Source organism: Nitrobacter sp. 62-23, from assembly GCF_001897285.1.
Classification (GTDB): Bacteria; Pseudomonadota; Alphaproteobacteria; order Rhizobiales; family Xanthobacteraceae; genus Nitrobacter.
The window spans coordinates 1-48,451 of sequence record NZ_MKSM01000081.1; the positions used below are offsets into that span (position 1 = coordinate 1).

Consider the following 48,451-nt stretch of genomic DNA (forward strand, 5'->3'; position numbering starts at 1 on the left):
TTTCATTCCCGCTGATATCTCCGATGAACGCGGGCGCGCCCGGCTCGGCTGGGCCTATGCCAGCACCGTGCACGGGTCGCAGGGCATGACCGTCGATCGCGCGGTGGTCCTGCTTGACCCCCAGTTCGATCGCCATGCCGTGCATGTCGCGGCAAGCCGCGCCCGTGATGAAACCCGGCTTGTCGTCGATCGCTCCCAGATCGACACGCTGATGTCGTCCCGGCTGCCGTTGGACCGCACGCGGCAGGCGGAAGCGGCTTCCGCCGAGGAGCGGCGGGCGCTGCTCGCCGGACGACTCTCGACCGGGCGCGCCAAGACCTCGACAATCGCCGTGATCGGACAAGTCGCGCTCCCGGCGAAACAGGTCCATCAGCCCCTCAATCGGCAAATGGTGGGTCGGGCAACGCAACCATCCGCCAAACCATCAGCAGCCCAGCAGGCCGCTCAATCCGTCCCGCGCCCCAGAGCGCACGATCGTAGCCGTGGGTTGGACTATGGCCGCTAAGCGGAAAGCGGTCCGCCCACTCCGCCCGGCGACAGGGCGGCGAAGGCATCCGGACAAGGAAGCCGGATGGTCGGTCGAGTTCAAGATCGACAGCACCCTCCGCGTGACCGATGCCGAGGTCCAGGCTCTGGAAACCTGGCTGGGCAGGCAGCTCGATGCGTTGTTTGAGGGTGCGCACCCGTCGCGAAACGATACGGTTGAGCCCGCCGAAGTGATGAGTCCCCCGATGCGGAAGCGGGGGTGATGATTATAAAGTTACTTGACAATATACCCATCATAGGTACTATTTTCCCCGGAATGGGTAAGCATGAGCCAGTATCGAATCTATCGAATGCGTTGTTCTCGCGTGTGCAAGCGCGAGTTCTCGGCATTTTTTTCCGGCATCCGGACCAGACCTTTCAACTGACTGAGATCTTCGCCAAGGCCGATTCGGGGCGCGGTGCGGTACAGCGGGAATTGGAAAAACTCACGGATGTGGGGATCGTCAGCATTATCCCCTTCGGTAATCGCAAGCTTTATCAGGTCAATCGAGAGTCGCCGATCTTCAACGAACTGCATCAACTCGTCTTGAAAACCACAGGCATCGCCGAACCTCTTCAAGAAGCCCTGGCTCCCTATCGTCAGCATATCACGGCGGCTTTCGTTTATGGCTCCATCGCCAAGGGCAGCGACACGGCAAGAAGCGATATCGATCTGATGATCATCGGCGAAAAACTCGGCTACAGTGAAATCTATTCCTTACTTCAGAAGGCCGAAACGGTTCTTGCCCGGCCGGTAAATCCAAATCTGATGACCATGAGTGAATGGACCAAGAAGCTGAAGGGTAAGAATTCATTCGTGGTCAAAATCCTGAGTCAGCCAAAACTCTTCATCTTTGGATCGGAAGATGAGCTTAGCACCTCTCGATAACCTCGTTAAAACCAGCGTGCTGAAAGTCGAACCGCCGGATCAAGGTGAGTTCGATGGACTCGTAAAGCTGGGAACGAACCGGCTGAAGGACGCTCATAACGAAGCGAACTCACCGGAGAGTCGTTTCGATCTTGCCTATAATGCTGCGCATTCGCTCGCACTCGCCGCGATGCGCTGGCATGGCTATCGGCCGGATCGGCAGAGGTTCGTGGTGTTTCAGGCGCTGCAGCACACCTTGGGGCTGGCTCCGGAGCAATGGCGCATTCTCGATAAAGCGCACAGCACCAGAAACCAGGCAGAGTACGAAGGCTATGCCGAAGTCGATGAACAACTGCTCGCCGAAATTCTCAAAGTCACAGACATCATCCGGAAGAAGGTCGCCGCGCTCGGTCCCATTCAACAATAAGATTCGAACCGAACGATCACACAAGTCCGCAAAATAGCCAGAGATTCCCTAATGGTCCGAAATCTGCAATCACGAACAAGTCTTGCCGCAGCGGACTGTCCCGTACCGCTGCGGGCTGCCGTCTATCTGCGTGTCTCGACCGGCAGGCAGGCGGAGGGCGAGGTGTCGATCCCCTCGCAGCACGATCTGACCACGCGGCATTGCCTGTCGAACGGCTGGTCTCTCGTCGATGAATATGTCGAGCCGGGAGCGAGCGCGACCGATGATCGGCGGCCGGTGTTTTAGGCGATGCTGGAACGCGCCTGCGATGCCGATCACCCCTATGACGTCATCGTCGTCCATTCGTTCTCGCGGTTTTTCCGCGACGGAGCCACGATGGAACTGACGATCCGCAAGCTTCGCCGCCACGGCGTCGAGGTCGTTTCGATGACGCAGCCGACCGGCACCGATCCGTCTCAGGAGATGATGCGCCAGATTATCGGCATCTTCGATGAGTACACCTCGAAGGAAAACGGCAAGAACGTCACCAGGGCGATGAAGGAGAACGCCAAGCAGGGGTTCTGGAACGGAGCCTCCCCGCCACTGGGTTACAATCTGGTCGAGGCGGAACGGCGCGGGCAGAAGATCAAGAAACACCTCGCCATCGATCCTGTCGAGGCCGAGACCGTCAGGCTGATCTTCCACCTGTATGCGGAAGGTGAGATGAGTTCCGGCACTCCACCGCTCGGCATCAAGCAATTGGTCAAATGGCTCAACAGCCATGGCTACCGGACCAAGGCAGGCGGGACCTTCGGCGTCGGTCCCCTGCACCATATCCTGACCAACACCGTCTACATCGGCCGCTGGCGATACAACGTTCGCTCGGCCAGGACCGGCGAACTCAAGCCCGTCTCGGAAATCGTCGAAATCACAACTCCCGTCATCGTCGAGCAAGACCTGTTCGATCGTGTCCAGGTTCGCCTTGTGGCCAACAACCCCAAGGTGACGGCCCCGCGCGTGGTCACCGGACCGATCCTTCTGACCGGACTTGCCAGGTGTGCGCATTGCGGCGGGGGAATGACGCAGCGAACCGGAACCTCCAGCACGGGGCGCGTCTATGCCTATTACGCCTGCGCCAGCCGTGCGCAGAAGGGACCGACAGCCTGCCGGGGAAACACGATCCGGATGGCCTTCCTGGATGATCTGGTCCTGACGGCGCTTCGGGAAAACATGTTCACGCCGGAGCGATTGACCGAACTGCTGTCGGTAATCGCCGCAAAGCGACAGGAACGTACGGTCGCTGTTGACCGCCGCCTTGCCTCCCTGAAGTCCCAGGTCGTTGACGCCGAAGGTCGCCTCAAGCGTCTTTATCGCGGGATTGAGGAAGGTATCGTCGAACTCGACGATCTTCTTCGCGAGCGGATCGCTGAGCTCAAGGCCGACCGCCAGAAGGCTCAGGCGGCCTATGACCACGCGGCGGCGCAGGCATCACCGTCAGCCGCCATCGATCCTGACAAGATCGCGGCGTTCAGCAGGCTCATGACAGACTTGCTCGCCAATGGCGAAACGCCCGCGCGCAAGGCTTACCTCCGTACCCTGATCGGCGCCATCATTGTCGGCGACAAGTCGGTGAAAATCGTCGGCAGCCGGGAGGCCGTCAGAGCGGCCGTACTCGGCAAACCCAGTCCCCTCCAGAACGTTCGTGGTTTGGGACCGGAATGGCGCGCCGCGCGCGATTCGAACTTCTATGCCGAAAGAATTATGCCGCTCCTGGGGCCAACTGGGCGAACCACTTTGACTAATGATCCAGCGCAGCCACTTCTGGCGCATGAAGAAACGGGCATCGAATAGGAAGAAACCGCCCTCTTACCTCTCAAACCTCTAAGCTCCGGGCCCTCGGATAATGCCTTGCGCTTTCGGATAAGAACGAGCCGATAGGACGGTGACTACTGTCATCGCCATATGATGGTTGCGGGGTGGCGACCCTCGATTTGAACCTACGATCTAAGTGATTGATTTTACTGGGGCAGAATAGCGTATAAAAGCAAAGACCCCAGCAACTCATTGAGTTTGCAGGGGTCTTTGGTTCGAACTGGTTGCGGGGAAGCGCAGCTACCGATACCAACATTCCTTAGAAGTGGCGATTTGAGTTACGCCATCGTAAAATTATCTCTGTGTCAAGCTAACAACCATCGCATCGATTGTCGATCTCATAGTGTCAAATCGTTGATCTCTCGCTCGATAAGTCTGAAACGATCTCTCATTTCTTCGCCTGCATAGAAATCCAAAAGATCTTCTTTCGAAAGAGTGCCCTCAACAAAGAATTTCGCCAGATACCGCTGGCTGAATTCCATTAAAAGCATGCTCTTTTCGATCTGCGCGATGATCTTCTTACAATTTTCGATATTAGAGTGAACTAGAGTTTTTATGGAAGAAACGTCAATCAAATCCTTGATAATACGATTAAGAAGGATGTTTAGGACATCGACGTCCAACGAAACTTCCTTGCTGTTAAGTGCTACGTCCCGCGCAAGCATGTACGCGATGGCGAGGTTCTTGTAGTCTCCTTTCTGTGAATCGATAATCGCAACGAAGCCTATGGCTGGCACGAACCTAACATCTTGAATTGTATTCAAGATGGAATTGTCAACCAGGGACAAATCGAACACGATGATCCCTGCTTGCCCATCTCGATTGGCCTGAGCCTCGAGGAGTTGGCTCCAAGCGGTGTCCGATTTGCGGGTAAACACATCCTTGGACTGGATGTCGCCCAGCCGGATTCCCTTATCGAATTTGCACTCGATAGCGATGCGCCGCCCTCCAACTCCATTGAGGTGGCAGACAATGTCGCCGGTCTTGTTCTTGTGAAGACGTCCCACGACTTCACCTGTCAGCTCGACGCGATCCGGCAAACGCTGCTTCTCAAGGAAGCTGACTAAGTATTCGGCGATGTCTTCCTCAGCCAACAAACCCTTCACCGACGAACGATAGAAAAGCTCTTTCTTCATGTCGAAGATGAGCTTCAAGCTTTCCAGCTCCGTCCCAAGCTCGTTGCTCGTCCGCGCGAGGAAACTAGAAAGCCTATCCTCCATCAACGCGAGTACGCCGATATAGAGGGCTTTATGGAACTGCTCGTCCCGATCGCCTATGCTAACTTTATTGAAGAACTCGAATAGAATTCGATTTTCGATCTCGAAAGACGAAACTCTAACCCGCTCCGATTTCTGATCCAGACTAACGATGCCCATGCTTAAACTTTGCTGTAGCGGTAGTGACCCTTGATCCTCGCGGCAAGGAAGCCTCCCTTGGACTCGGCGGCTTTGAACTCGTCGACTACATGCGAAGGAACGTCAAAATATTGGTAGGTGCCGCCACTATTAAATACGATCTCCAAGACCATTTGCTCGTCGTCAGATCTAATGGTGGCGATGTTGGATGAAGTGAATGGCGGAAAATCTTGCCAAGCCACTGCTATTCTCCTTTTGTTTCGTTCTTCGCGTTGATCATCGGATTTTGTGATAGCCACGTCTCGACGAAGGGTTGATAGTCAGGGTTCTCCAGCTTTTTGGTGTTCCATCCGCCGGGCGTCATAGATTCGTCAGGCGGCAACTCATCACAGACGACAGGGTCCTGGCTGTCAGGACGGCGATCCTTTGGAGGAGCATGAATCATCGTCCGCATAGGCAGTCCAACCGCCTCACCTAGAATGATCGCCTCTCCAGTCCTCAGGATCGGTAGCATGTTCGTCAATCCCTCCAGATTGTCGGGCAACGCTCCGGTCACGTGCGATCGGTCCGACGAGTTGCTTAGCCGCATGGCGAAGAAGGTTCCGCACTGGGAAAGAATGGTGGAGTTGATCTCGGAAGGACGTTGGCTGACAATCATCGCTCCGATCCCGTATTTACGTCCTTCTTTGACGATCCGTTGCGTGACGATTGAGGCGGCACCGTCAAAATTGTCGTTGAGATAAGCATGAGCCTCCTCCATCACGACCAATAGCGGGCGCTCCCGACCACCTTCCGACTGGTTCCTTGCCCAAAACAATCCATCGTAGAGAACTCGAAGCACATTGCCGATGATGTCGTTGGTCATAGTCGATGGAACACCGGACAGGTCGAGAATGGTGACCGGTTTCGGGCTCCCAAGCCATTCCTTCATGAGGACGGTTAGACCACTGACGACCTTACCATCGAGATCGGGATGCCAATGGCCGGCCCGAAGGAGGAAATCGTATCGTGAGATTCGCAGCTTCGACCCGAGGGATTCCAGCTGACTTCGAAGATTGAGCCCGTCTGGGATATAGTTGATCTTCTCCGGATCTTCTTTGACGTTTTTGACCTTCTTGAATCTCGGGGGAGTCCCGGCCTGAGCATCGCCAAGGATAGGCTTTCCATCGGCGCCGATTTCGTAGGCCCAATTCGCTGGGTCGGACGCACTACCTTTGCTGCTGTAGTAGGTTCCAAATTCGGTACAATATAATTCGTGCCAAAGCTTGTTGAGTGAGAACGGGACAGGGCTGTCAGCACTAACGGTGTCCGCCGTCACCCCGTCAATCGGATTGGTCCTCAGGGTCCTCGCTTTGGCCTCGATTACCCGCTCAAGAATGATGTTCTTGGCCTTGCCATCCGTCGGTAGCGAGCCGAAGGTAACTCGCACGAGTTCGTCGAAGCTTAAAGCCCAGAATGGGATGCAGAGCCTGCGCTCAGTGTCTCTGCGCTCGTCTGGGTTGACCTTGAAGACGTTGGCCCGATCCCCCAAAGCACGCGAGTATTCTCCGTGAAGATCCAGCACGACGATCCGTGCGGAGGGGAAACGTTCGGTGTCCGAAAGAACATTCAAGATGCCGGCGACGGTAGTCGACTTACCGGAACCGGTCGTGCCTACAATAGCAGAGTGGCGAGTAACCAGCTTGTTGATGTCGACAAGAGCGTCGATCGATTCGCTGCCAGCGATGTGACCTATTCTAACGAAGTGGTTTTGCCTGCCGGACCTTCCGTAAATCGAATGGAGGTCAGATTCGGAGACAAGATGCACCTCATCATCAATGGTAGGATACTGCGAAATGCCTCGTTGAAACTTTCCAGACCTGTAACCTTCGCCGATGAGCTGTACGGTCATCCAGCGTTGGCCATTCGGCATCACCTTGGCCATGCTTTCCGGCACGGCGCTCGCACCGACCTGCGAGACGATGCCGAACAGGTCTACATAGCCGATCGGAATCTTTACGAAGCTACCGATCTGGCCGATTCTATAACCCTGCCCGCCTACAAAGCTTAAGCCCGAGAAGCGATCTGCCCGTAAGGTCACGCTGACAGAAGTTCCGCTCACATCTTGAACGGCACCGATGACGGTAGCATCGCTCGCGCTGTTAGGTTTCATCCGACGGTTCCTGCTCACCAGCAACGCCACGAAGCAGGCTTCCTAAGATAGCGAAGTCGCCTAACCGGACCGATACCGTCGTCCCATCCGTGACCAGTACGTTTTGTGGTAGTGCAAGTTCATCGACGCCGTCAGCTCGCCAACCTCCCAGATTGCGGCCGATAATCGCTTTGTCAAAGGCCAGCACGCTTAGGTTGGGCGTCGACAGTGCGCATTTGCGGCCGCGATCGTATTTTGCGTCGTCCAGATCGCCGTACATAAACGCGAAAACGTGGGCGGTCGAATTGGTCTCCAGGCTCCGGCAAATGACGTCGTTGATATGCTCGTCAGCGAATGAGTACCCACATATGAACAGTAACGACGAAGGTCTCAGTAAGAACGCTTTGAGACGGTCGAGCATTGCAAGATAGGGCATTTTGCGGCTCTGATCGTATTTTAAATGCGACGGATAGATCAGGTAGGACCGGCTATCTTTTTTCTCATTGCTTCGGATCACAGCTCCGTTGGTATCAAGTCGCCAGTTTAGCGATCCGTGAATCTTCCAGAGGCGCGCCCAACGCGGTGGGAGAGCTTCTTCGTCTTCGACGGCACCTAGGTCGAAGAACGCCTTGCGCGTTCCGACGAAACCGTCGAAATACGGTGCCGAGCTTTCCTCCAAGGCTTGCTCAAGCAGCAAATCATAGTTGGTTGTAAACAGGTGAACTGGTTGCGCTCGACGGATCGAGCGGCTCCAAATCGCCAGATTGTGGTAGGGGGTGTCACGGTGTGGCAACTCCCTGTCGACCTGCTCCGAAATTACACCGCAAATTTGCTCGTCGAGACTCTTGAGCTCTTCGGCGGACATGCCGCGAACCATACCCTTGCCGGCCACACCGTTCAGTTGCCGAATCCTGCTGAGCAGCAGTTCGATGTTCTTTTCATCGGCGCCATCTTCCTCAGCCGCCTTTACGATCCTATCCCAGGCGGATGGCTCCCCGTTCTTCTTGCTCGTGAGGGTATCCGAAATGATCGCTGTCAACCCACTGACATCCTGGATCAGCGGTTCGTTCTTCGGCTGCCCGTCAACGACCTTTTCAATGCGCACCGACAGTGGACAGCCGGCACCGACGAAGAATGCGATTGGCTTCCGGTTCTGTGATAAGGCCTGTTGAATGAAACTGACCTGGCGGCCTGGGTCGTGGGACTGCATAGTCGAACATCCAATCTCTGCGTAGATGAGTAATTCTTTGGCTAACGAATACTAGGGGCGTCTCAATGGTTCGGACGTTGCAATACTCTGCTTTTATTGGATTTCACAGGAAGCGCGCGTCAGCTGACCAAGCCCTCGCTAGAATACCGTAGAAGCACGCTGTTGAGTGACCGCGCTCAAGCACATTGAGAATTGTCTGTCCGCACCAGCAACTGCCATCGGGTGCCTGCCTTTGCAAGCGCCTGAACCCGCCCTCGGGAAAGAAGACGTTTAACACCTGACTGGCGCTCAAATCGGGCGGCAATGCTGCTTCGTTTTGTATGTCATTACGCTTGCATTTTTGAGCAACGGATTCCACAGCCAGCAGCTTGATCACGCCTGCTAGCAAGCTGACAGCATGTGTCCAACACCGACGCTCCATCAGTTCAAGCAGCATCGAATTGACCAGATGTGGATGATCGGAAAGACCGATTTTCGTTTTGACGGTGATTACGCTTCTGCGGATCGTCGCCAAAACTCCAAATGCCAGAACCGCATCATAAGGGGACGCAATCCTTCCCAGCGAATTCCGCCAACTATATCTGCAACCTCGTTCCAAACCAGCCGCGCCCCGGTAGGATTGGACTTTATCAACACCGCATAGAAGCGTTCTCGCGCGCGCGCCAACTTCACATTCTTTTCCACCATATGGTTTCGATAGGCGTCGTACCCGCCACGGGCTGAGCGGGGCCGTGCTCCGGAGGCTCCAATCCAGATCTTCCGCTGATACGATTTTGGTTTCCATTCAGGCGTGAACTGTTTGGAAACAGGCCCTGGCAATAGCCTATGAAGCCGAAAGCGTGGTGCACCGGCCTTGCGTGCGGCTGTGATAACCTCGCCATCCAAGCCGAGAATCTGGCCACCGTTCCGAAGGTAAGTATCTTTGAAAGTGCGCCGTTCAAGCTGCTGCTCGAAGCCGCCAGCCGACTGTCCGGTACGGGCGGAAATTGAACGATAAGCTGCCGTTCGGCTGTTAACCCCAATTCCGCATTGATGCCGGTTCGCATGACAGTCGCCGTTCGTTCAGCACGTACTGGGGCGGGCGGGCCTGGAGCCAGAGGCAGACTGGCAACGGCTACGCTGTCCAAGGGCGAAGCGAACATATTGCCACCATGTGTCGAAATTTCCAGCCGCTCCGAACCAGACCTGTTCGATATGGGCCAGGAACAGATTGCCGATCATGGCTCTTTCGTAAACGAAGGGTGCGTCATCCCTGTCAAGCGCAACGCGCCGTTGAAGTTAGTGGCTTTTCAGTAGCCGGCGTTAACAACGACTGAATAAACTTGCTTGATCTGCCATCCTATTCAATAGTCCAGTTCATCCTCGTTGCCACAGGGACGCAGATCCTCAGGAGCAAGAGAAGGGCTTGGTGCGGGGGGGCGCAATTGCCATTCTACATTAGAAAATCGGTTTCGGCAGGCCCATTCCGCTTCAATTTCTCAAAGTCGGGGGTCGGTGTTTCCGTTGGCGTGAAAGGCCTGCGAATAGGAACTGGGCCTCGTGGGCACTACATCCATGGAGGTCGCGGGGGCCTCTATTATCGGGCGACGCTTGGTCGTGCTGGGCAAGATCGGCAGTCGGTAGTTTCACCGCAACAATCACCATTGCCATGGGCGATGTTAGACAACGATGATGTTGCGATGATCGAGATCGAGTCCGGCGATATTATGCAAATGCGCGATGAGTCGTTTTCGGAGCTGCTCGACGAAATAAACTCTAAGGCCAGACAAACGCGCATGTCTGCGGCATTTTTCTGGACCGCTCTCGCAATCAGTGGGATGTCGGGCCTTGCGACAGGCGGACCAGGACTGTTTCTTTGCGTCGCTGCGCTACCGGCGGCGGGGATCGGTAAGTGGCTGGACTCTTATCGCAGGACATCGGTGCTCTATTACGACCTCGAAGGGGACGCAGAGACAGCCTATCGTCGCCTCGTAGAAGGGTTTGACGGCCTCATTGAGTGTGCCGCCAAATGGCATATTGAAGCCGGAGGCGCAGTTCAGAGTCTAACGGCATGGAAGCGCAACGCGGGAGCCTCGCACCTCGTAAACAGAAAGGTGACCACCCTCACCTACAATCTCCCCGCGGTAATAAAGAGCAATGTGACCCCTCCTGCCCTACATGTGGGCAAGCAGATCATGTTCTTTATGCCCGACATTGTGCTCATGCAGGACGGTAGCCGCGTGGGGGCGGTCAACTACGCTGACCTAAATGTGCGGTGGCAGGATTCTAGGTTTATCGAAACCGAACGCGTACCACGCGACGCTAAGATCGTAGGTCATACTTGGAAACATCCAAACAAGAGGGGCGGACCCGACCGGCGCTTCAGGGACAACAGACAGATTCCGATCTGCCTGTATGAAGCGATGCACCTCACAAGCAACAATGGCGTACACGAGCTTGTAGAGTTTTCAAGGACCGGGGTGGTGGCGGCTTTTGTGGATGGTTGCCGAAAGCTTGCAGCGCTGCCGCGGCAACGTACGGTCGCGTTGCCATCGGCACCTACGAACGATGCCGTTGATGTTGCTCCCGTCGCCACGAATGCGAGAAAGCGCAGCCCTCTCAAAGTCGCAATATTAGCTGTTCTTGGCGTCCTTGTGGGCATTCCAGTACTTGCCGTCGTTTTCGGATCCGATAGAAAAAAGGCGGACACTGGATTGCCACCAACCTTAAGCGTGGAGATATCCAACACCATATCCGGAACAGAGAAGGGTGTTACTCCGACCGAAGAAATCGCACCCGATCCCGCCCGTCAAGTAGCGACAGTCGCTGCAGCCAACGTGGTGCAATCGGAACCGGTCACTAAGGAAGAAGCCGAACAAGCCACGATACGCTATACAAAGACTGCGGTGAACCTGCGCGATGGACCTGGCACCACATTCGCTGTAATTACCGTCGTCCCGGAAGGGATCGGCATCTCGGTTATGGAAGTCAAGGGAGCATGGAGTCGGGTAAGGGTAAACGAGAATACGGCCGGCTGGATGGCGAACTCTACGATCGCCGAACATTGATCGACGTTCTGCAAAACTCGCTGACGTTTAGACCCGCAAAAAGTAGCGCTGATAGTTAGCGATCATTGATTTGATTAACCCGACGATGGCAACTTTTAAGATCAACGTTTCGCCGGGTCACCATCTGGACTGAGAGGCATCGCCGCAACGGTTCGTTGACAAGAGTAAGGACAGTATTGCAGCCGCACCACCATAAGTACCGCACCGTATTCTCGAACTTGTTATGCCCAAGCAGAATCTGGATGGCGCACAGGTTGCCCGTCGCTTTGTAGATCATTGCAGCCTTTGTCCTGAGCAGTGAGTGCGTGTGCGCGAGCGGTCGATCGCCAAGCAATGGGACTAAAATGAAACCGTGCCGATGGCCGGACAGCCTTCACACCGCCAGCGCGCTTCCAGCGAGCAGAAACATTGCACGTCCCAGCGAGGCCACCATCCTCGGATCGCGTTCGCACAATGCCTCCATCACCACACGGACATTGAGAGCCTCACTCTCCGGCGTGAGGTAAGCGAACCCTGTCGCGACTTTTCCGATCTCGCGATAGTAAATCGCGAGATCTTCGTGGGCGGCGCATGCTCTCATCGCCAACAGCATAAGTGCCAGTATCTGATTGGATTCAGAATCGCCCGTCACCAAGCGAGTGCATCGTGTAACAACCGCGTCGGCGAGTGTCGCGCTTCTGGTTATGGAAGCAACGTAAGCGCAACATTTAAGTATCTGGCTCGCGCTTTTTGGCGAAGCAAGCTCGTCATTAGACCCCTCAAGCAGCCGCATCAACTCAGGAATATGGCTAGTGCCAACGGCTCCCGCATACGCGACGATCAAAAGACCGGGCGCTTCCTTGAACGAGTTACGCTCCTCAAGAAGTGCTTGGACCTTCTCCACATCCGCATCTCGTCTCTGCGCCCATGCAACCGCCGAAAATCCATCGTGTGGCCCGGGGAAGAACGCTGATAATTTTGGATTTAATCGGCTAAATGCCAGTTCGATTCGGGCCTTCCATGGGGCGGGGATTTTTCTCTTGCCAATCCGGCCAAGCGCGTTGAGACATCGACCAGTGATTTCAGCCGTGATCGACTTCGGCCCAATCCACTCTGATTCCCAACGAGGCTCTTCCCTTGCGTCAGGGATTGTCTCCCACGTATAGAGGCCGCTGGATCCATCGACAGCCCACTTCAGAAATTTCTTGGTATCCGAGATAGCTGACAGGGCATTCGTCAGCACCCCTGCGTGAGCAAGAGCAGCGAGACGGAACCAATAGAGGTTCGCCCCATAGCGATTTGAGAGCGGGCGAAGGCGAACACTCGATATCAGCGCGCAAGCCGAAAAAACCTCACATCGTTGCTCAAACCAGCTTTCGTCCTTGAAAATCCTGTCCAGGAACCGATGTCCCATTACCACGGCAGTGTTATCACCGGCGCGATAACGCTCAACGCAGATTTCAAAACCGAACAGTAAAGAAAAAGGATCAAGAGCATCCAGCAATGACTCGACATCGCTGAGAGGGATGCTGGCCATCCGTTGCAACGGCATTACGTTTGCAGAGAGGCACCCGAAGGCGAGCCGCCTAAGTCCGACAATTCCCTTACTAAGCAAAAAATCTTGAAATAACGTTGGTTGCTTTTCGTGGTACGGGACAATTGCATCATCAACAATTGGTCCTACAAGACGCTCGAAGTAACGCCGTTCACGAGGAACCATATTGTCGTTGTTTAGTTTTTGCGGCCTCGATAGCGCGGATGCAAAGGCTTCTGGCGTCTCTCTTAAAGCTTCCACCAGCTTTACGAACCGAACCTCATCAACCTGCCCTAATCTCAAGACCTTCTGCCAGTCCTTCTCCTCATCCGGCAGCAACGGATGTTTCTTGAGCATGCTAGCGAGAGTAACCGCCCGCTTTCGAGAAGAGGCACTAAATACGCCTGCCTCCGAAATTTTCATATTCAGAGCGGCGAACTCTATAAGCACGGAGCTCGACCGATCGACGGAAAGCTTGACTCTCGCACGCGAGCCGTCAGCCAGAACCAGTTGGGAAGAACGCTTTCCGACCAAGGCGTTTTTCACGCACTTCACGAAACTTGTCAGCTCCACCTCTCGAACGCCGTTAAGCGTTAATACGGTTCGTAAACGTATCCCAGCCGCAGCAGCAAACCCTTTGACATTTAGGATATCCCTCTGAGAATCAGCATGAAGGGCATGAACGAGGCGCCGGACCAGCATCTGTCGGATGCCCAAGGGCGGCCCATCCTTTTTCTCAATCAGCTCCCGCAAAAATCCTGCAGCCTGCTCGATTGCTGCCCCGTAGATTTCTGGTTGTGCTGACCGACAAGACCTCAGGAGACGATCTTCCACCCAAGTGCCATAGCGTTGCTCCATCTCAACGCGCGAAAATGGACTGGTCATCAAACTCGCTAACTGGATTATTGCCATTTGTTTCGCGGCGCTCCAGGCGCGTTCGTCAGCGGAATTACGCACCCATGCAAGAGGATTTGGGAGGAGACCAAGAAGCCAGTCTGCGCGCGCAATAACTCCAGTGGAAAACCGCCTGTCGCTCCACAGCATCCTAAGAACCTGGAAGATCACCAGTCTGCAGTGGTTAAACCAGGGAAGTTCGGCCTCGACAAATGTCTGGTTCTCGTATGCAACCGTGAGGCTGCGCCGAATAGCCGTCAATTCGGGCGTCTCTACCAGTCGTTTGTTCTCGATCCCTGCCCGGGCCAGTTCCCGTTTGAGTTCGTCCGTGTTAAACGGCACGGGATGATATCCTGCCGCTCGCAGCCGGTGGTAATTTTCATAGACTTGCATCTCGGAAAGCTGCCCGCGGCCATTAAGCGCCTGAATTAGATCAAGCGTCGTGGCACACGGCACGCTTCGCGTTCCATCAGACCAGCGGCCTTCATGAACAAGGTAGCGGTCATCACATACAACAGCATCCACTTGGGAGAGATTCGACATAATATCAATGGAGGGAAGTTTCACTTCAAACTTCTCAAGCTCATCGTCCTCTGTCGCTGAGCCGGTTAGCTGCCGACGCCCCGTGAATCTGACCCCGGAGCCTGCTTCTATGGATGCGTTGAGCGTCGCACAGATACGTTCAACTGCGGCCAGAAGATCTGCGGACGCTTCTGAGCCACGGATCACGTCATCGTAGTGCCTTTCAACCTCCCCGAGAACGAATACCCCCTTCACTGACTGCGCGAGAACATCGAGGAGGCCAACATGGTGAAGATAGACGACAGTCAACTGATCCAGGTAGAGAACGGACCGTTTTGTTATCCGCTTGGACTTGAAGGACCAACCCCGATCAACGTGCCTCAGATAGGTCTGCGCCCCTTCCGCTACGGATTTGGTAACCTTGCCGCTCAGGAAGCGCAAAACCTTAAGCGTATCGATCATACAATCGGAAAACGCGCTCATATCGACGGTTTCTTCCAGAAGTGACCGAAGTTTAAACACCGGGGCGCTACGCACCACGATCGCCTTGTTTTCTCGAGCGGTGTTTAGCAACTGGTGCAAATCTGGATCGATATCGAAGGACACACTTTCGGCGACGCTCATCCGCGCGGATTTAATAACCTTGAGTCGCTTTTTTCCAATCAGCTCCTTAATATGACGAGCTTTCGCCACCTCTGACGGCTGCTTGAAGCGAATGAACTGCTTGTCGATGAAAAGAGAACTCAGGGTGGAGGGCGCTATGCAGACCTGATCGAATGCACCAATAACCTTGCCCAGCAAGCCCAGATGATCGAGCGTAAAAAGAGCCGTTATGTCGACGGCGATGCGACGTATACTATCAAGGCTATTGGGTGCTCTGCCACCCGAGAAGGCAAGGATAGGAAACTGCCGCTTCGGGTTAGCTGATAGTTCGTTCCTTCTTGCCGTGCCAACAAACAACTCGACCGGCTGACGATTGAGGGCGCGGGCCGCAACATCAAGTGGGATTTTTGCCTGAGCCAACAGATCGCTGGTATTCTCCACTCTCTCATTCCAGCTAGGCGCCTTATTGACGATCTCCTGAAGCTTGACCGCTTGAATCGGGCCAGTTGGACCAGAAAGCTGAATAGCTCTTTGAAACCATTCGTGCGCGCGTGATTCCTGGTACTCTTCTCCTCTGTCCAAAGAAAGCTGATAGGCAGCGAGGTAGGGCTCCGGCTTGTCCGGCGCTGCAGCGATCGCGGCATCCCTGAACTGATCGACATACGTGCTCCCGCTTTCGAAGGCGAGGCGCGCAAGCCGCATAAGCGAGGCGGCGTCAAGTTGCGGAATCAGCGGCACCTCACGCGCAACGATCGATTGCATATAGCCCCAATCGCCCGTTTCCATCGCAGTATTGATGTCCAGTTCCCGGTCGTTGGCGTCGTGACGCCGACCAACGAGTTCTCTTGCGATACCTCTCGCCTCTAGGACTCGGCCTAGGTGAAAAAGCGCCCAGCCCTTAACCGATGAAAATTCATCCTTGCACGAATGAAGCTCGGGATAGGCGTCGGCAAGATCGACAACCTCTTGGTATTTCCGTTCAACGAAAAATGCTCTTTGAGCAAGTTCATAGTCTTCCTTCCGCTGGTCCTCCTTAACCAGTATGGGAGCGTACTTCACCAGTTCCGCGAAATTCTTCTCCCTAAACAGATTGGCTACCAAAAGCCGCAGATACGAGAGCTCATTCGTGGTCTCATAAAGATTGCGAATACGCTCTGTCTCGTTACCCTCCTCAACAGAGGCAATGAGGGCCTCTATAATCGCCGCAGCCTCGGCGCTCAGCACATCCTTACGATGTTCTTTGACCCGTGCTTTGGCATCCGAGAAGCGGCCAATTCGAGCTAATGCTTCTGCTTCGATCTGAGCGAGGAATTCAAGGGAAAGGTCCTGACGAGAAAAGACTTCCGCGCGGTGCTCGTCGAAATAGTCGACCAGCTTTCTAACATCGCGGCTAAACCAAGCGAACAAAAACAAGGTGTACTGGTCATCCGCTGTAGCCTGGCCAACTTCGTGCTTGGCATTCAACGAACGGATAAGCGCATCGCGATTAAACGGGATTTCGTAGGCAAGTGCCAACCGGACCCGGCGCAGGGTCTTGTCCGGATTTTTGATCTCTTCTTCAATCTGTCGCCGCGCGTTATCGGCGGTGGATGTATTCTCCAGACGCAACCAGAGTATCTGCTCTTCAAGATACGGATCGCAAAGTTCAAGATTCAGCGACTTGATGCTTACCCGCGCAGCTTCCAACTCTTGGCGCGCCCTGACGATATTGGCTTGCGTTTGAGGGATGCTCGCAAATTGAAGCATCCTCGGATTGATCGGCAACCCCTGGAAGAGCACCCCGCGCTGGTCACTGGGAAGCACGGCAGCAAGCAGAAGGCTGGCTCGAATGGTCCGAAGTGCAGGATAGTTCTCGAACCAATCTTCAGATAAGGTTTCCGCCTCGGCAAGGGCCGTCTGATAGTCGCCCATCTCCGTTCGACGTAGCAGCATGTTGAGCGAACCGGCTGCTCCAAGATCGCGAATAGTGTAGCCCTGTTGCGTCATCCAGGAGAGTGCTTCAGCAGCACCTTTGAGGCGAGCAGTCAAATTGAATCTGGCGGCGCGTGCATCAGGTCGGTCAATTTTGGCCAGACGCTTCTGGGTTTCGTCACTATTGCCCTCGGCATCGGGTAACAAGGCATCATAAAGTGACGAATCAGCTAGGCCGAGCTTGAGCGCCTCGCCGTGAAAACATTTTGCACGGTCGATAGTCTCGTGCACTAGATTCGCTCTGGCAGCGCGCTCCAAAGTGTCAGCGCGCAATTCAGGCGGCGCGTTCACCAAATCGCCAAGGGTGACCCGAGCGCTCACCTTAGCCAGCTCTTGCGCTGTCTCGGCTTCGCCGAATCCGCGTCTTTTGTTCATCCATTCCAACTCGGCTTTGAGCTGCCGCTCTGCCAATTCTGGAGGGAAGGCAAACGTCTGAATGGACGTTTGCCGCTGAATCTGTTCCGCGATGCCCTGGACTTGCGCCGCCGTGGGTTGCGTCCTCTGAACCCGGGCCACTTCTTCAAGCTGTGTTTGGACTGCTTGGAACGCCGGGCTCCATCCAGGATCAAATGCCTGTCTGGCACTGGAATACTCATCGATGCGCTCTTCCAGCGTTTCCCAACCCCAGACTTCAATGCGGATTTTTCTGCCCTTCTTGGCTTGCGCAAGTGAAAGCTCCTGCGCGAGCTGGTCCAGCTTCCTATCATTCGGGGCGCTCGTGATAATGATGTACTCTTGCAGCTTCGGCGAGTATTTGAGCGCCTTCCTCACCTCAGTTCGCACTTCATCGGCTGTTAATGTGCGCGTGGGAGCACGCTTCTTGCACTGGATACCGACGATCTTGCTGACCTTCCCGCCGCGGTAGCCAACTATATCAACACCGAATTGCTTCTGGCCGTCGCGGCCCAAGCGTTTCACTGAGGGGTCGTTTAAAATCTCACGGAACAGAACGACTGCTTTTCGCTCAAAATCCGCGTCATTTTTTGGAATAGGAATGTGGGTCGGCGCACTTCCTGCCATGGCTTGCCAGACTTCCCTAACGCGTCCTCAATTGAATTTCTTGTCAATTTAGTGCGGGCGGACCGGACTCGAACCAGCATAGGCCTTGCGGCCCCATGAATTTTCGTACCATTTCGGCTTTCGCTGCCGCCATCTGGCGTTTGCGGTCTGGACTATCCCTTCACCTGACTCGAGAGCTCTAGGTGCTGCCCGCCGGCCAAGCACGAGCTTGCAACCGCTGGCCGGGTCTCGCTCAAGCGACTAGCATCAGAGCCTCTAACCTGCCACACACCCGCGATTACTTCATGTCGCTTTTCCACGGATTACATACTCCGACTGCAAGTGGCTAGTTTACTTCGTCTACCATCCCTAAGGCGGGATTGAGAGCCAGCGCTGGACCAAACTCGACCGTTCCCTCAAAGCCCGCTTTTGGATCAGACGCTATCGGGCTGGACCACGGGGAAGCGACGCAAAGAGGCCATCCCCGAGACTGAGACCATCTGAGTACGTCTTTGGGTCGATTGTGTTGAAGAAGTCGCCTTTTAATCTGGCAAGACGTAGCGATTGAAGGCGGTCGTAAACGGCACGCTACGATCTAGAAGTATAACGGCGGAAGTCCAATGAGACCGCCTTCCCGCACTCGACGTGCTTAAGAATGCGTCCGACTCCCGCACCACCTTGAGCGGTGCTGGAAACTTCTGATCGAACTGCGTCGCATTCCAGTTCGCTTTCGTTAGTGCGAGTACGTCCTTCGCCAGCGTCAGGATTTTGCTGTCTGAATTCTCATGGGCACACAAATAGCAAAGAGAGCGGTCCGCGCAGGCCAGGGAATGTCCTGCCGCGCATGTACAGCGAGCGCTTGCCGTCCAAATCGACGAACGTGCCGCTCAAAACAGGATGATTGCCTTCCCGGAAGATGGCGATTGGGGAACTCCTCTGTACCATACGAGGTCGGACATCTGGATGCCGGACTTCTCGAGGGCGACGTCGATACCTGATGATACAATAGCCACGACGAGGCTTGTTGGTTCAAGGGGCCGGTAAGAAGAGTGTCGCCAAAGCCAGGAGGAGCGCCGTGACAACGATAGGCGCGCCCACTGCCCATTGAGATTAAAGTACTTCTATATCGACGAGCGACATTTCGTTCAGCGCAACCAAGACAAGTTCGGCACTCCGAGTTCGGACCGGTCGAAGAGCATATTGACATTCTTCGTCTATTGAGGACACGACGGATAAGACGTGGCGGTTGCAAGTACATCGAATCCGGGGTCGTGTATGACTATGGAAAGCCAGGCTGTAGCATCGAAGCTTTCGCGCGCGGCGATCTTCCTCGTCGCGACGCTGAACGATGGCGAGACCAACCTGAATTCCGTTCGCACCATGTGCGGCGATCTGGCTGGTTTCGTGCGCGCGGTCGGCTTTCGCGATCTCGACGGTGGACTTTCCTGCATTATGGGTTTCGGCTCGGACGCGTGGGACCGGCTGTTCGGCGATCCGCGACCGAAGGAACTGCATCCCTTTCGTGAAATTCGTGGCCGTCATCATGCGATGGCAACACCCGGAGATCTCCTGTTTCACATCCGCGCGCGGAGCATAGACCTGTGCTTCGAACTTGCGATGCAGATCATGACTCGGCTAGACGTCGCGATCACAGTCGTCGATGAGACGCACGGCTTCAAATTCTTCGACCAGCGCGACATGATCGGTTTCGTCGACGGAACCGAGAATCCGGTCGGACCGGAGAGCATCGATGCGGTGCTGATCGGCGATGAGGACCTCGCCTTCGCCGGCGGCAGCTACGTCATCGTCCAGAAATATCTACACGATCTCAAGGGCTGGAACGATCTGCCGATCGAGCGGCAGGAAGCGATCATCGGCCGCAAGAAACTCTCCGATATCGAACTGGAGGATGTTGTCAAACCCTCCTGCGCGCACAACGCTCTCACCTCGATCACCGACGAGGACGGAAAGGAACTCAAGATCGTACGGGACAACATGCCGTTCGGCGAGATCGGCAAGGGCGAGTTCGGCACCTACTTCATCGGCTATACACGATCGCCGTCGCGGATCGAGCGGATGCTCCAGAATATGTTCGTGGGCAATCCGCCTGGTGACTATGACCGACTGCTCGATTTCAGCCGCGCAACGACAGGGAGCCTGTTCTTCGTTCCGTCCGCCACGCTTCTCGGTGATGTCGGCCCAGCCGCGATGAGTTCTGCGGCGCCTGCTCCGCGATCTGCCAAATAGATGCTATTCTCCCGCGGTCGGCAAGATTCATGCTTACGTGAATAGCAATGGTCTGCTGGTACGGCTGGCACAGACACCGAGTGAAGACGATGACAGTCGCCTTGCGGGAAAGCCGAAAGCAATCGAAGATCTGATTTGGTTCAGCCCGTATCCTCTCCGTACCCGTAATGAAGTCGAACGGACATTGATAGGATCAAGCAATGTTGTCCGATCGCGAGGCGCTATGACCAGCTTTCCACCAACTATTTTGCTTTCGCCTCACTCCAGCCCAGTGTGAGCTGCTCGGACGGATAGATGATCGAGGTTCCATCGACTTGCGCGAAAGATGTTAGCTTGTGCGATCGATAACTGGCTTCCGATAGAATTTCGATAACTGGCACGCCACGCACGTCGAGCGCGTCGGCGACGAGCGAGCGATGGCAGCGCCATGGCACGGCCTCCGCACACATGATGGCTGTGCGCTTCTGCCGACCCATCCGAACGAGCGTCTCCACTGCATGAGAGAACTCCGCAGTCTGCATGTAATCGGCGTAGCCGCGGAAACTCTTGTTGCGCCAACCGTCATTTGGGGAATCTTTCCGGGCACGCCGCAAACCGCCCAATGTTCCCATATGTGCATACTCGATGTGGGCGGCCTTAAGACTGCCGGCGAGAGCCTCACTCCCAAACTGCGGATTGTGTCGCGAACCCGGTATCGTGCGGATATCGATGAGCTGCTCAATGCCGTAGATTTTCAGCAGTTCGACGAAACGCTCGATCGGCAAAGTCGAATGTCCGACGGTGAAGATCGTGCTTTTCGGCCAAGGCGCATCCTGTGGCGGAATATGGTCACTCATGATGGCAAATCGCGACAAAGTCCGTTCGTTAGACAAACTAACCCATCTTAGCGCAATCGATTTCGCGAGGCGATCATGGCTGCCAGCATTCGGACCCCGCGCAATCAGCATCGACTTCGCTGTCGCGTAATCGATAACCAGACTGGCGTAGTTCCGATCATATGCTCTCAACGTCGGTAGATTCTGCAGTAGGATCATTTAGTTGTCGGCACTTTCGCGTCCCCTCCTCGCTTTCGCGAATCCCCGATCCGTCGCGATAAATCGATCCAGCATAGGCACGATCAGTTTCACGGGATCGGTTGGCGGCTGCTGCGTATCGCGGGCCAGCACCTCGGCATAAAGAACGAGATCGCGATGGAGCGTCGCAGGCAGCTCCAGCTTGATGCTCACGGGTTTGTCGTTGGGGATGGGTCCGAGTTTCAGTTTGGTCATAGTCATCCCCTGTAGGGCTCGAGGACAAGATCTCGCGTCACGACGATCCTGACCGGGAAGCCCGGCCGGATGGTCAGCGTCGGTGGGACGTTGAGCTGGCGACGGACGATCTGCTGGCCGGCATCGTTGACGGCATACTGACCACCGTTGCGGATGGCGCGGAGCAACCCATCCTCATCATTGATCGCAAGCTCCGCTCCGACAGAGAGCAGCGTCGACAGGCCGGCGGCCTTGGCCAAGTCCCACCAGTGATAATCAACGCCATCCTCAAGCCCGGCATAGCCCGCGGCATCCGCGCCGGGCTGGCGCTCCAGCACGACGGAGCGACCATTCGGGAGAATGAGCCTGTTCCAGACGAGCAGCACGCGGCGCTGGCCGAACTGCACATTGTTGTCGTATTGCCCAATGACGCGCGTGCCCTGCGGTAGAAGCAGGATGCGCCCGGTCGGGCTGTCGTAGACGTTCTCCGTCACCTGGGCGGTGATCTGACCCGGCAGATCGGAGCGGATGCCGGTGATCAGCGCCGCCGGGATGACGGCCCCGGCCTGCAGCACAAAGGGCGAGGCCGGCGGCATGATGCGATCCGATGATGTGGTACGGCGATCGACGGCGGCGTTGAGGAAAGCAAGCTGCTTGTCCTGCACAGTCGGCTGGCTGCGCTGGCCGGTCACATCAAACCCACCGTCATTCGGGAGGGGCATCATGCCGGCCTGTGTTGCGGCTGTAGTCGCCGCGCCCGGCGCGGTCTGGAAAAAGACGCGGCTGGTGCGTGCTGCCTCTTCCTCGGCCAGCCGGCGCTGCTCGGCCTCATCGACCCTTGGTGCCGCAATCGTCGGCGGCACCACGGGCTGGCCCCGGTTCTGCGCATCCACGATCGGTCGCCCGAGATCGCCCGGCAGCGGCGGGCCGAGAATCGGCCCGGTGTAGTCGCGCGGCAAGCCCGCCAGACCATCGGCGGGTTGCCTGTTCGTCGTCGAGTAAAGCTCCTTGCCGTCATCGCCGGGCTTGCGGGTCTGAAGCGCATAGATCAGCGCACCGCCGACGCCGAGTGACACGACGACGACAATACCGGCGAGCATCTTGCGCGAGAGACGGCTGACGCGCGGCGGCCGGGCGCGAAGCCGCATCAGGGCAGCGGCGCCGGTCTGGTTCTGGCTATGGCTCATTGTGACGGCCTCCCGTCGGTGCGGACGATCCTGACGGTCTGCTGCCTGTCGCCGCTGCCAAGGCGCAGTTCGGCCGCGCCGAACAGGCGATCGACGATCAGGATGTTGCGAAAGATGCGGCTGTTGGCGATCTGCGCCTCGCCCTCCGGGCCGATGACGAAGATCGGCGGCATCTCGCCCTGCACGACGCCACGCGGAAACTCGACGTAGACGCGGCGGCCGTCGTCATAGACGGCAACCGGCTTCCATGGCGGATTGTCGCCGGTGAGGCCATAGCGATAGTTGCGCGCGGCCGCTGCCGGAATCACCGGCGTCGCCGGAATGCTCTGGCGCAACCCTGTTGCCGTCTGCGGATAGGCCCAGGAGACGGACGGCATGTAGGGCTTCTTCCCGGAGCGCAATTCGAGCAGATAGGTGCGACGATCCGTGGTGACGACCAGGTTGGTGGTGATGTCGGGACGCGACGGCTTCACCAGCACATGGACACGGCGGGTTTCGCCGGAGCCGGATTCGGTGTCGCCGATGATCCAGCGTGCGGTGTCGCCGGCCGCAATCGGTCCCGTCCCGGTCAGACTCTCGCCCGGCTCCAGGGCGATATCGGTGATCTGCCCGGGCGCGGCATAGACCTGATAGAGCGCGCCCTCGGACCACGGATAGATCTGGATGGCGTTGTAATAACCCTCGCGGCGTGGCTGGACGCGGGCGGCGTTGTTGGCGTTCTCGATCCGGGCGACGGGTGTGGGCGCGGCCGTGCCGCCTTTCGCCGGCTTCCAGACCGGCGGGATATGCAGCGACCGTAGCCGATGATCCGTAACGGACGCGGGTATGGCCGGCAATGGCGGGACATCGGCGTCGTAGCTGATCCGCGGCGGCTTCTGCGGCATGGCGCAGCCGGCGAGCATCGAGCCGGACAGCAGCAAGGCCGCGATGGAGGATTTACGGAGGGAGGCAGTCCCGCAGGCAAACTTCCGCGCGGGGAGAAAGATCCTCATTGGCTCATCTCCCGCGACCAGTTGATGGCGTTGACATAGATTCCGAGCGGATTGGCCTTGAGCCGGTCGGCGTCGCGCGGCGGCTGGATGACGATGGTGAGGATCGCGGTCCAGCGTTCGGTGGTGGCGAGCTGGCCGTTGTCGTAGTGCCGCTCGATCCAGGCGACGCGGAAAGAATCCGTGGACGCGCGAATGACGCTCGACACTTCGACCGCGACCTGTTGCTTGCCGACCTTTGTGAACGGGTCGTCCGACCTCGCGTAATCGTTGAGCGCGGCCGCGCCGCGATCCGTGGTCCATTCATAGGCGCGAAGCCATTGTTGCCGGACAATGACGGGATCGGCCGGAATCGAACGAACCTGTTCAATGAAGCGTGCCAGATGCCAGGCCACCTGTGGATCGGTTGGCCGATAGTCGGCCGTCGCCGGCGCGACGGCCTGCGCCTGGCCGAGATTGTCGACCTGAACGACCCATGGCACGACGATGCCGCGTGCCGACTGCCAGACCAGCGCCGCCGCAAAACCGGCGGACAGGATCAGCGATCCGAAGGCCATGATGCGCCAGTTCTTCGCCTGTACGCGCGCGGAGCCGATGCGATCGTCCCAGACCTGCGCCGCGCGCTGGTAGGGCGTCTCGGGCTGAGGTGTCTTGCCGTAATGCGGTGCGGGTCGTTTAAAGGTGCTCATGTGCGATCGCCTTGTGAGAGATTGACGGAAGAGCCGGAGCCATGACCGTCGCCGGAGCGCACGGCGTGAGCGGTCGTCTGGATCGCATGGCTGGAATGGCCGGATCGGCGCATGCGCTGCGCCCAGGCTGGCGGCCCTTGCGCGGCCGATGCCGAGGACGCCGCGCTGCTACCCGCGTTGCCGCCGACGGTGCCCATCGTGGAAGAGCCTCCGCTCGCACTAAGGCCCGATTGCATGCCGCTGTTGAAGCTGGTCTTGACGCTCGCGGCCGCACGGCGAAGCGGCGACATCGCGGCTCTGCCGGCAGCACTGCCGGCCGTGCGCGCGACGCCGCCGAGTCCTGCCGCCACACCGGCTGCGCCGGACTGGCCCATGGAGCCAAGCGTATATGCGGCGGAGGTGGCGCCCGCTGCCGTGGCGCCGCCGCGCACGGCGGCCCCGCCCGTCGAGAGCACGGCTCCGCCACCCTTCGCGGCGAGCATTGCACCGCCGCCGGCGGCGATCACGGCGCCACCGGCCGCGAGGCCCGTGCCGACCGCCGCGCCCGCGCCGAGTTGCGGACCGCCGGAGACGAGGCCATTTGCGATGCCGGGGCCGAATATCCCGAGACCCAACAGCGACAAGGCGGCAAGAACAATGGCCATCGCGTCGTCGATGGTCGGCGTGGCTCCACCAAAACCTTGCGTGAACTGCGAGAACAGCGTCGAGCCGATGCCGATGACGATGGCGAGCACCAGCACCTTGATGCCGGAGGAGATGACGTTGCCCAGCACGCGCTCGGCCATGAAGGCGGTCTTGCCGAACAGGCCGAACGGGATCAGCATGAAGCCGGCCAACGTCGACAGCTTGAACTCGATGAGCGTGACGAACAATTGGATCGCCAGAATGAAGAACGCGAGGATAACAAGCGCCCATGCGAACAGCAGGCAAACGATCTGGATCAGGTTTTCGAACACCGCGAGCCAGCCCATCAGCGGGGAAATCGCATCGAGCAGCGGTCGCGCCGCATCCAGTCCGGTCTGCGCCACCTTGCCGGGGCGCATCAGATCCTGTGCGGTGAAGCCCGTGCCTGACGCCTTCAGGCCGAGGCCGGCGAAGCTGTCGAACACGATCTTCGCAAGGCTGTTCCAGTTGGAAATCAGGTAAGCGAAGACGCCGACGAAGAGCGTTTTCTTCACCAGCCGCGCGATGATGTCGTCGTCCGCGCCCCAGCTCCAGAACAGCGCTGCGATCGTCACGTCGATGACGATCAGCGTGGTGGCGATGAAGGCGACCTCGCCGCCGAGAAGGCCGAACCCGCTGTCAATGTAGCGGGTGAAGGTGCCGAGAAACGTATCGATGACGCCGCTGCCGCCCATGTGCTCACCGCCCCTCATTGGCGGGCCGCGATGCGGGCGCAGTCGCAGGACGCAAGAAACGGGCGCGGGTTTCGGCCCAGACGCGCTGGCATTCCGCGTCACTGGCCGCCTTTTGCCCAAGCTCCTGACAGCGAAGCTGCCCCTCGCGGAGCGGATCGTCCACAGGCTGGACAGCACGCGCCGGCGGCGATGCCGGCGCGTCATCCTTGCGGGTCATCTCGATCGCCGTCGCCGTCAGGGCGATCGCGACGAACACGATGGCACTGAGGCGCGCCAGCATCCTGCCGTCCATGGCCATGCTCCCCCTTTTCTGATTGTCAGTTGCCGCTGTTGAACATCTGCGCGTTGCCGGGCATGTAGCCGCTGCCCGGCGTCAGGAATCGGCGACGCTGCTCGCGTCCCTGTTCGGCCGCAGCCGTGCGCTCGGCCTCGGTCAGCGCGCTGGCCCGGCCATTGGCGGAAATCACCGCGACCAGGTCGGAGAGCTGCTGCGATTGCAGGGCGAGAATCTGATTGCCGGCTTGGGTGGCTTGCAGCGCGCCAGTCGCCCCCTGGCTCTGCGTGAGGAGCGACGACATCTCCGTGCGGTTGGTGTCGATATTCCCGACAACACCGGCCTGCACGCGCATCGCGTCCTGCAATCCGCCGACGGTATTGTGCCAGCGCGAGCGGGCGTCAGTGATGAGCTGCTGGTCCGTCGCGGACATCGACACGCGGCCGTATTGGTTCTGAAACGCCTGGTCGATCTGCTGGACGTTGAAGGCGATGTTCTGCGCCTCACTCAGAAGCTGCTGGGTGCGCTGGACGTTCTGCTGAATCTGCTGGAGCGCGGAATACGGCAGGCTGGCGAGATTGCGGCCCTGGTTGATGAGCATCTGCGCCTGATTTTGCAGGCTGGTGATCTGGTGGGTGATCTGCTCCAGCGACCGCGCGGCGGTCAGCATGTTTTGCGCATGGTTCGACGGATCGAACACGATGATGGCGTAGGCTGACCCCGTTAAGATGGGTGATAGCGCGATGGGTGAGGCAAGCATGGTTGCCGCCATGAGGACGATGCGCGCGCGGGAATGACGGATCATCATGCCAATGTCTCCTTATTGGTGAGGCTGGGAATGAGATCGACCGCCCAGCCGACATCGCGGGCGTTGAGCCACGCTTCCAGAAAGCCGTCGCGGCCGTGCTCGGCGACGATGTTGGCAATCAGCGCCTGGTCGGACTTGGAAGACGCGGCGCAGAGTGCGAGGCCGACTTCGGACAGGCCCAGCTCGAACAGGCGGTTGCCACGCCGCGACTGGCAGTAATAATCCTGCTTGGGCGTTGCGCGCGCGAGGATTTCGATCTGGCGGTCGTTGAGGCCGAAGCGACGATAGATGGCGGTGATCTGCGGCTCGATCGCCCGCTCGTTCGGCAACAGCAGCCGTGTCGGGCAGCTTTCGATGATCGCCGCCGCGATGGCCGAACTGGCGATGTCGGACAGCGACTGCGTAGCGAAGATAACGGAGGTGTTCTTCTTGCGCAGCGTCTTGAGCCATTCGCGGAGCTGGCCGGCGAACCCCTCGTCGTCGAGCGCAAGCCAGCCCTCATCGATGATGAGCAGCGTCGGCCGCCCATCGAGGCGATCGCCGATGCGATGAAAAAGATAAGCCAGCACCGCCGGCGCCGCGCCCGTGCCGACAAGCCCCTCGATCTCGAACGCCTGGACGTCGGCGGAGCCGAGATATTCGGCTTCCGCGTCGAGCAGCCGGCCGTAAGCACCGCCGACGCAGTAGGGCCGAAGGGCTTGCTTCAGGCTGTTGGATTGCAACAGAACGCACAGCCCGGTGATGGTGCGTTCCTCGACCGGCGCCGTGCTCAGCGACGTCAGCGCCGTCCAGATATGCTCCTTGGCTTCCGGCGTGATGGTGACGCCTTCCCGCATGAGGATGGCGACGAGCCAATCCGCTGCCCAGGCCCGCTCATAGGTGTCGTGGATGCCGGCAAGCGGCTGGAGCGAGACGGAAGCGTCCGAGCCTTCGGTCAGGCCGCCACCGAGATCGTGCCAGTCACCGCCCATGGCGAGCGCGGCCGCCCGGATCGAGCCGCCGAAATCGAAGGCGAAGACCTGACTGCCCTCGTAGCGGCGGAACTGGAGCGCCATCAGCGCCAGCAGTACGGATTTGCCGCTGCCCGTTGGCCCAATGATGAGTGTGTGGCCGACATCGCCGACATGGAGGGAGAACCGGAACGGGGTTGAGCCTTCGGTTCTGCCATAGAGCAATGCGGGTGCACGTAAGTGCTCGTCCCTCCCCTCGCCCGCCCACACGGCGCTGAGAGGGATCATGTGGGCGAGATTCAAGGTGCTGACCGGTGGCTGGCGGACGTTCGCGTATGCGTGCCCCGGCAGAGAACCGAGCCACGCATCCACCGCGTTGACGGTCTCGGTCATGGCCGCGAAATCGTGGCCCTGGATGACCTTCTCGACCAGCCGCAGCTTCTCATCCGCAAGACGCACCTCTGTATCCCAGACCGTGATGGTCGCGGTGACGTAGGCCATGCCGGCGACATCTTGCCCAAGTTCCTGCAGGGCCATATCGGCGTCCGCCGCCTTGTTCGCGGCGTCGGTGTCCACGAGCACGGATTGCTCGTTGGTCATCACTTCTTTCAGGATCGCGGCGATGCTCTTGCGCTTGGCGAACCACTGCCGCCTGATCCTGGTCAGCAGACGCGTCGCATCCGTCTTGTCCAGAAGGATCGCGCGCGTTGACCAGCGATACGGAAACGCCAGCCGGTTGAGATCGTCGAGGATGCCCGGCGTGGTCGCGGTCGGGAAACCGATGATGGTGAGGATGCGGAGACTCTGGTCGCCAAGCCGCGGCTCCAGCCCGCCGGTCAGCGGCTGATCGGCGAGCAGCGCGTCGAGATAGACCGGCGTCTCTGGAACGCGGACGCGATGGCGGCTCAATGAGACGCAGGAGTGCAGGTAGGTCAGCGTCTCGACGTCATCGAGCCAGGCGCATTCGGGCATGAAGCCATCGAGCAAGGCCAGCACCCGGTCGGTGCGATCGACGAACGCGCGCATCACCTCATGGGGATCGACGCCGGAGCGTTCGCGTCCTTCGTAGAGCCATGTCTCGGCGCGCGCGGCTTCCTCGGCCGGCGGCAGATAGAGGAAGGTGAGATAGTAGCTCGATACGAAATGCGCGCCCGCTTCCTCGAAATCGGCCTTGCGCTCGGCGTCGACCAGCGCGGACGCCGGATCGGGAAAGGTGCTGTTCGGATAGGTCGAAGCCTCATGCCGCTGGGCTTCGACGAAAATGCTCCAGCCGGAGCCGAGGCGGCGGAAGGCGTTGTTGATGCGGCCGGCGACGGCGACCAGCTCGGCCGCGACGGCGGAATCCAGATCGGGACCGCGAAACCTGGCGCTGCGCTGGAAACTGCCGTCTTTATTAAGCACGACGCCGGGACCGACCAATGCCGCCCATGGCAGATAATCGGCAAGACGCGAAGCGGTGCGGCGGTATTCGGCGAGGTTTATCATGACGGGCGATTTCCTCAGACCGCCAGGAAAGCCGAAATGCGCAGATGCCGCCGCCCGACTTCCACGAACAGAGGATCGCGCTTCGCGGCCCACACGGCCGCGAAATGACCGATGGCCCATATCAGGAGCCCGACCAGCCACAGGCGCAGGCCGAGGCCGACCGCGCCGGCGAGCGTCCCGTTGAGGATCGCGATCGAGCGCGGCGCACCGCCGAGCATGATGTGCTCGGTGAGCGCGCGATGGACGGGAATTGAGAACCCCGGCACGGCGTCAAGCTGCTCGAATGCGACGGCCATCACACCAGCGCTCCGCCACCGAAGGAGAAAAACGACAGGAAGAAGCTCGATGCCGCAAAGGCAATGCTGAGACCGAACACGATCTGAATCAGCCGGCGGAATCCTCCGCTGCTGTCGCCGAACGCCAGCGTCAGCCCGGTCACGATGATGATGATGACCGCGACGATCTTGGCGACCGGCCCCTCAACCGACTGGAGTATCTTTTCCAACGGCTGTTCCCATGGCATCGACGAGCCCGACGCGTGGGCGGCGGGCGTTACGATGATGGTGATGGCGAGTGTGGCGGCGATGGTCGCGATCATGCGATAGCCACGCGAGAGTGTGTGGATCATTCTGGATCTCCATTTGAAGTAGCAGCAGGTGCGATGCGGTAGTCGCCGTCCGGCTCAAGCCCTTCGACGCGCGTGAGTTCGGCGAGCCGGCGCGCAGCGCCGCGGCCGGAGAGCACGGCAATGAGATCGATGGTCTCCGCGATCAGCGCGCGCGGGACGGTGACGACGGCTTCCTGGATGAGCTGTTCAAGCCGGCGCAGCGCACCGATGGCGCTGCCGGCGTGAATGGTGCCTATGCCGCCGGGATGGCCGGTGCCCCACGCTTTGAGCAGGTCGAGGGCTTCCGCGCCGCGCACCTCGCCGATCGGGATACGGTCGGGGCGCAGGCGCAAGCTGGAGCGCACAAGATCGGAGAGCGTCGCCACGCCATCCCTGGTGCGCATGGAGACGAGGTTGTCCGCGCGGCATTGCAGTTCGCGGGTGTCCTCGATGAGGACGACGCGATCGGCACTCTTTGCCACCTCGGCGAGCAGTGCATTGGTGAGCGTGGTTTTGCCCGTGCTGGTGCCGCCCGCGACAAGGATGTTGGCGCGGGACGCGACGGCCGCGCGCAACGTCATAGCATGATCGGCGGTCATGATGCCGGCGGTCACGTAGTCGTCGAGCGTGAACACGGCGACGGCCGGCTTGCGGATGGCGAAGGCCGGCGCAGCCACGACCGGCGGCAACAGGCCCTCGAAGCGTTCGCCGGTCTCAGGCAGTTCGGCCGACACGCGTGGTGAACGCGCATGCACCTCCGCACCGACATGGTGCGCAACCAGCCGCACGATGCGCTCGCCATCAGTGGCCGACATCGTCTCGCCGGTGTCAGTCAGACCCTCGGACAGCCGATCGATCCAGATGCGGCCATCGGGATTCAGCATCACCTCGACGACCGTGGGATCTTCGAGAAAGCGCGCGATCGCCGGCCCCAGCGCCGTGCGCAACATGCGTGCACCACGCGCGATCGCTTCCGGCTTGTTGTATGTGGCAGTCATCCCGGCCCCGCTTCATCACGGGGCGCATCACAGAAGTCCCCGGATGGGGATGACTAAAAGAGCCTGAAGTCGGGCTGATTCAACAAGTATCTCAGCGCGTGCGGAGATCGGCGGCTATCGGCGGCAAATAGGACAGTCAGAGTCTTTCAGGGACGGCAGATCACTGTGGCACGGGAGACCCGGCAAATCAGGCGTGGCCGATAAAGGGCTTCTGTCGCATGAAGCTGCTATTCTCCAGGCAGTCCAGAATAAATGCCTCCACTTCGGCGCGGGTGATGGAGCTAAGCTGCAATCCCGACGGGATGTCCGTGTAAACCTGAAACGGCCCTGACGCTGCGCGCGTTGAGAAGGGAGCCGGACGAATGATGGTCCAGTCCAGATCGCTCCGCTCGATCATGATCTCTTGCCGGTCCTTGTCGGCATAGCGATTGCGTGTGAACAGCGGGAAGGTGACGAAGTTGTAGAACCATCCACCGTGTCCTTTGGTGTTGCCTGCGCCGATTCCGGTAACGGCTATGAGACGTCTCACCCCGGTCGCCTGCATCGCGGATATCAGCACTTCGGTCGCAGCGGAAAACAGCGTGGTCTTGCCGATGCTACCGATGCCGACGCAAAAAACGACGGCATCGTGTCCGACGATGTTCTGTTGCAGGAATGCCCTGTCGGTCGGTAAGCCGGCAGCGACCTGTACTGCCGCCGTTTCCGTCACCTTTCCCGCCGTTCGGGTTTGCGCCGTCACGCGATGACCACGCGACACGGCTTGTTGTAGCAGGCTGGAGCCTACCCCTCCCGATGCTCCGAGCACGAATAGCCGCATGACAAAGTGCTCTCGTCACTACGCCGACTTGCGAGGACGCCCACCCTTTGCGCCGTTGGCGCGGGACGCGGCAGCCTTTGCCGGCGAGGTGGCGCGTCCAGCATGACCGGCCATCCAGGCTTTGGTACCGAAAATGCCAGCCATCAGACCCGGCAAGGACAGGTCAACGTCCAGTTCTTCCCAATGCAGGCCGTAACCCCGGCCAAGGATTTCCACTGCGGCGAGTTGATCGTCAGTGGCGGTCTCAAGCCCCTGCGCGAGATAAGGTGGAAAAGCGAAGGTGCAACCATTCTCCAGATCGACGATCACCCGGCTGGAGGTGCGATCGTATCGTGCGGCAGCAGCGCGCGGCTCATTGGCGTGCGCGACGCGGCCCCGCTTCAGCGCGGCGTCGATTGCGGCATCGGTCAAGTCAGCCATGTATCTCCCTCCATCGCACCAGAAACGCTTCGCTGTGCTCGATCACGACATCCATCGCGCGACGCACCTCGCTTCGCTTCATGTCCTCGGCCCAGACCAGTTCCGGCCTGCCATTGGGGTCGGTCAGGTTGATCTTGGCGTGGCCATCGCCAAACACATGCACATGGGCAGGCTCATGGTCGTCGGTGAAGATGACGATGCGGAACCCATGCGCGCGGTAGATCGTGAGCATGGAATAGATAACCTATCGCGATGGGTTTTTCAAGGAGTCATCGGCCGCGCTCTCGCCAGCCGGAACATCCTGCGTAGATTGCGCCGGCATGTCCCGCGACAGTTCCTTGAGGAACCTGTCTCCCGTCGCCAGCCGCCGACCGAGGGTCTGCATGAAGCCCTCGAACCGTTCGGCTCCCTTTGCGCGGGCGGCAGCCTGTGCGCTCTCCGGCAGCGGCGGCGTGGAAGCAAGCCAGATGTGGACGAACAGCGAGACGGTCTCGCCCAGGATGGCGAGATCTTCGTGGAGCGTGTCGATCTGGCGGCCGAGCCTGTCCAGCCGGCGTGACATCGCGGCTTCCAGTTTGTCGACGGAGTCGCCGGACAGGAAGGACGCAACTGCAGCCTCGATGATGGCGGATTTCGACACCTGCCTGCGCAGCGACAGTGCTCCGACCCGCGCCAGCAACTCCGGGTCGAAATAGACGTTCATACGGGTGCGTGTCGTCATGGTCGGACCTTAAAGTTCGATGCCATCGGCCGGGTCCAATGAGACTTGCCGCGCGACGATCCGCATCCGCTGGCGGATGGCGTGCGCCTTGGCGGCGTCGACATCGGGCTCATCGTCCAACAGGCCCAACTCCTGTTCGGGCGGTCGCGGCGGCGCGACGATGTCCTCATGCTCGGGCAATTCCGGCTCGCGACGGATGCCGGCATTGGCCGGGTCGCCCTCGACTCCGCCGGTCGGGAAAGGGGCCGTCGCATTCGCCGCGGCGACGACACGGCTCGACCAGTCGTCCGATGGCGGTTGTCTGGTGGCCGCCGGCTCCGGCGGGGTCAGAATGCGCTCCTTGAACCGCGCATCCTCGAAATACCGTGCCTTGGCGGCGCGGATTGGCGGCGTGCCCGCGACCATGACGATCTCGTCGGTCGGCGGGAGTTGCATTATTTCACCGGGCGTCAAAAGCGGCCGCGCGGTTTCCTGCCGCGACACCATGAGATGGCCGAGCCATGGCGCAAGCCTGTGTCCGGCATAGTTGGTGGAATCGCGCAACTCGGTCGCGGTGCCGAGCGCATCACTGACTCTCTTGGCGGTCCTTTCGTCGTTTGTGGCGAACGCGACCCTGACGTGGCAATTGTCAAGAATAGCGTTGTTCTGTCCGTAGGCGCGCTCGATCTGGTTGAGGCTCTGAGCGATCAAGAAGCTCTTGAGACCGTAGCCAGCCATGAAAGCGAGCGCGGATTCGAAAAAATCCAGGCGGCCGAGCGCAGGAAACTCGTCGAGCATCAACAGCAGGCGATGGCGCGTGCCGGATGTTTTCAACTCTTCGGTCAGCCGTCGGCCGATCTGGTTGAGGATCAACCGGATGAGCGGCTTGGTGCGGTTGATGTCGGAAGGTGGGACAACGAGGTAAAGGCTGACGGGATCGCGGCTTCCGACAAGATCGGCAATGCGCCAGTCGCAGCGCGCCGTGACGCGCGCCACCACAGGATCGCGATACAGACCCAGGAACGACATGGCGGTGGAGAGCACGCCCGACCGTTCGTTCTCGCTTTTGTTGAGCAACTCGCGGGCCGACGAGGCGATAACGGGATGGACGCCGGCTTCTCCGAGATGCGGCGTGTCCATCATCGCGCGCAATGTCGCCTCCACTGGGCGGCGGGGATCGGACAAAAAGCTGGCGACGCCGGCCAGGGTCTTGTCCTTCTCCGCATAGAGGACATGCAGGATCGCGCCGACCAGCAGCGAATGGGATGTCTTTTCCCAATGATTCCGTTTGTCGAGACTGCCTTCGGGATCGACGAGGATGTCCGCGATATTCTGCACGTCGCGCACTTCCCATTCGCCCTGCCGAACCTCCAGCAAGGGATTGTAGGCGGCGGACTTTGCGTTGGTCGGATCGAACAGCAGGACGCGGCCGTGCTTCGCCCGAAAGCCGGCCGTCAGCGTCCAGTTTTCTCCTTTTATGTCGTGGACGATGCAGCTTCCCGGCCAGGTCAGCAGCGTCGGCACCACGAGGCCGACGCCCTTGCCGCTGCGCGTCGGCGCGAAGCAAAGGACGTGCTCGGGACCGTCGTGTCTCAAATAGTCGCGCTCGTATCGGCCAAGCACGACGCCGTCGGGATCGAGCAACCCGGCGGCGCGGATTTCCTTGTCCTCCGCCCAGCGTGCCGAACCATAGGTCGCGATGTTGCGCGCTTCGCGTGCGCGCATGACCGACATCAGAATTGCGACAGCGATGGCGATGACGCCGCCCGATGCGGCAATAATGCCACCCTCAACAAAGATCGTTGGCGCATAGGCGTCGAACACGTACCACCACCAGAACAGCACAGGCGGATAGTAGACCGGCCAACCAGCCAGCTCGAACCATGGGCTACCGAGCTGCCCCTGAAAGCCGAGACGCCACGCGGTCCATTGCGTCGCCGCCCAGGTCGTCACCAGGACGATGATGAAGACGACAGCGATCTGACCCCAAAGGATTCGGCCTCCACGCATATTGGCTCCAATCGGCAAAGAGATGGAGCCGATCAGACAATAGGCGTTGGCGTGACAGGCAACAGGAAACATGATGCGGGAGGGCTGCCGGATACTATCGGCGGCAAATAGGACGGGTTGCGCCGACGGCACGTCTCGCTATGGAGGCTAGGGAAGACCGCGACGAAGCGCGCGGAGACTCAGTCCGCCCTGCTCGTCCGGCTCATTTGGCCGGCGAGATCAAGCAAGTCTCTCAGCGCAGCGGCGTGGTTGAATGGCGACCAGACGGCCGAGAAGGCGACGGGCTCGGCTTCGTCGGAAATGGGCAGGAAGGTGACGCCGGGTATTTGTTGGAGCGCCACGGATGCACCGACGATGCTGACGCCAAATCCTTGCGCGACCATTTCCAGCAATGAGCAGCGTCCCACATCGAAACGCAGGATCGACGGCGCAGGCCGATGCCGGGCGAGGCGTAGAACAATATGGTCATGGGCTTGCGGGCCGATGCCTCCGTGGCGGACAAGGAAGGTCTCATCCGCCAGAGCATCCCAGGTGACGGCGCGATGTTTCGAGAGGGAATGGTTCGCCGGCAGCACGACGAAAAGCGGTTCGGTCCACATCTGCCGGGAATGGCAATCCGGCGGATCCGTTGCGCCGGCCACAAACGCCACGTCGATCCGGTCGGTACGAAGCTGCATCAAGGCATCGCGCGCCGTGCTCTCCGAGATCTCCACGTTGACGCCGGGATGATCATCCCGATATCGCGCGATCAGCCCTGCGAGGAAGCTGTGTGGGATCAACGCATAGGTGCTGACGCGGAGATGCCCCTGTTCGCCGCGCGTGAAGGCGCCCACCGTTTTCACGGCATGGTCGATCTGGTCAATGCCGGCGGCAATCTGCTCGACAAAATGCCGGCCTGCCTCTGTCAGCCGAACGCCTTTTGTGTTGCGCTCGAACAGAAGGATGCCGAGGTCGTCTTCCAGCGTTTTCACCCGCGTGCTGACGCTGCCCTGGCTGACGCCGAGCGTGGTGGCCGCATGCCGGAAGCTCAGATGCTCCGCGACTGCGAGGACATAGATCAGGGAAACGAGCGGGAGACGTCCGCCAAGCGCCGGGGAGCGGCTGAGGCTGCTGCGTGCAAGTCTGTCGATGCCGGACGGACGACGCATTGGGGCCGGTCCTTCACTGGACGGATATGCAATGACCTCGATGCGACCGTCTCACTTCGTTCGCCATTATCTGGACTTCCGTTAGCGGGCGAGACACGCGTCGGAGATTTCGGCGTCGTTCTTGTCAGCCCCCTCCGCCAGTGAACATCCACGTTCTTCGAGCCAGAGCCGGATTTCCGAGGCCGTGACAGTGCCGACGCCGGGCTCGGACAACAATTCGTCCCAGGTGTAGGCGGTAGCGATCTCGACAAGACACCGGCTGCGCTTGGCAACGGTCCGGCCTCCAAGCGAGGCGTGGCGGCCATGGAGAAGCGCATCGAGGGCTCGTCGGCTGAGGTTGCGGCGCAGGATTTTCTCCCTTGGTTGCGGAGAGAACACCCGCACGTCATGTTCCTCGATGTCAAGGCGCACGGCGATCTCACGAACGCCGAGCCCAACGGCGCGCAGCACCGCCACCTCATCGCGCAGCCAGCCGAGGAAGCGGCGGCGGTTGTAATCGCTTCGCCGCGGGTGCGACTCTGATCGACGTTTGAGCGGCGCCGGGTGTTGATGATCCGATATATCCTCTATCAGAGCCAGCATCGGCATGTCCTCGCATAAAAAAGAGTGGCCAGTCTCTTGATCGGGGCTGCTACTTCACAAGTTTGCTCATTCGGTCGATCACCGAAGCGAAACCATCATAGCCGAGCGGCGCGCGCCCGCAGTCGGCACATTGGCTCTCACCATTGGGTTCGCCAACCACTCAACGCCTAGATCGACAGCACCAGCCAGCCGTGAATTACAAACCAGAAGCGAGCGTTCAAGACTTCCTTGTGTGGATCTCCACTTCTTCGCCTGTATGGGCACCTGATCTGGACCTCTGTACGGACTCGCGTAGCGGTCTTCCAAGAAGAGCATTGGAGCGCTCAACATTCCTAGAACTGGAACGTCGTCGACAGCAGGAACGTGCGCGGCTCGCTCAATTTCATGAACCATGTGTCTGAAGTTGCCCAGTAGTTCCTGTCGAGAACGTTGCGGATGCTGGCGCGGACGATGATCGGTTTCCAGCCCGGCTGCCTGATCGTATAACGCGCGTTCAAATCGATCCGGTACCAGCCATCGACTCTCTGGGTGTTCGGCGTGTCCCGGTATGTGAAGGACTGCCATTGCCCCGACGCGCCCACGGCCAGATCGTTGATCGGCGTATCCCAATCCAGGCCGAGTGTCGCGCGATATCTGGGCAAGCCCGGAAGCCACTTACCGACGTTGGTTCCGTCAGGGGTTTCAACCAGCGTGGTATCGAGGAACGTGAAACCGCTCATGAAGCGAAGCGTCTCGGTTGCCTCGCCGAACGCGGCCACCTCGATTCCCTGATAGCGGACCTTGCCGGTCTCGCCGAACATGAATGTGTTGGGATCCCGAGCGTAGGTCGGCCGTGTCGTGGTGAAGGCGGCGAGCGTCGCCGCGATGCGGCCGAAGTCGATCTTCGCGCCCACTTCCTGTTGTTTTGTCTTGAACGGCGCAAATATTTCGCCGGCATTGATCGCATTGCTCGGCGCGATCGCGCCGGCCTCCAGCGCTTCCATATAGTTGGCGTAGAGCGAAACGTTCTCCAGCGGTTTGATGATCAACGCCGCCGCTGGCGACAGAGCCTCAGCATCATAAAGGGTGTTGCTCAAGAAGGAGAAGCTCTTCACCCTCTGGTGCCTGATGCCCAGCATCAACTGGACGCGCTCGTCCAGGATCGACATGGTATCGGCCAGCGCGAAACCCAGGTTTTCGTTGCGGCTTGACCGCGGCACTTCCGCGGGCGAAGCAAATACACCGAAATCCGGCTGGGGAAAAAGGACAGGGTTATACAGGTTTGAATTCGGCAGAGGGACCGACGAAATCTTTCTGCTCTCGCTCCTGACCTCCTGGGTTGCCCATCCTGCCGCCAGCGCCAGAGCATGATTTACGGGGCCGGTCTGCACGCGCCCTCGCAGCCCGGTCTCCGCGACGCTACTTTGCGTGTAGGAACTGTTTGTATCAGGACCAGTGGAATTTGATAACGTGCCCGCGGCATCCAGAATCGTCCTAGGATTCCAAACTGCCCTCTCCTCCGCAATGCTGCGCCCGGCCGCGGCATAGGCGGTGAGGTTCTCGGTGATATCCCACTCGGCGCGCGTCGTGGCATACTTGCTCTCGATCCGGCTGAACTCCCATCGCTGGTTCGGATTAGTTCTGCTGTCAGGTGGCGCCGGAACCGGAATGTTGCCGTCGACCGACAACGAATTCCGAAGGCCGGTCACGTGCTGGTAGTGATAGCCGACATCGGCGGACAGCCGGACGCTCTCGCCCCTGTAATCGAGGCCGAGCGTTGTCAGCCGCGTCTCGCGCCACTGGTGGTTGATGGGAGTGTCGCCATTGCGATACACTCCGTTGAAGCGGATACCGAACTCCTTGTTGTCGCCGAAGCGCTGAGCCGCGTCCAGGTGCCCGCCGAGCTGACTGTTCATCGCGTATTCCGGCGTGAAGGCGATCAGCGGCTCGTCGCCGGCGCGCTTCGGCACCAGGTTGACGGTACCGAGGCTCGCGCTCTGATTTGGCGGGATACCGTTGAGCAGCGCGCTCGCGCCCTTCAGCACCTCGACCCGCTCCAGCGATTCCACCGCTACCGCGCTGGTCCCTGTCCCCATGATGCCGTAAAGGCCGCCGAAGGACGTGTTTCCGGAGTTAGGGACGATTCCCCGGATATAATATTGATCGCGACTGAACCCGCCGCTCGAGTCGTGCAGTTTGACCACCGATGGATCGTTGTTGAGCACATCGCCGATGCTTCTGGCCTGCTGGTCCTGGATCAGTTTCCGGGTGTAGGCGGTCTGACTGAACGGCGTGTTCATCATGTCCCGGTTGCCGAGCATGCCGAGTTGGCCGCCGCGCGCAATTTGCCCCCCGGCATAGGCCGGAGGCAGTGACATGGTTGAATTTGGATTTGCGGCTCCCTGCACGTCGATGGTGTCTAGCGCGATCGCGCCGGCCACGTTCGCGCCGCCACTACCTGCATTGGCTGTACCCGAAACTAACGCCGCGCTCGCCGGGCCTGTAATGCTGACCTTGACGCCCGTTCCGGCCACCATGGTTTGTAGCGCCTGAGCCGGCGTCATGGCACCCGAGACAGCGCGCGTGGTCGTCGAGCGGGCGATGTCGGATGAGTATCCGACCTGCCAGCCAGTGACACGACTGAATGCATCTACCGCGGAGGAAAGCGGCTGAGCGGGGATCGAGAATTGAACGGTGCGGGCCGTCTGCTGCGCCTGGGCGGGCGCGATGACGGGTGCATTCGCGGCACCATAGGCAAGGATCGTCGAACCGAGCAGAGCACCTGCGAGACGTTTCCTCCGTCCGCCCTTACTCGACACCGAAATGTTAGTCTGATCTACGATCCCCCGATCGTTCATCGCTCGCTGCCCTCAACGGATGCAGAGGGCTGTTTTCACACCTTGTGAAAACTCGGCCCTCACAACAAGGACGATGAGGGGTCGACCCGTCACAAAAAAAGTTGAGACGCTAACGCAAGACCAAAATTCCGCCCGGAAGTCGCGTGACGTCGACACCGGCAGATCTTGCGAGCGTCCTGATAGCGGCGTCAGGATCGTCGATACGATAATGTCCGCTCACGAGGCGATCCGACGCAAGGCTGCCGATGACGACGACCCGGCCGTCGAAATATCGCTCAAGGTCGCCCAATGCGGCGCGGAATGGCCGGTCGCGAAACACGATCCGGCCGTCGCGCCATGCAAGCGATTTATCGAGGTCCGCTGCCTCCACCACAGACAGGCCGGACGCGCTGGCGACAATCATCTGCCCCGGCGCCAGGAACTCGTGACCGGCCTGGCCGCTCACCTCAACGCGGCCACGTTCGAGCACGACAGTGTCCTGATCATTCTCAGTCCTGACGCTGAAAGCAGTCCCCTTGACCTCGACCTGCGCGAAATGGCCTGCGACAACAAATGGCCGTGACGGATCATGCTGAACGTCGAAATAGGCTTCGCCGTCGAGCAATGTGACCTGGCGGCGACCGCCAGAAAAATCAACAGCTATGGCGGTCGAGGTGTTGAGCGTCGCGGTCGAGCCGTCCGGGAGCGCGATGGTCTCCCGCTGGCCGGTTGCCGTTATATAATCAGACTGCCACCGCAGCATGATACCCGGCAACTGCTGCCAGCCTATCAGCAGCAGGAGGACGGCGGCGGCAGCGGCAACAGCCGAGATCCAGCGTCGCGGCGTCTTCTGTTCCCGCAGCGAAACCACCGACGCGGGCACCTCCAGTCCGAGCCGGCGGGCGTCAGTTTCGGTCGCCTTGCGCAATGAAGGCATGCCGTGCATCTCGGAGATACGCGCAAATGCCTGGCCGCAGCGCATGTCCGATCGCCGCCATGTCTCGAACTCCGCCAGCGTCGCCGGGTCGCGCTCTTCCTGGAGTCGAATGAACCAGTCGAGGGCCTGATCCGTCACGGGATCCGGATGCTTGTATTCTCCATCCGGTCCATAATCCTCTGTCGGCTTCTGTCCCACCTGGCTGATCCGCTGTTCGATTGTTCGGACGCTCGTATGAGTGAGACGTTTGACGGGAAGACCCGTCACAAATTTCCCCCGACGATACCGATGATGGCAGCTTGAGCGGTTCCGACGAGCCTCTCGGAACATCTTACCAGATTCGCTCTGTGCCCGTCGTGACTTCAATCCCGGTCGAGCCGCGCAAGCACATCCTGGCAATGTCCCATGACAAGTTTGATGTCGTTATAGACAGTATTGCGAGAAACGCCGAGATGTTCCGCGATCTCGGCGCATGTCCGTCCTTGCAACTGAGTCATGGACCATACGGTTCTTGCTCGCACCGGGAGCTCCGCCAGCGCGTCCTCAAGCGCCCGACACAACTGCCGCTGGATCAAATCGTCTTCGATCGATGGCTCCGCGGCGGCAACATTCTCAACGTCTTTCCTTGCCGTGTCAGACGCCTCGTACCGATTACGGACCGCCTTACGCCGCTGGTGATCCAACGCCAGATTCCGAGCGGTCTGAAACAGGAAGCCCTCAACGTGCTCGATCGGCCTTGTCTCAAGCGCCTTTCGGGCCTTCAGGTAGGTTTCCTGCGCGAGGTCCTCAGCCGTTTGAGGATCGCGCACGATCCTCATCACGGTCCAAAAGAGGGAGCGGCGGTGCGACTGGAAAATCGCGTTCAACGCTGCCGACATGATCGCCTCTGGCCGGCATGAGGGATAGCGTTCATGGCGCTACCCGATCCCATCGGTCTCGATCTGGTCGGTCGATTAGGATGCGAAGCCGCACCTTGCCACAAGGCGAGGCATACGACTGCTTCAGCAATCCCTTTGGTTGGCCCTCTTCCCAAGGCTCCCGAACTTTCCATGCAACTGCGTAAGGGTCGACCATCGTCAATCGACTTCACTACCAGATGAAAATTCACGTGCAACCGCAATGATTTAGACTTGTTCTAGAAATCTGATCAGTATACCGGCGTTTTACGGAACCGGATTCTGCAAAAATCTTGAGTTTTTCGGAGCGATAGCGGCGACCTCGGACGCCTTCCAGAAATTCTTCCGAGCTACCGATCCGGACGTTGCTATGCATCGTTGTGGCAGCGCGGCCACAGCATCGGGCGGGTATCTTCACGCCGGCTCTCATAGCCCCAGCCCTCTCTGGCGTCCCAGCTGCCACGACACCGAGCCGCCCTGCACTACACCCGTCACCTCACGGCCAAGCTGGCGGTCTATGACCGGCCGCCACGGGACAAGGGTGAACTCGTGCGCCTTCTCGACGATGGCAAACTTGCCGCTCGCTAGCTGCACCGTGCCGGTGAATTTGCCGCTGACGGTCTCGCCATCGCTGACCGCTCGGAACGGCAGCGCCTTGCTCGCCGCCATCTCCGTCCCGACGCTCGCCACCTGGCGCTCGCGCAGCGTGGCCAGAAGATTGCGACGGTAGAAGACGCGCCCGTCCTGCCGGCGCGTGGCGTCGCCCCGGTCGATGTGATGCTCGCCACGACGCTCCATCGCCTCGCGCACCTGCTGGCCGAAACCGGACTGCGCAATGTCGGAGGTTTCGGACGACACCAACCGCCGGTCGAGCCAGGTCGCGCCGTCCACGCCGATCTGTTTCTCAAGGTCGAGTGCCGAGAGGACATGGACGCTGGCCTGCCGGTTGCGACCGGCGTCGTAAGCTGCGGCGCGGTTCTCGAAGGCGTTGGGGATGCGCCATTGGTCGGCGTTGATCCGCTCGACGATCCCGGCGCGACGCAAAGCCTCCAGCCGGCGCACATGAGCATCGACATAGCCCTCATAGTCGCCGCCCGGAACGCGGCCCTCGAACTTCGCCTGCTCCAGATGGCGGCTCGGACGATAGATGCCGCCCTCAGTGATAGCGGCAATGGTGCGGTCAGATGAACGGCGTGCGGTATCGGCCGGCCCGATCTCGACGACGCTGCCGATCCGCGCATCCTCCAGCCGCTCGGACGCGATGCCGGACACATAGTGCGTCCGGCCGTCGATGCCATCCACCACGACGGTTAGATTCTCGCCCAGTTCGTCGGACAGGTATTTGTCGACGACACGGCCGACAACGGGCGTCTCGGGCGCGGCATCGTGAATCTGGAAGGTCATGGGATCGCGCTCCAGACCATCGGCCTTCAGCGCCTTGTGCATGTTGCGGATGATGTCGCCGCGCTCGCCCAGCTCACGCAAGGTCGGCTCCAACCGCGCGCTCAACTCCCACACGCCGGGCGCGTGCTCGCTCGCAAGCCTCATCTTCTCCAGCCTGGCCAAACGACGAAGGCGCAGCGCGCGATTGAACTGGCGCTTCGGGTCGGCCGGGCCATGGCGAAGGTCGAGGAATCGGTCGTTGGCTTCTTCGGTCATCGCCCGGTCGATGCGCGTGAACCGGTCCTGATCGATTTCGGCCGAGAGCTTGCGGGTCTGTTCGATCTCGGTCATGGGGCCAAGTTCGAGCGCGGCCAACCCGCTGGCGCGCTCGCGAATGCCGTTGGCGAGATAGTCGCCGTTGATGACAAGGTTGTCGCGAAGATCGTCCTTGCCCCGGACGATGACATGCACATGGGGATGGCCGGTGTTGTAGTGGTTGAGCGCGACCCAATCGAGCCTGGTGCCAAGGTCGGCCTCGATCTGGCTCATCAGGTCGCGGGTATAGGCCGTGAGGTCCGACAGGTCCGCGCCGTCTTCGGGCGAGATGATGAACCTGAACTGATGGCGGTCCTCCTGGCCGCGCTCAAGGAATGCGCCGCCGTCTGCGCGATCCTCGGTCGCTGAATAGAGCTGCCCGCGCTGGCCGTCACGCGATGTCCCGTCGCGCTGGATGTAGCGCAGATGCGCAGCCGCCTTGCCGTTCGTCCCTGCGTTCTGGACGTAGCGCGCCTTGACGACGACACGGCGCACGCCGGGTGCGCTGTGACGCCAGCCGCCCGACAGCGTGCGGGCGCGCACGAATGCGGCGCCGCGCCCGCGCTGGACGCCCGGTCCACGCGGAGCGCGCAAGGCTTTGCCGCTCGTGGCTCCGGTGCGTGAGCCAGGGCGTAGCGATGACCGCAAAGACGACCGGGACGGGCCGTTGCTATGCTGCCGGGCGATCGTCTTTGCCTGAGTCAGAAAGCTCTTGGGTCTTCTCGTTCGCGGCGTGTCGGAACGGATGCGGCCGGGTTTCGGCCGGAAGCGGTTTTCGTCGTCGCCGCTCATGACCGGACTCCCGGTCGAGAATGCCGACAATCGGGGATTCGGCGGCCATGGTGCCGGTCAAAACACAGCACAGCCAAGGCTTTGCGCAATATCGCGGCACGCGAGGGCGAAAACCACGGTGCCGCGCGCGGCCCGCTAATACAGTGTGCAGACAACAACAACTTCACAAACCGGCCCGACATGGTGCCAGTTTGCTTTATCTTGCGCTCCACCTTCGCTGCCCTGTCTGCCCTTCCGGCCTTCATGATCTTGCTCCGTCCGCCCGTCCTTGCTGCACACTGATGGGGCGCGCTGCCGCGTCATTCCGGCTCTGGCAATGCGAATTTGAGGCGCCAGGTGCGCCACGCCGCGGTGACAGCACCGCTGCCGGGAAACAGGTCGTCGAGCGTGTCGTCAGGCCGCGCGGCGACCATTTCGAAAGCCCAATGGCAAACCGCTTCGGGCTTCGCGCCAGTGAGGTCGCGGCGCAGCGTGATGCTTTCCTGAATCCAGTCCCGCATCACCAGCCGCTTGCTGACGACGGGTTTTCGCGCAGCCTTCACGATGACCGGCTCCCACGCCCACGCGACAGGGATATTGCGCTTGAACGCCGCAAATCCCTTCACCCACGCCATCCATCGTGCGTCCGTCCGCTCGACGAGCGGAGCCAGCGCTGCGATCGAGCGCGGCGTTGCTGCGGCGTGCGGTATCCAGCCGTCGTAGTCGCGTTCCAGCCGCTCGATCAGGCGCGCATGATCGACCTCGCCGGCATAGTCGGGACGGTCGCGGTAGAGGTGCGCGCAACCGATATAGGGCGGGTCGGCATAGGCGATTTTCATCGGCGATCTCGCTCCGAAGCCGCGGCGAACAGACCGCCGGATTGCGCTTCGAATAACTGTCCGATGGTCCCTCGGCTGCTGTTCGGATGCAGAACAAAGAGCGGCGCGGCACGCCAGTCGCGCGGCGATGTCGGCTTTCCGGCTGGCGTGTCCGATGCCGCCGCTCCGCCAAGAACAGGCGCAAGCGTAGCGATGTATGCGCGCGTCTCGGCCGGCAGAGGACGGCCGGTCGCGCGGTGCTCGTCATAGCGGTCGGGGCCGGCATTGTAGGCCGCAAGCATCGCCGCGACATTGCCGTAGCGGTCCCACATCTCGCGCAAGTAAGCCGTGCCCGCGAGGATATTGTCGCGCGGCTGATACGGATCGCGGCCGAGCTGGTAACGGTCGCGCAGATCGGCCCAGGTGTCGGGCATGACCTGCATCAATCCGATCGCGCCGGCCGTTGAGATCGCGCGCACATCGCCCGCGCTTTCCGCGAGCAGCATAGCGCGAATCCAACGTTCGGGTATGCCAAACCGCTGCGAGGCTTCGGCGATGTGAGCGGCATAAGGATCGCGCGGCGACAGTCTCGCGATCGGCGCGCCCTGCGCCATCGCAACCGCCGGCATGACGCCGGCGAAGGAAAGGCCGGAAAGGAGAAGGAGAGCCATGCGCCGGGCAGCGCAGCGCGGCCCGGACGCACTTGAATGGCTCGTCGATTGGCGGCGAGCAGGCATCGCTCAATCCTTCTCGCCGCGATCGCGCGGACGCGACCATTGCAACGACCAGGCGTTGCCGGCCTCGTCGTCGCGGAACAGGTTGGCCCGGATCGGATGCGGGAAAGTCGGATCGTCGATCAGCAGCGCGACATATTCGCCCGCCTTCTCTCCGGTGCGTTTCCAGCCTGCGCCGATCTCCGGACCTGTTTCGTTGTTCATGCCGTCGAAGACGTGAACGCGATAATCCGGTGCGTTCTCCGCGTCGGACGGTTCTGCCGGGATGATGATGATGTCCTGTTGCAGCAAAAGCGTCGCGAGGTTTCCGATAAGGCCGGCCTCGTCGCGCGTGAATTGACCTATTTGCGGCATGACTTTCTCCTTGGCGGTGAGGTTGGGAAAGCCGTCGGCGGGCACCGCTCCCGCCGATGGGGAAGCGGTCAGCGCGTCGGCGCGCGCCATTCGAAGCGGCCGTCGCCCTCCTCGTCGGTCAATAACGGGACCGCGCGGCCAATGATCTGGTCGGTGGAGATCAGCCCGAAATATCTGCCGTCGAGACTATCGCGGGCCTGCCAGTTCATCAGGAAGATTTCGCCGGTATGGACGCGCTGACAGCCCCGCCAGACGGGAAGATCGCGGCCGATCCGGTCGCGGTCGAGCGCGACACCGGCAATCATGCCATCGACGGTGATGATGTGGCCAACCCTGCAAACAGTTTGACCGGAGACGGCGCGCACGCGCTTGAGAAGCGGCACGCCCTTCGGCAAATAGCCGCGATCCGCGAGAAAAGTCGCGAGCGGTTCGGGCGCATCGACGGCAACGAGATCGGTCACCTCGAACGGGCCGTCGAAGTCGATCGTATAGAAGCCGATCGGCGCGCTGGCCGATGCGTTCCAGATCAGTTTGATCGGCATCGGCGTTAGGCCGGGATAGCCGACACCAGCTGCTGCGAGCGCGGTGGCGACAAGGAAGCCGGCGCGCGTCATGGCGCGATCCTCTGGCGATGGAGCCACGCCGCATGTCGCTCCGCTGTGTAGGCGTGCGGCTCAAGGCCGGCGATCAGTCGGTTGTGGACGTGTCGCCAATGCTCCGGCGACACGTCGGCCGGATCGAGGCCGAGCGTCTCCACAGCGTCGATAGCGGCGAGCGCGCTCTGTACCTTCGGCCAGCCGCTGAGACGCAGCAGGATTTCGCCGCCGGGGCGCACGAATGGCATGGTCTGGAATGGCTCGCCGCGATGAACGGTGCGCACGATGTCGATACGCGAGATGACCGTGCCGAAGTCGTTAGCCGCCCATCGCACGAATGCGAAGATGCTGTTCGGTGCGAAGCCGACGACGCTGCGATGGCGGTCGAGAATCTGTTCGTAGCTCTTGCAACCAAAGCGTATCCAATGCTCGATCTTCTTCTGTCGCCACGTCAGATCGACCAGTGTGGTGAAGGGTGCAGGTCCGTCCGGCAGCGGACGGTCGTGCGCGCTGCGATGTGCGCGACGGATCATGGCTGGTCCCCGGTAATGTCGTGGATGGCGCGAGAGAGCACCGCGTCGAGCGCGACCTCGGTGCGCAGGATGGCGCGGCCGATGGCTTCGGGAATTTGCGGGAGAACGGCGTCGCCGAACGCTTCGACAATCAGGTTGGCGGCCGCCCGCTGCTCGCTGAACAGATCGAGGGCGCGCATCATGGCGCACCTCGCCGCCGCTGGGTGCCAGCACCATGGCTCGCGTGCTCGCGCGTCAAAGAATACTTGTTAGAGTCTCTGTTAGATTCTTCTATAAAGAACGCCGCGCGATTTGCGCCTGATGTCCCGATAATCCGTGCGCCTGATGTCCCGATGCCATTCACATGGTTTTCAACAGGCACTGTGGATGAGTTTTCGGGAAGGAAACGCAGCAGTTCGCGGCCGTTCTCCCACTCGATCTGGAGGCGATAACCGGGCAGCGGCTGACGCGCCGCGATGCGGCGCAGGTCGAGCGCGAAATCGGACGGCCGCGCAAGGCTGCCGGACTTTAAATGAAGGTGCGCGATCTCGAACAGCCAGCCGTCGCGCTGGTGGCCGGCGTGCTTGCGCGCGACGCGATAGAGCCACCGTTCGATGCCGCCCGTTAGCCGAAAGTACGCCGGATCAATGGTGAGCACCAGCGAGCGGTCGATGACGCTGTTGTAGAACCACTCGGGCAGGACAAACTCGATACCCTCGACGCGGCCCGTGCGCGTCGTCATTTCTTCCCATTCATTGATCCAGGAGAACTGACGGCGGCGCCAATGCGGACCGTTGCGGATCGTGGTGGCGATGACGGTCGATTGCAGGCGCGTGAGCGCGGCCTTGAGCAACAGATAGTCGCGGTTGCCCGTGGCTCGGCCTATGCCGCGCAGAAGCTGATAAGGTGTGAAGCGAAAGAAGCGCGAAGTGCGCAGGCCGTTGTTCTCGGCCGAAACGATCTGCGAAGCGGCCCAGATCAGCACGTCGGCGTCCCAGATTGTCGCTATGCCATGCTCGGGCATACCGAGCACCTGCACTTCAACATCAGCAGCCTTGTAGAGAATCGGTTTGGTGCGCGGCGTCTTTGCCAGCGAGAAGAATGGCCGTTCCATCAGATCGCGCTGGTCGCGTGGCGCGGCATCGCCGGTCGCGACCACGAACGGGTCGAGGCGACTGCGTTCGCTTGCGCCACGCTGCGCGGACTCATGATCGTCGCCGCGGCTCATTCAGAGCCGATCCTGTTCTTCCGGCGTCAGCGGGCGCGCGGGGAAGACGGTACCGGCCTGTCTGTCCTTCGGGGATTTCCGGGCGCCAATCTCGGTCCAGGCTTCGAGATCACGGATCGCATAGAGGACGCGCCCCCCGATCTTGCGGTAGAGCGGACCCGTGCCATAGGTCCGATGTTTCTCAAGGGTGCGGAGTGAAATGCCGAGGAAATGCGCAGCCTGCTTGGTGCGCAAGAATCTCGGCGGCAAATCCGGCAGCGTGTCGGGCATGAGATCCCCTCCGGTTCGTCAAACATGCGGCTGTCGGCGGTGACAGCGGGCTGTGGCGAACCATGGCGGGGGATCGGCGGCCTGTAGCGTGCCGCATTCGCGCCTATGCGCTGGCGGCACCCCTCGGGAGCACCCGGAGGCTGAAAAGAGGACGAATTTCAGCCTGTCGGTGCAGGCCGCACCGATTTGGCGGCGACATTCAAACGGGGGTCGGGTAAGACTGAAAGTGGAGCAGACGCGCTGCTCTGGGGCTTAGTAACCCCTGTTGGCGGTTGGTGTCGGCCGTGACGGCACCACACTCCTTGACCCTATGGTCGGGTCTCTAGCCGCGCGGGTGTCAATCTTCTTCTTGTTTCTTACATCGTCTCTGATTTTGTTGGGCTTTCGGT

At 60.0% G+C, this 48,451-nt stretch carries 44 protein-coding genes and 4 pseudogenes; 10 read left to right on the forward strand and 38 right to left on the reverse strand.

Translation table 11 applies throughout. The annotated features are described in order from the left end of the window. From BGO16_RS06905 to BGO16_RS06925, 5 genes and pseudogenes are all read left to right on the forward strand, one after another. Positions 1 to 505: helicase C-terminal domain-containing protein (locus BGO16_RS06905; RefSeq protein WP_292617877.1), on the forward strand; the 505-nt coding region annotated here is incomplete at its 5' end. 243 nt (positions 506 to 748) lie between these two features. After that, positions 749 to 1,414 carry a nucleotidyltransferase domain-containing protein gene (locus tag BGO16_RS06910; RefSeq protein WP_292617914.1) on the forward strand — a complete coding sequence of 222 codons (666 nt, stop codon included), beginning with the start codon at positions 749 to 751 and terminating at the stop codon, positions 1,412 to 1,414. 16 nt (positions 1,415 to 1,430) lie between these two features. Continuing rightward, the gene (locus BGO16_RS06915; protein WP_292617878.1) at positions 1,431 to 1,820 is read left to right on the forward strand and encodes a hypothetical protein; all 390 of its coding nucleotides are present in this window, start codon (positions 1,431 to 1,433) and stop codon (positions 1,818 to 1,820) included. A gap of 51 nt (positions 1,821 to 1,871) precedes the next feature. Beyond that, positions 1,872 to 2,366, forward strand: a pseudogene (locus BGO16_RS06920) (recombinase family protein); the annotation flags it as partial. Next, positions 2,355 to 3,650, forward strand: a complete 1,296-nt coding sequence (locus BGO16_RS06925; RefSeq protein ID WP_292617915.1) for a recombinase family protein — start codon at positions 2,355 to 2,357, stop codon at positions 3,648 to 3,650. The pseudogene BGO16_RS06920 and the gene BGO16_RS06925, both read left to right, overlap by 12 nt. A 359-nt stretch (positions 3,651 to 4,009) precedes the next feature. Here BGO16_RS06925 and BGO16_RS06930 read toward each other — a convergent pair whose 3' ends face one another. From BGO16_RS06930 to BGO16_RS06950, 5 genes are all read right to left on the reverse strand, one after another. Beyond that, on the reverse strand, positions 4,010 to 5,047 hold the full coding sequence (locus BGO16_RS06930; RefSeq protein WP_292617879.1) for a hypothetical protein: 1,038 nt from the start codon (positions 5,045 to 5,047) through the stop codon (positions 4,010 to 4,012). Between the two features lie 2 nt (positions 5,048 to 5,049). Next, on the reverse strand, positions 5,050 to 5,268 hold the full coding sequence (locus tag BGO16_RS06935) for a KTSC domain-containing protein (RefSeq protein ID WP_292617880.1): 219 nt from the start codon (positions 5,266 to 5,268) through the stop codon (positions 5,050 to 5,052). Positions 5,269 to 5,270: 2 nt separating this feature from the next. Further along, positions 5,271 to 7,208: a DUF87 domain-containing protein gene (locus tag BGO16_RS06940; RefSeq protein WP_292617881.1), complete on the reverse strand. Its 1,938-nt coding sequence runs from the start codon at positions 7,206 to 7,208 to the stop codon at positions 5,271 to 5,273. Then, the gene (locus BGO16_RS06945) at positions 7,168 to 8,367 is read right to left on the reverse strand and encodes an SIR2 family protein (protein WP_292617882.1); all 1,200 of its coding nucleotides are present in this window, start codon (positions 8,365 to 8,367) and stop codon (positions 7,168 to 7,170) included. Before BGO16_RS06945 ends, BGO16_RS06940 begins: the two co-directional genes overlap by 41 nt. Before the next feature lie 103 nt (positions 8,368 to 8,470). After that, on the reverse strand, positions 8,471 to 8,881 hold the full coding sequence (locus BGO16_RS06950; RefSeq protein WP_292617883.1) for a hypothetical protein: 411 nt from the start codon (positions 8,879 to 8,881) through the stop codon (positions 8,471 to 8,473). Positions 8,882 to 9,192: 311 nt separating this feature from the next. Here BGO16_RS06950 and BGO16_RS06955 point away from each other — a divergent pair, with 311 nt between their 5' ends. The 3 genes and pseudogenes from BGO16_RS06955 (at position 9,193) to BGO16_RS06960 (ending at position 11,414) form a co-directional block, all read left to right on the forward strand. After that, positions 9,193 to 9,357, forward strand: a complete 165-nt coding sequence (locus BGO16_RS06955) for a hypothetical protein (protein WP_292617884.1) — start codon at positions 9,193 to 9,195, stop codon at positions 9,355 to 9,357. A gap of 434 nt (positions 9,358 to 9,791) precedes the next feature. Continuing rightward, positions 9,792 to 9,938 (forward strand): annotated as a pseudogene (locus BGO16_RS18115) (DUF4236 domain-containing protein); the annotation flags it as partial. A gap of 84 nt (positions 9,939 to 10,022) precedes the next feature. Beyond that, positions 10,023 to 11,414 carry an SH3 domain-containing protein gene (locus BGO16_RS06960; RefSeq protein WP_292617885.1) on the forward strand — a complete coding sequence of 464 codons (1,392 nt, stop codon included), beginning with the start codon at positions 10,023 to 10,025 and terminating at the stop codon, positions 11,412 to 11,414. A gap of 193 nt (positions 11,415 to 11,607) precedes the next feature. Here BGO16_RS06960 and BGO16_RS06965 read toward each other — a convergent pair. Beyond that, positions 11,608 to 11,724: pseudogene (locus BGO16_RS06965) on the reverse strand (integrase); the annotation flags it as partial. A 63-nt stretch (positions 11,725 to 11,787) separates the two neighbouring features. Further along, positions 11,788 to 17,937, reverse strand: a complete 6,150-nt coding sequence (locus BGO16_RS06970) for a hypothetical protein (RefSeq protein ID WP_292617886.1) — start codon at positions 17,935 to 17,937, stop codon at positions 11,788 to 11,790. Positions 17,938 to 19,197: 1,260 nt separating this feature from the next. Between BGO16_RS06970 and BGO16_RS06975 the strand changes: the two genes are divergently transcribed. Together BGO16_RS06975 and BGO16_RS06980 are read left to right on the forward strand one after the other, a co-directional pair. Further along, positions 19,198 to 20,163, forward strand: a complete 966-nt coding sequence (locus BGO16_RS06975; RefSeq protein ID WP_292617916.1) for a Dyp-type peroxidase — start codon at positions 19,198 to 19,200, stop codon at positions 20,161 to 20,163. Between the two features lie 22 nt (positions 20,164 to 20,185). Continuing rightward, a pseudogene (locus tag BGO16_RS06980) lies at positions 20,186 to 20,457 on the forward strand (IS5/IS1182 family transposase); the annotation flags it as partial. Here the strand turns inward: BGO16_RS06980 and BGO16_RS06985 are convergent. From BGO16_RS06985 to BGO16_RS07135, 31 genes are all read right to left on the reverse strand, one after another. Then, entirely contained in the window at positions 20,406 to 21,110 is a 705-nt protein-coding gene (locus BGO16_RS06985) for a DUF488 domain-containing protein (protein WP_292617887.1), read from the reverse strand. The pseudogene BGO16_RS06980 and the gene BGO16_RS06985 overlap by 52 nt on opposite strands. 87 nt (positions 21,111 to 21,197) lie before the next feature. Continuing rightward, positions 21,198 to 21,431, reverse strand: a complete 234-nt coding sequence (locus tag BGO16_RS06990; protein WP_292617888.1) for a DUF2274 domain-containing protein — start codon at positions 21,429 to 21,431, stop codon at positions 21,198 to 21,200. A 2-nt stretch (positions 21,432 to 21,433) separates the two neighbouring features. After that, positions 21,434 to 22,597 carry a TrbI/VirB10 family protein gene (locus BGO16_RS06995; RefSeq protein ID WP_292617889.1) on the reverse strand — a complete coding sequence of 388 codons (1,164 nt, stop codon included), beginning with the start codon at positions 22,595 to 22,597 and terminating at the stop codon, positions 21,434 to 21,436. After that, positions 22,594 to 23,589 carry a P-type conjugative transfer protein TrbG gene (trbG, locus tag BGO16_RS07000; RefSeq protein ID WP_292617890.1) on the reverse strand — a complete coding sequence of 332 codons (996 nt, stop codon included), beginning with the start codon at positions 23,587 to 23,589 and terminating at the stop codon, positions 22,594 to 22,596. The genes BGO16_RS06995 and trbG overlap by 4 nt, the downstream gene beginning before the upstream one ends. Then, positions 23,586 to 24,275, reverse strand: coding sequence for a conjugal transfer protein TrbF (gene trbF, locus BGO16_RS07005; RefSeq protein WP_292617891.1), 690 nt, complete (start codon positions 24,273 to 24,275; stop codon positions 23,586 to 23,588). The genes trbG and trbF overlap by 4 nt, the downstream gene beginning before the upstream one ends. Further along, positions 24,272 to 25,633 (reverse strand): P-type conjugative transfer protein TrbL, encoded by a 1,362-nt coding sequence (gene trbL, locus BGO16_RS07010; RefSeq protein WP_292617917.1) that lies wholly within the window; start codon positions 25,631 to 25,633, stop codon positions 24,272 to 24,274. Before trbL ends, trbF begins: the two co-directional genes overlap by 4 nt. 4 nt (positions 25,634 to 25,637) lie before the next feature. Next, entirely contained in the window at positions 25,638 to 25,925 is a 288-nt protein-coding gene (gene trbK-alt / locus BGO16_RS07015; RefSeq protein ID WP_292617892.1) for a putative entry exclusion protein TrbK-alt, read from the reverse strand. Between the two features lie 25 nt (positions 25,926 to 25,950). Then, the gene (trbJ, locus tag BGO16_RS07020; RefSeq protein WP_292617893.1) at positions 25,951 to 26,715 is read right to left on the reverse strand and encodes a P-type conjugative transfer protein TrbJ; all 765 of its coding nucleotides are present in this window, start codon (positions 26,713 to 26,715) and stop codon (positions 25,951 to 25,953) included. Then, positions 26,712 to 29,150, reverse strand: coding sequence for a conjugal transfer protein TrbE (trbE, locus tag BGO16_RS07025; protein WP_292617894.1), 2,439 nt, complete (start codon positions 29,148 to 29,150; stop codon positions 26,712 to 26,714). The genes trbJ and trbE overlap by 4 nt, the downstream gene beginning before the upstream one ends. Before the next feature lie 14 nt (positions 29,151 to 29,164). Continuing rightward, entirely contained in the window at positions 29,165 to 29,446 is a 282-nt protein-coding gene (locus BGO16_RS07030) for a VirB3 family type IV secretion system protein (RefSeq protein WP_292617895.1), read from the reverse strand. After that, positions 29,446 to 29,778 carry a TrbC/VirB2 family protein gene (locus BGO16_RS07035; RefSeq protein WP_292617896.1) on the reverse strand — a complete coding sequence of 111 codons (333 nt, stop codon included), beginning with the start codon at positions 29,776 to 29,778 and terminating at the stop codon, positions 29,446 to 29,448. The genes BGO16_RS07030 and BGO16_RS07035 overlap by 1 nt, the downstream gene beginning before the upstream one ends. After that, positions 29,775 to 30,755: a P-type conjugative transfer ATPase TrbB gene (trbB, locus tag BGO16_RS07040; RefSeq protein ID WP_292617897.1), complete on the reverse strand. Its 981-nt coding sequence runs from the start codon at positions 30,753 to 30,755 to the stop codon at positions 29,775 to 29,777. Before trbB ends, BGO16_RS07035 begins: the two co-directional genes overlap by 4 nt. 187 nt (positions 30,756 to 30,942) lie before the next feature. Next, positions 30,943 to 31,572 carry an NAD(P)H-binding protein gene (locus tag BGO16_RS07045; protein WP_292617898.1) on the reverse strand — a complete coding sequence of 210 codons (630 nt, stop codon included), beginning with the start codon at positions 31,570 to 31,572 and terminating at the stop codon, positions 30,943 to 30,945. 18 nt (positions 31,573 to 31,590) lie between these two features. Then, positions 31,591 to 31,992, reverse strand: coding sequence for a DUF2442 domain-containing protein (locus tag BGO16_RS07050; RefSeq protein ID WP_292617899.1), 402 nt, complete (start codon positions 31,990 to 31,992; stop codon positions 31,591 to 31,593). Beyond that, positions 31,985 to 32,224, reverse strand: coding sequence for a DUF4160 domain-containing protein (locus BGO16_RS07055; protein WP_292617900.1), 240 nt, complete (start codon positions 32,222 to 32,224; stop codon positions 31,985 to 31,987). Before BGO16_RS07055 ends, BGO16_RS07050 begins: the two co-directional genes overlap by 8 nt. 12 nt (positions 32,225 to 32,236) lie before the next feature. After that, a complete protein-coding gene (locus BGO16_RS07060; protein WP_292617901.1) occupies positions 32,237 to 32,713 on the reverse strand; it encodes a CopG family transcriptional regulator in 477 nt (158 codons plus the stop codon). A 9-nt stretch (positions 32,714 to 32,722) separates the two neighbouring features. After that, a complete protein-coding gene (locus BGO16_RS07065; RefSeq protein ID WP_292617902.1) occupies positions 32,723 to 34,702 on the reverse strand; it encodes a conjugal transfer protein TraG in 1,980 nt (659 codons plus the stop codon). A gap of 179 nt (positions 34,703 to 34,881) precedes the next feature. Beyond that, positions 34,882 to 35,850 carry a LysR family transcriptional regulator gene (locus BGO16_RS07070; RefSeq protein ID WP_292617903.1) on the reverse strand — a complete coding sequence of 323 codons (969 nt, stop codon included), beginning with the start codon at positions 35,848 to 35,850 and terminating at the stop codon, positions 34,882 to 34,884. Between the two features lie 81 nt (positions 35,851 to 35,931). Next, on the reverse strand, positions 35,932 to 36,432 hold the full coding sequence (locus BGO16_RS07075) for a hypothetical protein (RefSeq protein WP_292617904.1): 501 nt from the start codon (positions 36,430 to 36,432) through the stop codon (positions 35,932 to 35,934). 332 nt (positions 36,433 to 36,764) lie between these two features. Then, positions 36,765 to 39,230 carry a TonB-dependent receptor gene (locus tag BGO16_RS07080; RefSeq protein WP_292617905.1) on the reverse strand — a complete coding sequence of 822 codons (2,466 nt, stop codon included), beginning with the start codon at positions 39,228 to 39,230 and terminating at the stop codon, positions 36,765 to 36,767. A 148-nt stretch (positions 39,231 to 39,378) separates the two neighbouring features. Next, positions 39,379 to 40,383: a FecR domain-containing protein gene (locus BGO16_RS07085; RefSeq protein WP_292617906.1), complete on the reverse strand. Its 1,005-nt coding sequence runs from the start codon at positions 40,381 to 40,383 to the stop codon at positions 39,379 to 39,381. 164 nt (positions 40,384 to 40,547) lie between these two features. Further along, positions 40,548 to 41,063, reverse strand: coding sequence for a sigma-70 family RNA polymerase sigma factor (locus BGO16_RS07090; RefSeq protein ID WP_292617907.1), 516 nt, complete (start codon positions 41,061 to 41,063; stop codon positions 40,548 to 40,550). Positions 41,064 to 41,507: 444 nt separating this feature from the next. Then, entirely contained in the window at positions 41,508 to 43,571 is a 2,064-nt protein-coding gene (locus BGO16_RS18120; RefSeq protein ID WP_363091611.1) for a DUF3363 domain-containing protein, read from the reverse strand. A gap of 299 nt (positions 43,572 to 43,870) precedes the next feature. Continuing rightward, positions 43,871 to 44,389 carry a hypothetical protein gene (locus BGO16_RS07100; protein ID WP_292617908.1) on the reverse strand — a complete coding sequence of 173 codons (519 nt, stop codon included), beginning with the start codon at positions 44,387 to 44,389 and terminating at the stop codon, positions 43,871 to 43,873. Next, a complete protein-coding gene (locus BGO16_RS07105) occupies positions 44,386 to 44,997 on the reverse strand; it encodes a lytic transglycosylase domain-containing protein (RefSeq protein ID WP_292617919.1) in 612 nt (203 codons plus the stop codon). The genes BGO16_RS07100 and BGO16_RS07105 overlap by 4 nt, the downstream gene beginning before the upstream one ends. A gap of 111 nt (positions 44,998 to 45,108) precedes the next feature. Then, positions 45,109 to 45,456 (reverse strand): DUF736 domain-containing protein, encoded by a 348-nt coding sequence (locus BGO16_RS07110; RefSeq protein WP_292617920.1) that lies wholly within the window; start codon positions 45,454 to 45,456, stop codon positions 45,109 to 45,111. A 68-nt stretch (positions 45,457 to 45,524) separates the two neighbouring features. Then, positions 45,525 to 46,070 carry a S26 family signal peptidase gene (locus BGO16_RS07115; protein ID WP_292617909.1) on the reverse strand — a complete coding sequence of 182 codons (546 nt, stop codon included), beginning with the start codon at positions 46,068 to 46,070 and terminating at the stop codon, positions 45,525 to 45,527. Further along, positions 46,067 to 46,585: a DUF2840 domain-containing protein gene (locus tag BGO16_RS07120; RefSeq protein WP_292617910.1), complete on the reverse strand. Its 519-nt coding sequence runs from the start codon at positions 46,583 to 46,585 to the stop codon at positions 46,067 to 46,069. Before BGO16_RS07120 ends, BGO16_RS07115 begins: the two co-directional genes overlap by 4 nt. Beyond that, the gene (locus tag BGO16_RS07125) at positions 46,582 to 46,767 is read right to left on the reverse strand and encodes a hypothetical protein (RefSeq protein WP_292617911.1); all 186 of its coding nucleotides are present in this window, start codon (positions 46,765 to 46,767) and stop codon (positions 46,582 to 46,584) included. Before BGO16_RS07125 ends, BGO16_RS07120 begins: the two co-directional genes overlap by 4 nt. Further along, complete coding sequence (locus BGO16_RS07130) at positions 46,764 to 47,792, reverse strand: replication initiator protein A (protein ID WP_292617912.1); 1,029 nt, start codon at positions 47,790 to 47,792, stop codon at positions 46,764 to 46,766. The genes BGO16_RS07125 and BGO16_RS07130 overlap by 4 nt, the downstream gene beginning before the upstream one ends. After that, positions 47,793 to 48,062: a helix-turn-helix domain-containing protein gene (locus BGO16_RS07135; protein WP_292617913.1), complete on the reverse strand. Its 270-nt coding sequence runs from the start codon at positions 48,060 to 48,062 to the stop codon at positions 47,793 to 47,795. Positions 48,063 to 48,451 lie beyond the last annotated feature (389 nt).

Coding starts and splice junctions, on each gene's coding strand:
- BGO16_RS07045 (WP_292617898.1), bottom strand. CDS start 31,572: ATGCGGCTATTCGTGCTCGGAGCATCGGGAGGGGTAGGCTCCAGCCTG.
- BGO16_RS06930 (WP_292617879.1), bottom strand. CDS start 5,047: ATGGGCATCGTTAGTCTGGATCAGAAATCGGAGCGGGTTAGAGTTTCG.
- trbG (WP_292617890.1), bottom strand. CDS start 23,589: ATGAGGATCTTTCTCCCCGCGCGGAAGTTTGCCTGCGGGACTGCCTCC.
- BGO16_RS06960 (WP_292617885.1), top strand. CDS start 10,023: ATGTTAGACAACGATGATGTTGCGATGATCGAGATCGAGTCCGGCGAT.
- BGO16_RS07105 (WP_292617919.1), bottom strand. CDS start 44,997: ATGCCGGCGGTTGCGATGGCGCAGGGCGCGCCGATCGCGAGACTGTCG.
- BGO16_RS06945 (WP_292617882.1), bottom strand. CDS start 8,367: ATGCAGTCCCACGACCCAGGCCGCCAGGTCAGTTTCATTCAACAGGCC.
- BGO16_RS06955 (WP_292617884.1), top strand. CDS start 9,193: ATGAAGCCGAAAGCGTGGTGCACCGGCCTTGCGTGCGGCTGTGATAAC.
- BGO16_RS07030 (WP_292617895.1), bottom strand. CDS start 29,446: ATGGCCGTCGCATTCGAGCAGCTTGACGCCGTGCCGGGGTTCTCAATT.
- trbJ (WP_292617893.1), bottom strand. CDS start 26,715: ATGATGATCCGTCATTCCCGCGCGCGCATCGTCCTCATGGCGGCAACC.
- BGO16_RS06975 (WP_292617916.1), top strand. CDS start 19,198: ATGGAAAGCCAGGCTGTAGCATCGAAGCTTTCGCGCGCGGCGATCTTC.
- BGO16_RS06910 (WP_292617914.1), top strand. CDS start 749: ATGATTATAAAGTTACTTGACAATATACCCATCATAGGTACTATTTTC.
- BGO16_RS18120 (WP_363091611.1), bottom strand. CDS start 43,571: ATGAGCGGCGACGACGAAAACCGCTTCCGGCCGAAACCCGGCCGCATC.
- BGO16_RS07115 (WP_292617909.1), bottom strand. CDS start 46,070: ATGACGCGCGCCGGCTTCCTTGTCGCCACCGCGCTCGCAGCAGCTGGT.
- BGO16_RS06925 (WP_292617915.1), top strand. CDS start 2,355: ATGAAGGAGAACGCCAAGCAGGGGTTCTGGAACGGAGCCTCCCCGCCA.
- BGO16_RS07130 (WP_292617912.1), bottom strand. CDS start 47,792: ATGAGCCGCGGCGACGATCATGAGTCCGCGCAGCGTGGCGCAAGCGAA.
- BGO16_RS07075 (WP_292617904.1), bottom strand. CDS start 36,432: ATGCTGGCTCTGATAGAGGATATATCGGATCATCAACACCCGGCGCCG.
- BGO16_RS06990 (WP_292617888.1), bottom strand. CDS start 21,431: ATGACCAAACTGAAACTCGGACCCATCCCCAACGACAAACCCGTGAGC.
- BGO16_RS07100 (WP_292617908.1), bottom strand. CDS start 44,389: ATGAAAATCGCCTATGCCGACCCGCCCTATATCGGTTGCGCGCACCTC.
- BGO16_RS06995 (WP_292617889.1), bottom strand. CDS start 22,597: ATGAGCCATAGCCAGAACCAGACCGGCGCCGCTGCCCTGATGCGGCTT.
- BGO16_RS07050 (WP_292617899.1), bottom strand. CDS start 31,992: ATGGCTGACTTGACCGATGCCGCAATCGACGCCGCGCTGAAGCGGGGC.
- trbL (WP_292617917.1), bottom strand. CDS start 25,633: ATGGGCGGCAGCGGCGTCATCGATACGTTTCTCGGCACCTTCACCCGC.
- BGO16_RS07055 (WP_292617900.1), bottom strand. CDS start 32,224: ATGCTCACGATCTACCGCGCGCATGGGTTCCGCATCGTCATCTTCACC.
- trbE (WP_292617894.1), bottom strand. CDS start 29,150: ATGATAAACCTCGCCGAATACCGCCGCACCGCTTCGCGTCTTGCCGAT.
- BGO16_RS07110 (WP_292617920.1), bottom strand. CDS start 45,456: ATGCCGCAAATAGGTCAATTCACGCGCGACGAGGCCGGCCTTATCGGA.
- BGO16_RS07065 (WP_292617902.1), bottom strand. CDS start 34,702: ATGCGTGGAGGCCGAATCCTTTGGGGTCAGATCGCTGTCGTCTTCATC.
- BGO16_RS07035 (WP_292617896.1), bottom strand. CDS start 29,778: ATGATCCACACACTCTCGCGTGGCTATCGCATGATCGCGACCATCGCC.
- BGO16_RS07090 (WP_292617907.1), bottom strand. CDS start 41,063: ATGTCGGCAGCGTTGAACGCGATTTTCCAGTCGCACCGCCGCTCCCTC.
- BGO16_RS06970 (WP_292617886.1), bottom strand. CDS start 17,937: ATGGCAGGAAGTGCGCCGACCCACATTCCTATTCCAAAAAATGACGCG.
- BGO16_RS07060 (WP_292617901.1), bottom strand. CDS start 32,713: ATGACGACACGCACCCGTATGAACGTCTATTTCGACCCGGAGTTGCTG.
- trbB (WP_292617897.1), bottom strand. CDS start 30,755: ATGACTGCCACATACAACAAGCCGGAAGCGATCGCGCGTGGTGCACGC.
- BGO16_RS07070 (WP_292617903.1), bottom strand. CDS start 35,850: ATGCGTCGTCCGTCCGGCATCGACAGACTTGCACGCAGCAGCCTCAGC.
- trbF (WP_292617891.1), bottom strand. CDS start 24,275: ATGAGCACCTTTAAACGACCCGCACCGCATTACGGCAAGACACCTCAG.
- BGO16_RS07120 (WP_292617910.1), bottom strand. CDS start 46,585: ATGATCCGTCGCGCACATCGCAGCGCGCACGACCGTCCGCTGCCGGAC.
- BGO16_RS06985 (WP_292617887.1), bottom strand. CDS start 21,110: ATGCTGATTGCGCGGGGTCCGAATGCTGGCAGCCATGATCGCCTCGCG.
- trbK-alt (WP_292617892.1), bottom strand. CDS start 25,925: ATGGACGGCAGGATGCTGGCGCGCCTCAGTGCCATCGTGTTCGTCGCG.
- BGO16_RS07135 (WP_292617913.1), bottom strand. CDS start 48,062: ATGCCCGACACGCTGCCGGATTTGCCGCCGAGATTCTTGCGCACCAAG.
- BGO16_RS07125 (WP_292617911.1), bottom strand. CDS start 46,767: ATGATGCGCGCCCTCGATCTGTTCAGCGAGCAGCGGGCGGCCGCCAAC.